This is a genomic window from Pleomorphomonas oryzae DSM 16300, assembly GCF_000422965.1.
Taxonomy (GTDB): domain Bacteria; phylum Pseudomonadota; class Alphaproteobacteria; order Rhizobiales; family Pleomorphomonadaceae; genus Pleomorphomonas; species Pleomorphomonas oryzae.
Genome location: NZ_AUHB01000006.1, coordinates 171,930 through 229,422, shown reverse-complemented (window position 1 = coordinate 229,422; position 57,493 = coordinate 171,930). Strand labels below are relative to the sequence as shown.

General features: G+C 61.8%; 49 protein-coding genes and 2 tRNA genes (1 of these 51 running past the window's edge). 33 read left to right on the top strand and 18 right to left on the bottom strand.

Annotated elements, in window-relative coordinates; all coding sequences use genetic code 11:
* Nucleotides 1–45: 45 nt before the first annotated feature.
* The 8 genes from G522_RS0112225 to G522_RS0112190 all read left to right on the top strand — a co-directional run bounded on the left by G522_RS0112225 (nt 46) and on the right by G522_RS0112190 (nt 8,271).
* Nucleotides 46–573 carry a DUF4405 domain-containing protein gene (locus G522_RS0112225; RefSeq protein WP_036839042.1) on the top strand — a complete coding sequence of 176 codons (528 nt, stop codon included), beginning with the start codon at nt 46–48 and terminating at the stop codon, nt 571–573.
* 136 nt (nt 574–709) lie between these two features.
* Nucleotides 710–794, top strand: a tRNA-Leu gene (locus G522_RS0112220).
* A 169-nt stretch (nt 795–963) separates the two neighbouring features.
* Nucleotides 964–2,313, top strand: a complete 1,350-nt coding sequence (gene tig, locus G522_RS0112215; RefSeq protein ID WP_026791297.1) for a trigger factor — start codon at nt 964–966, stop codon at nt 2,311–2,313.
* 340 nt (nt 2,314–2,653) lie between these two features.
* Nucleotides 2,654–3,280, top strand: a complete 627-nt coding sequence (locus G522_RS0112210; RefSeq protein WP_026791296.1) for an ATP-dependent Clp protease proteolytic subunit — start codon at nt 2,654–2,656, stop codon at nt 3,278–3,280.
* Nucleotides 3,281–3,482: 202 nt separating this feature from the next.
* The gene (clpX, locus tag G522_RS0112205) at nt 3,483–4,745 is read left to right on the top strand and encodes an ATP-dependent Clp protease ATP-binding subunit ClpX (RefSeq protein ID WP_026791295.1); all 1,263 of its coding nucleotides are present in this window, start codon (nt 3,483–3,485) and stop codon (nt 4,743–4,745) included.
* A 354-nt stretch (nt 4,746–5,099) separates the two neighbouring features.
* Nucleotides 5,100–7,532, top strand: coding sequence for an endopeptidase La (gene lon / locus G522_RS0112200; RefSeq protein WP_026791294.1), 2,433 nt, complete (start codon nt 5,100–5,102; stop codon nt 7,530–7,532).
* 204 nt (nt 7,533–7,736) lie between these two features.
* Nucleotides 7,737–8,012, top strand: a complete 276-nt coding sequence (locus G522_RS0112195) for an HU family DNA-binding protein (RefSeq protein WP_026791293.1) — start codon at nt 7,737–7,739, stop codon at nt 8,010–8,012.
* A 183-nt stretch (nt 8,013–8,195) separates the two neighbouring features.
* A tRNA-Val gene (locus G522_RS0112190) sits at nt 8,196–8,271 on the top strand.
* 100 nt (nt 8,272–8,371) lie between these two features.
* Here G522_RS0112190 and G522_RS26575 read toward each other — a convergent pair.
* Together G522_RS26575 and G522_RS26570 are read right to left on the bottom strand one after the other, a co-directional pair.
* On the bottom strand, nt 8,372–10,876 hold the full coding sequence (locus tag G522_RS26575) for an EAL domain-containing protein (RefSeq protein ID WP_051228569.1): 2,505 nt from the start codon (nt 10,874–10,876) through the stop codon (nt 8,372–8,374).
* Between the two features lie 33 nt (nt 10,877–10,909).
* Nucleotides 10,910–11,947: a TRAP transporter substrate-binding protein gene (locus G522_RS26570; protein WP_051228568.1), complete on the bottom strand. Its 1,038-nt coding sequence runs from the start codon at nt 11,945–11,947 to the stop codon at nt 10,910–10,912.
* Nucleotides 11,948–12,455: 508 nt separating this feature from the next.
* On the opposite strand from G522_RS26570, the gene G522_RS0112175 reads away from it, so the two are divergent.
* The 4 genes from G522_RS0112175 to glpX all read left to right on the top strand — a co-directional run bounded on the left by G522_RS0112175 (nt 12,456) and on the right by glpX (nt 17,264).
* Nucleotides 12,456–13,196, top strand: coding sequence for a cytochrome c biogenesis CcdA family protein (locus G522_RS0112175; RefSeq protein WP_026791292.1), 741 nt, complete (start codon nt 12,456–12,458; stop codon nt 13,194–13,196).
* Between the two features lie 171 nt (nt 13,197–13,367).
* On the top strand, nt 13,368–14,597 hold the full coding sequence (locus G522_RS0112170) for an LL-diaminopimelate aminotransferase (protein WP_026791291.1): 1,230 nt from the start codon (nt 13,368–13,370) through the stop codon (nt 14,595–14,597).
* A gap of 36 nt (nt 14,598–14,633) precedes the next feature.
* The gene (locus G522_RS0112165) at nt 14,634–15,950 is read left to right on the top strand and encodes a homoserine dehydrogenase (protein WP_026791290.1); all 1,317 of its coding nucleotides are present in this window, start codon (nt 14,634–14,636) and stop codon (nt 15,948–15,950) included.
* 327 nt (nt 15,951–16,277) lie between these two features.
* Complete coding sequence (gene glpX, locus G522_RS0112160) at nt 16,278–17,264, top strand: class II fructose-bisphosphatase (protein WP_026791289.1); 987 nt, start codon at nt 16,278–16,280, stop codon at nt 17,262–17,264.
* 53 nt (nt 17,265–17,317) lie between these two features.
* Here the strand turns inward: glpX and G522_RS0112155 are convergent, their stop codons facing one another.
* Entirely contained in the window at nt 17,318–17,977 is a 660-nt protein-coding gene (locus tag G522_RS0112155; RefSeq protein ID WP_026791288.1) for a DsbA family oxidoreductase, read from the bottom strand.
* Nucleotides 17,978–18,069: 92 nt separating this feature from the next.
* On the opposite strand from G522_RS0112155, the gene pcaQ reads away from it, so the two are divergent.
* A complete protein-coding gene (gene pcaQ, locus G522_RS0112150; protein WP_342663893.1) occupies nt 18,070–19,059 on the top strand; it encodes a pca operon transcription factor PcaQ in 990 nt (329 codons plus the stop codon).
* A gap of 10 nt (nt 19,060–19,069) precedes the next feature.
* On the opposite strand, the gene recG is transcribed toward pcaQ, so the two are convergent.
* Nucleotides 19,070–21,181: an ATP-dependent DNA helicase RecG gene (gene recG / locus G522_RS0112145; RefSeq protein WP_026791286.1), complete on the bottom strand. Its 2,112-nt coding sequence runs from the start codon at nt 21,179–21,181 to the stop codon at nt 19,070–19,072.
* A gap of 379 nt (nt 21,182–21,560) precedes the next feature.
* Between recG and G522_RS0112140 the strand changes: the two genes are divergently transcribed.
* The 5 genes from G522_RS0112140 to G522_RS29560 all read left to right on the top strand — a co-directional run bounded on the left by G522_RS0112140 (nt 21,561) and on the right by G522_RS29560 (nt 24,692).
* A complete protein-coding gene (locus G522_RS0112140; RefSeq protein WP_026791285.1) occupies nt 21,561–22,352 on the top strand; it encodes a TatD family hydrolase in 792 nt (263 codons plus the stop codon).
* Nucleotides 22,349–23,176: an MBL fold metallo-hydrolase gene (locus tag G522_RS0112135; protein ID WP_026791284.1), complete on the top strand. Its 828-nt coding sequence runs from the start codon at nt 22,349–22,351 to the stop codon at nt 23,174–23,176. Before G522_RS0112140 ends, G522_RS0112135 begins: the two co-directional genes overlap by 4 nt.
* A gap of 246 nt (nt 23,177–23,422) precedes the next feature.
* Nucleotides 23,423–23,584: a DUF3563 domain-containing protein gene (locus G522_RS29570; protein WP_084633145.1), complete on the top strand. Its 162-nt coding sequence runs from the start codon at nt 23,423–23,425 to the stop codon at nt 23,582–23,584.
* Between the two features lie 304 nt (nt 23,585–23,888).
* Entirely contained in the window at nt 23,889–24,044 is a 156-nt protein-coding gene (locus G522_RS29565; protein WP_084633144.1) for a DUF3563 family protein, read from the top strand.
* A 492-nt stretch (nt 24,045–24,536) separates the two neighbouring features.
* Nucleotides 24,537–24,692 (top strand): DUF3563 family protein, encoded by a 156-nt coding sequence (locus G522_RS29560; protein ID WP_084633143.1) that lies wholly within the window; start codon nt 24,537–24,539, stop codon nt 24,690–24,692.
* A 146-nt stretch (nt 24,693–24,838) separates the two neighbouring features.
* Here G522_RS29560 and mazG read toward each other — a convergent pair whose 3' ends face one another.
* Nucleotides 24,839–25,672, bottom strand: coding sequence for a nucleoside triphosphate pyrophosphohydrolase (gene mazG / locus G522_RS0112115; protein WP_026791283.1), 834 nt, complete (start codon nt 25,670–25,672; stop codon nt 24,839–24,841).
* A 92-nt stretch (nt 25,673–25,764) separates the two neighbouring features.
* Nucleotides 25,765–26,475, bottom strand: a complete 711-nt coding sequence (locus G522_RS0112110; RefSeq protein ID WP_026791282.1) for an HAD family hydrolase — start codon at nt 26,473–26,475, stop codon at nt 25,765–25,767.
* Nucleotides 26,476–26,562: 87 nt separating this feature from the next.
* Here G522_RS0112110 and G522_RS0112105 point away from each other — a divergent pair, with 87 nt between their 5' ends.
* The 3 genes from G522_RS0112105 (at nt 26,563) to G522_RS0112095 (ending at nt 30,495) form a co-directional block, all read left to right on the top strand.
* The gene (locus G522_RS0112105; RefSeq protein WP_026791281.1) at nt 26,563–27,291 is read left to right on the top strand and encodes an HAD family hydrolase; all 729 of its coding nucleotides are present in this window, start codon (nt 26,563–26,565) and stop codon (nt 27,289–27,291) included.
* 261 nt (nt 27,292–27,552) lie between these two features.
* Nucleotides 27,553–29,058 carry an IMP dehydrogenase gene (gene guaB / locus G522_RS0112100; RefSeq protein ID WP_026791280.1) on the top strand — a complete coding sequence of 502 codons (1,506 nt, stop codon included), beginning with the start codon at nt 27,553–27,555 and terminating at the stop codon, nt 29,056–29,058.
* A gap of 120 nt (nt 29,059–29,178) precedes the next feature.
* The gene (locus G522_RS0112095) at nt 29,179–30,495 is read left to right on the top strand and encodes an RsmB/NOP family class I SAM-dependent RNA methyltransferase (RefSeq protein WP_026791279.1); all 1,317 of its coding nucleotides are present in this window, start codon (nt 29,179–29,181) and stop codon (nt 30,493–30,495) included.
* A 9-nt stretch (nt 30,496–30,504) separates the two neighbouring features.
* Here G522_RS0112095 and G522_RS0112090 read toward each other — a convergent pair whose 3' ends face one another.
* The 3 genes from G522_RS0112090 to G522_RS0112080 all read right to left on the bottom strand — a co-directional run bounded on the left by G522_RS0112090 (nt 30,505) and on the right by G522_RS0112080 (nt 34,292).
* Nucleotides 30,505–31,674: an MFS transporter gene (locus G522_RS0112090; RefSeq protein ID WP_026791278.1), complete on the bottom strand. Its 1,170-nt coding sequence runs from the start codon at nt 31,672–31,674 to the stop codon at nt 30,505–30,507.
* A 155-nt stretch (nt 31,675–31,829) separates the two neighbouring features.
* Entirely contained in the window at nt 31,830–32,621 is a 792-nt protein-coding gene (locus G522_RS0112085; RefSeq protein WP_026791277.1) for a TOBE domain-containing protein, read from the bottom strand.
* A gap of 78 nt (nt 32,622–32,699) precedes the next feature.
* Nucleotides 32,700–34,292, bottom strand: a complete 1,593-nt coding sequence (locus G522_RS0112080) for an MBL fold metallo-hydrolase (RefSeq protein WP_026791276.1) — start codon at nt 34,290–34,292, stop codon at nt 32,700–32,702.
* A 182-nt stretch (nt 34,293–34,474) separates the two neighbouring features.
* Between G522_RS0112080 and G522_RS0112075 the strand changes: the two genes are divergently transcribed.
* Nucleotides 34,475–35,482, top strand: a complete 1,008-nt coding sequence (locus tag G522_RS0112075; RefSeq protein WP_026791275.1) for an SLAC1 anion channel family protein — start codon at nt 34,475–34,477, stop codon at nt 35,480–35,482.
* An 86-nt stretch (nt 35,483–35,568) separates the two neighbouring features.
* Complete coding sequence (locus G522_RS0112070) at nt 35,569–36,516, top strand: nucleoside hydrolase (protein WP_026791274.1); 948 nt, start codon at nt 35,569–35,571, stop codon at nt 36,514–36,516.
* Nucleotides 36,517–36,547: 31 nt separating this feature from the next.
* Here the strand turns inward: G522_RS0112070 and G522_RS0112065 are convergent, their stop codons facing one another.
* From G522_RS0112065 to G522_RS0112045, 5 genes are all read right to left on the bottom strand, one after another.
* On the bottom strand, nt 36,548–37,093 hold the full coding sequence (locus tag G522_RS0112065; protein ID WP_026791273.1) for a DUF2087 domain-containing protein: 546 nt from the start codon (nt 37,091–37,093) through the stop codon (nt 36,548–36,550).
* A gap of 159 nt (nt 37,094–37,252) precedes the next feature.
* Entirely contained in the window at nt 37,253–39,571 is a 2,319-nt protein-coding gene (locus G522_RS26565) for a putative bifunctional diguanylate cyclase/phosphodiesterase (protein ID WP_051228567.1), read from the bottom strand.
* A gap of 120 nt (nt 39,572–39,691) precedes the next feature.
* Entirely contained in the window at nt 39,692–41,083 is a 1,392-nt protein-coding gene (gene trmFO / locus G522_RS0112055; RefSeq protein WP_026791272.1) for a methylenetetrahydrofolate--tRNA-(uracil(54)-C(5))-methyltransferase (FADH(2)-oxidizing) TrmFO, read from the bottom strand.
* Between the two features lie 467 nt (nt 41,084–41,550).
* Nucleotides 41,551–41,700: a DUF1127 domain-containing protein gene (locus G522_RS29555; protein WP_084633142.1), complete on the bottom strand. Its 150-nt coding sequence runs from the start codon at nt 41,698–41,700 to the stop codon at nt 41,551–41,553.
* 744 nt (nt 41,701–42,444) lie between these two features.
* The gene (locus G522_RS0112045) at nt 42,445–43,023 is read right to left on the bottom strand and encodes a L,D-transpeptidase (protein ID WP_245586646.1); all 579 of its coding nucleotides are present in this window, start codon (nt 43,021–43,023) and stop codon (nt 42,445–42,447) included.
* A 188-nt stretch (nt 43,024–43,211) separates the two neighbouring features.
* Here G522_RS0112045 and G522_RS0112040 point away from each other — a divergent pair, with 188 nt between their 5' ends.
* From G522_RS0112040 to gyrA, 6 genes are all read left to right on the top strand, one after another.
* Nucleotides 43,212–43,787, top strand: a complete 576-nt coding sequence (locus G522_RS0112040) for an NnrU family protein (RefSeq protein WP_026791270.1) — start codon at nt 43,212–43,214, stop codon at nt 43,785–43,787.
* Between the two features lie 146 nt (nt 43,788–43,933).
* Entirely contained in the window at nt 43,934–44,608 is a 675-nt protein-coding gene (locus tag G522_RS0112035; RefSeq protein WP_026791269.1) for a tetratricopeptide repeat protein, read from the top strand.
* Nucleotides 44,605–45,978 carry an outer membrane protein assembly factor BamB family protein gene (locus tag G522_RS0112030; RefSeq protein WP_051228566.1) on the top strand — a complete coding sequence of 458 codons (1,374 nt, stop codon included), beginning with the start codon at nt 44,605–44,607 and terminating at the stop codon, nt 45,976–45,978. Before G522_RS0112035 ends, G522_RS0112030 begins: the two co-directional genes overlap by 4 nt.
* Nucleotides 45,979–46,060: 82 nt before the next feature.
* Nucleotides 46,061–47,467, top strand: coding sequence for a ribosome biogenesis GTPase Der (gene der / locus G522_RS0112025; RefSeq protein WP_026791267.1), 1,407 nt, complete (start codon nt 46,061–46,063; stop codon nt 47,465–47,467).
* Between the two features lie 151 nt (nt 47,468–47,618).
* The gene (locus G522_RS26560) at nt 47,619–48,260 is read left to right on the top strand and encodes an NAD(P)H-dependent oxidoreductase (protein WP_036839038.1); all 642 of its coding nucleotides are present in this window, start codon (nt 47,619–47,621) and stop codon (nt 48,258–48,260) included.
* A 412-nt stretch (nt 48,261–48,672) separates the two neighbouring features.
* Nucleotides 48,673–51,378, top strand: a complete 2,706-nt coding sequence (gene gyrA, locus G522_RS0112010) for a DNA gyrase subunit A (RefSeq protein ID WP_245586650.1) — start codon at nt 48,673–48,675, stop codon at nt 51,376–51,378.
* A gap of 131 nt (nt 51,379–51,509) precedes the next feature.
* On the opposite strand, the gene G522_RS0112005 is transcribed toward gyrA, so the two are convergent.
* The gene (locus G522_RS0112005; protein ID WP_026791264.1) at nt 51,510–51,758 is read right to left on the bottom strand and encodes a hypothetical protein; all 249 of its coding nucleotides are present in this window, start codon (nt 51,756–51,758) and stop codon (nt 51,510–51,512) included.
* Nucleotides 51,759–51,980: 222 nt separating this feature from the next.
* On the opposite strand from G522_RS0112005, the gene coaD reads away from it, so the two are divergent.
* The 3 genes from coaD (at nt 51,981) to G522_RS0111990 (ending at nt 53,587) form a co-directional block, all read left to right on the top strand.
* Nucleotides 51,981–52,478 (top strand): pantetheine-phosphate adenylyltransferase, encoded by a 498-nt coding sequence (gene coaD, locus G522_RS0112000; protein ID WP_026791263.1) that lies wholly within the window; start codon nt 51,981–51,983, stop codon nt 52,476–52,478.
* A 25-nt stretch (nt 52,479–52,503) separates the two neighbouring features.
* Complete coding sequence (locus G522_RS0111995; protein WP_026791262.1) at nt 52,504–53,043, top strand: peptidylprolyl isomerase; 540 nt, start codon at nt 52,504–52,506, stop codon at nt 53,041–53,043.
* A 76-nt stretch (nt 53,044–53,119) separates the two neighbouring features.
* A complete protein-coding gene (locus G522_RS0111990) occupies nt 53,120–53,587 on the top strand; it encodes a peptidylprolyl isomerase (RefSeq protein ID WP_026791261.1) in 468 nt (155 codons plus the stop codon).
* 71 nt (nt 53,588–53,658) lie between these two features.
* Here the strand turns inward: G522_RS0111990 and G522_RS0111985 are convergent, their stop codons facing one another.
* Together G522_RS0111985 and G522_RS0111980 are read right to left on the bottom strand one after the other, a co-directional pair.
* Nucleotides 53,659–54,660 (bottom strand): inorganic phosphate transporter, encoded by a 1,002-nt coding sequence (locus G522_RS0111985; RefSeq protein WP_036839035.1) that lies wholly within the window; start codon nt 54,658–54,660, stop codon nt 53,659–53,661.
* Nucleotides 54,660–55,301 (bottom strand): DUF47 domain-containing protein, encoded by a 642-nt coding sequence (locus G522_RS0111980; protein WP_026791259.1) that lies wholly within the window; start codon nt 55,299–55,301, stop codon nt 54,660–54,662. The genes G522_RS0111985 and G522_RS0111980 overlap by 1 nt, the downstream gene beginning before the upstream one ends.
* A 342-nt stretch (nt 55,302–55,643) precedes the next feature.
* Here G522_RS0111980 and queA point away from each other — a divergent pair, with 342 nt between their 5' ends.
* A complete protein-coding gene (queA, locus tag G522_RS0111975; protein WP_026791258.1) occupies nt 55,644–56,732 on the top strand; it encodes a tRNA preQ1(34) S-adenosylmethionine ribosyltransferase-isomerase QueA in 1,089 nt (362 codons plus the stop codon).
* 85 nt (nt 56,733–56,817) lie between these two features.
* Here the strand turns inward: queA and lexA are convergent, their stop codons facing one another.
* On the bottom strand, nt 56,818–57,493 hold the 3' portion of the coding sequence (lexA, locus tag G522_RS0111970; protein WP_026791257.1) for a transcriptional repressor LexA. Its footprint extends 35 nt past the window's final position; 676 of the gene's 711 nt are visible here — the last part of the coding sequence; its start codon lies beyond the right edge, outside the window — the gene reads right to left on this strand; its stop codon occupies nt 56,818–56,820.

Genomic DNA, 57,493 nt, shown 5'->3' with positions numbered 1-57,493 from the left:
GGGGCTGGGTTTCCATCGGATTTCTTCCTTTATCGAGTCCACATTATGTCTATCAGAGATGTCCTCTTGCGCTACGCCACGCCGCTCACGACGTGGCTGTTCATGATCTCGCTCGTCTCGGGCGTTGCGCTGTTCTTCGGTGTCGGCAATCAATATTTCCGCGAGATGCACGAAATCCTCTCGATGTTCCTCATCGTGCCCTTCGGGTTGCACGTCTGGCGCAACTGGCGAACGCTCGTGAGCTATTTCCGACGCTCGGCGATGTGGGTGTCGACCGTCGTCTGCCTCGTTGCCGCCGGCGCCTTTGCCTATGAAGGCGCGGGCGCTTCGAGTGGCGGCAATCCGCGCATGGCGGCATTCAATGCGCTCAACAACGCCTCGGTGACGGCGCTGGCCGCGCTGGCCCGCACCGATGAGGCGACGATCAGCGAACGGTTCAAGGCGATCGGCGTTGAAGTGAAGTCGGCGGAAGACACCGTGGCCGGGCTCGCCCAGGCATCCGGGCGCGACAGCTTCGATCTTCTGAGCGCCGCGTTGACCTCGGCTTCCGCTGCCGCTCAGCCTGCGCCTTGAGCCCCACAAAGCCGGCAAACTCGACCAAAGGGGAGGTTCAACACGAATCCTCCCCTTTTTGCTTTGTGCCTGCGGGGAAGTTTGCTATGGAGACCCCGCTTCGAGCATCGGAGGCGATGGTCGGCGCGGTTGGATCGCGGGCGTGGTGGAATTGGTAGACACGCTGGATTTAGGTTCCAGTGGCGAAAGCCGTGGGGGTTCAAGTCCCTTCGCCCGCACCAGATCGGCCCGCCGTGATCGAGGGTGATGCGGTCGGTGTCAGGTACGCCTCCGTGGCGTCCCGCCGGTGGTGAAGACAGAATTGAACCGCTTCTTCGGATCGAATCGGCAGGGAAAACCGCCGGAACGGTCCAAGGGCGTTCTTGGGATCAGAGACGAAAGAACACATCCATGCAGGTGACTGAAACCTCGACCGAAGGCCTGAAGCGCGAGCTCAAGATCGTCATCACGGCCTCCGAACTCGCTGAAAAGCTCGACGCCTATCTCGAGGATCTGAAGGGCCGTGCCCAGATCCGCGGCTTCCGCCCGGGCAAGGTTCCCAAGGCTCACCTCAAGAAGCTCTATGGCAAGTCGGCCATGGCCGAGATCGTCAACGACGTGATCGGTGAGACCTCGAACAAGGCCCTCGAAGAGCGCTCCGAGAAGGCGGCGATGCAGCCGCAGATCAAGCTCTCCGACGAAGATGCCGAGAAGATCCTGTCGGGTGATCTCGATCTTGCCTACGACCTCTCCTACGAGATCGTGCCGGAGTTCGAGCTGGCGCCGGTCGATGGCATCGCCATTGAGCGCCCGGTTGTCGAGGTTGCCGATTCGGAAGTCGAAGAACGCCTGACCCAGATCGCCGAGGGCGCGCGTTCCTACGTCGCCCGTGAGGAAGGCGCCGCCGCCGAGAACGGCGACCGTCTGACCATCTCTTATCTGGGCAAGATCGACGGCGAGCCCTTCGACGGTGGCGCCGACGACCGTGCCGCCATCTTCCTCGGCCAGGGTCGCTTCATTCCCGGCTTCGAGGAGCAGCTGATCGGCGCCAAGGTTGGCGACAAGAAGGTCATCGAAGTGACCTTCCCGGAGGATTATCAGGCCAAGCATCTGGCCGGCAAGCTGGCGACCTTCGACATCGAAGTGTTTGAGGTTGCCGCTCCCGGCGAACTGAAGCTTGACGACGACTGGGCCAAGACGCTCGGCATGGACAACCTCGATGCACTGAAGGACATCGTCAAGCAGCAGATCGAGTCCCAGAACGGCGGCCAGACCCGCCAGAAGGTGAAGCGCCAGCTGCTCGACGCTCTCGACGCCCAGTATTCCTTCGATCTGCCGGCAACGCTGGTGGAGCAGGAATTCAACGCCATCTGGGGTCAGGTCGAAGCCGAGATGAAGTCCGCCGGCAAGACCTTCGAAGATGAAGACACCACCGAGGAAAAGGCCCGCGCCGACTATCGCAAGATCGCCGAACGCCGCGTCCGTCTCGGTCTCGTGCTGTCGAAGTTCGGCGAGCGCGAGAAGGTGCAGGTCAACGAGCAGGAACTGCAGCGCGCCCTGATCGAGCGTGCCCGCCAGTTCCCCGGCCAGGAGAAGGCCGTCTTCGATTTCTACCGTCGCGACGCCAACGCTCTCGCCTCGCTGCAGGCGCCGGTGTTCGAGGAGAAGGTGGTCGACGTCCTTCTCGGCCTCGTCAAGGTCACCGACAAGACGGTCAGCAAGGAAGAGCTGTTCAAGGACGATGAGGAGCCAGCCGTCTGATCGGTTTCTCCGTATCGCCTATGACAAATTCCGCGGCCGGGGCGGCGACGCCCCGGCCCGTTGCGTTTTGTGGCTGTCAGCCCTGCGTGTGGTTCCGACCGCTTGCAGAGTTTGCCGGCGATGCATAAGTGGCTTTTGTGGGGAGTGTCCCCAAGCTCACTGAGGCAAGGAAAGCCGTACACCATGCATCGAAAATTCAGAGGCTTTGGTGTAGCCAAGTGCCGGGTTGGGATGTAACGATCACGGCAAGAGTGATTTGCAGGCGACGCCACCGCTGCTCCACAAAGCCCAAAGAGGGGTTTGGAAAGAGCGGTTCGTCCGTCGAAAGCCGAGGGAACGTATGAAGGATCCTGTCGATTTCACCATGAGCACACTGGTCCCGATGGTCGTCGAGCAGACGAACCGTGGCGAGCGTGCCTATGATATTTTCTCGCGCCTCCTCAAGGAGCGGATCATCTTCATTACTGGCGGTATCGACGATGGCGTCGCGACGCTGGTGAGCGCGCAGCTGCTTTTTTTGGAGTCGGAGAACCCCAATAAGGAGATCTCTCTCTACATCAACTCTCCCGGCGGCTATGTGACGGCGGGCCTTGCCATCTACGACACCATGCAGTTCATCCGCCCGAAGGTGGCGACGCTCTGCATCGGCCAGGCGGCGTCGATGGGTTCGTTGCTGCTCTGCGCCGGTGAGCCGGGTATGCGCTTCTCGCTGCCTAACGCCCGTATCATGGTTCATCAGCCGTCGGGCGGTTTCCGTGGTCAGGCGGCGGATATCATGCTGCACGCTCAGGAGATCCTGAAACTGAAGCGCCGGCTCAACGATATCTACGTCCACCACACCGGCCGGGATCTTGCTGTGGTCGAAGAGGCGCTTGAACGCGACAACTTTATGGATGCGGAGGCGGCCAAGGCGTTTGGTCTTGTCGACGACGTCATCGCGAAGCGGGCGGTTCCTGAACTGCCCTGAGAAACAGGTTTGCCGGCGCCGTTGGCGGCGGCGCTTTGAGATCGGTACGTTAAAGCTATCTTGAGTCCTTATCGCGCAGCATGCGTAGGTGGTGGTTTCGGCGGATTCGACCACTGAGGAAGGGTTCGAGAAGGAAGGTTCGGTCCGGCACCCGCCCATGGGCGGGAGATGGGCCGTCCGTCAACCGAGCGGGAATGATTGGATGACCAAGGTTAGCGGCGAGTCGAAGAACACCCTCTACTGTTCGTTCTGCGGCAAGAGCCAGCATGAAGTCCGCAAGCTCATCGCGGGACCGACGGTGTTCATCTGCGATGAATGCGTTGAACTCTGCATGGACATCATCCGTGAGGAGTCGAAGTCCAATCTCGTGAAGTCGCGGGATGGCGTGCCGACGCCTTCGGAAATCCGTAAGGTGCTCGACGACTACGTTATCGGCCAGGATAAGGCCAAGAAGGTGCTGGCTGTGGCGGTTCACAACCACTACAAGCGCCTCAACCACGCGTCGAAGAACAACGACGTCGAGTTGGCCAAGTCGAACATCATGCTGATCGGCCCGACCGGTTCGGGCAAGACGCTGCTGGCCCAGACGCTGGCCCGTATCATCGACGTGCCGTTCACCATGTCCGACGCGACGACGCTGACCGAGGCCGGTTATGTCGGCGAGGACGTCGAGAACATCATTCTGAAGCTGCTGCAGGCGGCCGACTACAATGTCGAGCGTGCCCAGCGCGGCATCGTCTACATCGACGAGGTCGACAAGATTTCTCGTAAGTCCGACAACCCGTCGATTACCCGCGACGTATCGGGCGAGGGTGTGCAGCAGGCGCTGTTGAAGATCATGGAAGGCACCGTCGCTTCGGTGCCGCCGCAGGGTGGCCGCAAGCATCCGCAGCAGGAATTCCTGCAGGTCGATACCACCAACATCCTGTTCATCTGCGGTGGCGCCTTCGCCGGCCTTGAGAAGATCATCTCGGCGCGTGGCAAGTCGACGTCGATCGGCTTCCAGGCGCAGGTGACCGCTCCCGAGGATCGGCGTACCGGCGAGCTGTTCGCCCAGGTGGAGCCTGAGGATCTGCTGAAATTCGGCCTGATCCCGGAATTCGTTGGTCGTCTGCCGGTACTTGCCACCCTGGAGGATCTCGACGAACCGGCCCTGGTGATCATTCTCACCGAGCCGAAAAACGCCCTGGTCAAGCAGTATCAGCGTCTGTTCGAAATGGAGAACGTCAAGCTCTCCTTCCAGGAAGACGCGCTGTCGGCGATTGCCCGCAGGGCGATCGACCGCAAGACCGGTGCTCGCGGCCTCCGCTCGATCATGGAAGGCATCCTGCTCGAAACCATGTACGAGCTGCCGAACCTTGAGGATGTGACGGAAGTGGTGATTTCCGCCGATGTCGTCGGCGGCAAGGCCAAGCCGATCTATGTCTACGGCGAGCGCCTCGACGATACGGGCACGGGTGCCTGACAGATTTCTTCGGACGGCGATGGAGTTTTTGCCGTCCGTTTTCCCGGCCCTGAGGGTCGGGAGCGTCGTGCGTCGGGCCAATGACGCTTTCGTGTCAAGGCCTTGAAAGCACAGTCGCCGCGATCCATGTATCCGCTTACGCGGCGGCGACGGAAACGGGAAGGCGTCTGGCTTCGCGCCCATGATGGGGCGGATCGGACGGCCACGCAGCGGATCAATCCCTTCGATCCTCTCACCCGTTGCCGAACCAGGGCCTTCCGATGATTCGGTCGGCGGCCCTTGCCGAAAACCGCGTGCGACGGACGCCGGTGCCTACAGGCTGAACCGGCGGGCCACCAGAAAGGAAACCACCCCATGGCCGCATCCACTCCAGCGACCGGCGCCGAACGGGACGTCTTCCCTGTCTTGCCGCTTCGCGACATCGTCGTTTTCCCGCACATGATCGTGCCGCTGTTCGTCGGCCGCGAAAAGTCCATTCGCGCCCTCGAAGAAGTGATGACGGCCGACAAGCAGATCCTGCTGGCGACCCAGAGAAACGCTTCCGATGATGATCCTGCCTCTGCCGACATCTATACGGTTGGCACGCTCGCAACGGTGCTTCAGCTCCTGAAGCTGCCCGACGGCACGGTGAAGGTGCTGGTCGAAGGCGCTCGCCGGGCCGAGGTGATCAATTTCATCGACCGCACCGACTATTTCGAGGCCGAAGTTCGCCCGATCGAAGAGGTCGAGAGTGATCGCGTCGAGGTCGAGGCGCTGGCCCGCTCCGTGCTGGTCGAGTTCGACAACTACGTCAAACTGAACAAGAAGGTCTCTCCCGAGGTGCTCGGCACCATCAAGGAGATCGACGACTACGCCAAGCTCGCCGATACCATCGCCAGCCATCTGGCCGTCAAGATCTCCGAGAAGCAGGACGTCCTGTCCTTGAAGTCGGTGGTCGAGCGGCTCGAGCGCGTGCTCGGCCTGATGGAGAGTGAGATCTCTGTCCTGCAGGTGGAAAAGCGCATCCGCAGCCGCGTCAAGCGGCAGATGGAGAAGACGCAGCGCGAGTACTATCTCAACGAGCAGATGAAGGCGATCCAGAAGGAGCTCGGCGACGGCGAGGAAGGCAAGGACGAACTTGCCGAACTCGAGGAGCGTATCAAGCGCACCAAGCTCTCCAAGGAAGCGCGCGAGAAGGCGACGGCTGAGCTGAAGAAGCTGCGCCAGATGTCGCCGATGTCGGCCGAGGCCACGGTTGTCCGCAACTATCTCGACTGGATTCTCGGTATCCCCTGGAAGGCCCGTTCCAAGACGCGCGATGACCTCGCCTATGCCGAGGCGGTCCTGAATGAGGATCATTTCGGCCTCGACAAGGTCAAGGAACGCATCATTGAATATCTGGCGGTGCAGAGCCGGGCCAACAAGCTGAAGGGGCCGATCATCTGCCTCGTTGGTCCTCCGGGCGTCGGCAAGACCTCGCTCGCCAAGTCGATCGCCAAGGCGACCGGCCGCGAATATGTGCGCATGTCGCTGGGCGGCGTGCGTGACGAGGCTGAGATCCGCGGTCACCGCCGCACTTATATCGGCTCGATGCCCGGCAAGGTCATCCAGTCGATGAAGAAGGCCAAGAAGTCCAATCCGCTCTTCCTGCTCGACGAGATCGACAAGATGGGCATGGATTTCCGCGGCGACCCGTCATCGGCCCTGCTGGAGGTTCTCGACCCCGAGCAGAACCACACCTTCATGGATCACTATCTGGAGGTGGAATACGACCTCTCGGACGTGATGTTCGTGACGACGGCCAACACGCTGAATATCCCCGGCCCGCTGATGGACCGTATGGAGATCATCCGGATCGCCGGTTACACCGAGGACGAAAAGGTCGAGATCGCCAAGCGGCACCTGTTGTCGAAATCGATCGCCGACCACGGCCTGCGGCCCGGCGAATACGAGATCACCGACGACGCCATCCGCACGGTGATCCGTCAGTACACGCGTGAGGCCGGCGTTCGTAACCTCGACCGCGAGATGATGTCGCTTGCTCGCAAGGCGGTGACCGAACTTCAGAAGTCGAAGGGCTTGGTGAAGTCGATCACGGTGACGCCGGAGAAAGTCGAACAGTATCTCGGCGTGCCGCGCTTCCGGCATGGCGAGGCGGATGGCACCGACCAGGTCGGCGTCGTCACGGGTCTTGCCTGGACCGAAGTCGGCGGTGAGTTGCTCACCATCGAAAGCGTGCGCTTGCCTGGCAAGGGCCGCATGACGGTGACCGGCAACCTGAAGGACGTGATGAAGGAATCGATCTCTGCGGCGGCTTCCTATGTCCGTTCGCGGGCCATCGATTTCGGCATCGAGCCGCCGCTGTTCGACAAGCGCGACATCCACGTGCACGTGCCGGAAGGCGCAACGCCCAAGGATGGTCCGTCGGCCGGTATCGCCATGGTCACATCCATCGTGTCGGTGATGACCGGCGTTGCGGTGCGTCACGATGTTGCCATGACCGGCGAAATCACCTTGCGCGGCCGCGTGCTGCCGATCGGCGGTCTCAAGGAGAAGCTGCTCGCAGCCCATCGCGGCGGCATCAAGACAGTGCTGATTCCCGACGAGAACGCCAAGGACCTTGCCGACATTCCCGAGAACGTCCGGAACGGCATGGAAGTCATCCCGGTTGCCCATATGGATGACGTGCTGAAGGTGGCTCTGGTGAAGCCGCTGGAGCCAATTTCGTGGGACGAATCGAAGGAACCGGCGGCTGCGCCGGTGGCTGATGCTGAAGCGGGCGATTTGACGTCGATCACCGCGCACTGAGGCAACTTTAGCCAGTTGTCCATAAAAATCGGGACTCGGGCCGTCAAAGCCCGGGTCTTTTTTGTCTCCGGTCAAAAAATCGAGCATAAGCGGTCTTTCCGCACTTGATTTTCCCCGGAAATCCGGGAAACGTGCCGCCGGGGTGACGGGCTAACTCCTACATGGCAAGTCCGCTACCGACAGAGTCAGACAAAGGGACACGACATGAACAAGAACGATCTGGTCACGCAGGTCGCCGAGAAGGCGTCGCTCAACAAGGCGCAGGCCGGTGCTGCTGTCGACGCGGTCTTCGCGACGATTACCGAGGCGCTGAAGGTCGGCGACGAAGTTCGCATCGTCGGCTTCGGCAATTTCGTTGTGACCGAGCGCGCCGCCTCCGAGGGCCGCAACCCGCAGACGGGCGAGCCGCTCAAGATCGCTGCTTCCAAGCAGCCGAAGTTCCGCGTTGGCAAGGGCCTCAAGGACGCGGTCAACGGCTGACCTCCCGGATCGGTCCGTCCGTATAAACGGCTTGGGCCAGGGAAATTTTGAAAGGCGCGGCCGGCAACGGTCGCGCCCTTTTTGCTCCATTGCCTGCCCGCGGGTTGTTCGGGTTGACGGTCTTGCAATCGGCTGACCAAGTCGGTAGAGCAGGGGGCCGTTCGCCTTGCAGGCGATCGCGTCGGGCGGTTAGCTCAGTTGGTAGAGCGCCAGTTTTACACACTGGATGTCGGCGGTTCGAGACCGTCACCGCCCACCATTTCCCGACAAACTCAGAGACCGGTGGCCGCGAGGCTAGGCTTGCGGGGACGTGTCGTCTTTCAGGCTGTCTGTTGACCAGTTCGCTCCGACAGGCGCCGTCACGCCGCAGAGGTGGCACCTTCCTCAAACATCCGCGTAACGTCTTCCAGGGGCACTGGCACGCCCAGCAGGAAGCCCTGTACCGTGTCGCAGCCCTCGGCGCGTAGCCGCTCGAATTGCTCCTCGCTCTCCACCCCCTCGGCAGTCGTGGCGATGTTGAGGCTGGAAGACAGGCCGGCGACGGCCCGTACGATGGCCAGCGATTCCTGATCGCCTTCGCCGAGATCGGCCACGAAGGAGCGGTCGATCTTGATCCGGTCGAAGTGGAACTGGCGCAGGTAGCCGAGGCTGGAATAGCCGGTGCCAAAATCGTCCATGGCGATGCGGATGCCGATCTCGTGCAAACGCTGCAAGATGGCCAGAGTCATTGAAGTGTCGGCGATCAGCACGCGCTCGGTGATCTCGATTTCCAGCCGGTGCGCTTCAAGGCCTGAGGCAGCCAGCGCAGCTACGACCTGATCGGCAAAGTTTCTGTCGCGGAACTGAACTGGTGAGACGTTGACCGCTATGGTGATGTAATCGGGCCAGTTCGATGCGTCGCGACAGGCCTGCTCCATCACCCACTGGCCGATGGGAACGATCAGCCCCACTTCCTCGGCCAGCCAGATGAAGTCATTGGGCGGCACGATGCCGCGTGTCGGATGATTCCAGCGGAGTAGCGCTTCGAAGCCGATGATGTCCCGGTTTTCCATGTTGAACATCGGCTGGTAGTGCAGGCAAAGCTCGCCGGAAACCAAGGCTCGACGCAGCTCCAACTCCAGGAGGCGCCGGGTCTGGGAGCGAAGACTCATTTCGTCGCGGAAGAAACGATAGACACCGCGACCGTCGGCCTTGGCGGCGTAGAGGGCCATGTCGGCGTTCTTGAGCAGGATGTCGGCATTCTTGCCATCGACGGGAGCGACGGCGATGCCGACGCTGGCGCCGATGATGATCTGCTGGCCGTCGATCTCGTAAGGCTCGCCGACGATCCTGACGATGCGGCGCGCGAGATCGCTGGCTGCTTCCGGCTGCTGAACCGGCCCTAGCTGAATGATGGCGAACTCATCGCCGCCAAAGCGGGCGGCGATGTCGTTCTGGCTGATGCAGGACCTCAGGCGGTCGGCAACCGCCTGAAGAAGCGCGTCGCCGACCGGGTGGCCGAGCGTGTCGTTGACGTTTTTGAATCGGTCGAGATCGATGCAGAGAACGGCAACACTCTCCTTGTCCTTGAACTCGGAGAGCGCTTCCTCAAGGCTGTCGCGGAACAGGAGGCGATTGCCGAGATCCGTGAGCGCGTCGTGGCGCGCCATGTGGCGAATCTTTTCCTCGACGCGGCGACGGGCGGTGATGTCTTCATGGATGGCGATCCAGCCACCGTCGGCAATGCTCTGAATGCCCAGCGCCAGAATGCGCCGGTCGCCAGTCTCGTAGACCAAATGGGCGGTGCCACCTATATCGGAACGGGCATCAGCCAACTCTTCCACAATGGGCGCGTAGATACCGCCATGTTGCGAGGCATCGGCGAAGATCTCCTGGCAGGTCCGGCCGCGCAGCGTGTCTTCGGGCGCCAAGCCATACATGTCGCAAAAGATGCGGTTGCAGATGATTAGCCGATCGGTGGCGTCAAACATCGACAGACCGACGGGCATGTTGGCAACGGCGGCCCGGAGGCGCTCCCATTCCCGTTCGGCGTTGTAGGCGAATTCGCGGCTATGAATCAGAGCGTCGCGATAACCGGCAAGGGCGAGCACCAGGACGCCGATTTCGTCACGGCGCGGCGTTGGTTCGGGAATCGGCGTTGTGTGGTCGCCGACCGTCAGCCGCCGCATGGCGTGGGAGATATTGCGAAGCGGGTCGGAAACATTACGCTGGACCCAAACGATCGCCCCAACAGCCGCCAGGCTGGCAACCACCAGAAAGACCAGCGACTGGGTGATGGCGCGTGCGACGGCGTTGGAGGCGCGTGCGGCGGCATCCTCCGATTGAGCCTTGGCATAGGTGATGAGATTCTCGAGCTCGCTCACCGCCGCCTGGTACTGCAGACGCGTTGTGTCGTTGGCGAAATGGGTGGCCTCTTCCAATTCGCCGCTTTCGATGGCGTCGTTCACCTGATTGAGTGAGGCGAGATAGATTTCCCACGCGTTGGAGAAGATGGCGAACAATCGCTGTTCTTCTGGTGAGCTGATCGTCGCCTTGAAGCTGGCCGATGCCTCGTTCAGTTCCCGGCGCGTTTCATTGAGGCTGGCATCGATCTCTGCAAGGTTACGATAGTCGATGACTTGCAGGCGCCGCATGACGACGAGTTGATGCTGCAGGGCAAGACGACGCAATTTTTCCAGCAACTCGACTTGCGGCAGCCTGACTTCGCGAATTTCGGTGGTAACCCGGTTGACCGAAGTGACCTGTGCGACTCCCAGCACACTGACGGCGGCGACGAGCAATAGGATAAAGACGAGCGCCCCCGACAACTTGGTCCGGATGCTCGTGTCTCTCACACTGCCTGTCAGGTCATCGTGCCAGCTCATCAGCCCGGCTACCCCTTTCGAGTGCGGATTACTTCAGTGAAGATAACTGAATCGCTTCCAGAACCCATAACGATTATGAAACTGCTCGTACGATTCATAAATCTCTTTGAACCGCGGGTTGGTTCCCATCTCGTCGCTGGCCACTGCGCTCCAGGCGGCCTCGAAGGTGAGTAGGAGGTCAGGCGACCATCGACGGAGCTTGATGCCGCGTCTCTTGATCTCCTGAAGCGCATTCATCTGCATTGCCTCGGCCTCGCCGATGCCGTCGCGCATGGCCGCCGCGCAGACGGTCTCGATGGTTTCTTGCTGCTTGGATGTCAGTTTGCGCCAAGTCGCATCACCGAAGTAAAGCTCATAGAGCGTGGACGGCTGATGCCAGCCTGGAAAATAGTAATATTTTGCCACATTCTGAAGGCCGAGCGTCAAGTCCATGGAAGGAAGCGAATATTCTGCCGCTTCGATCTCGCCGTTCTTGATGGCGTCCATGATGTCTCCGGGCGGCTTCTCGACCACCTGGGCGCCAAGCCGGGCCAATACGCGCCCGCCAAGGCCGAAGAAACGTACGCGCAGGCCTTTCAGGTCATCGACGCTGCGAATTTCCTTTGAAAACCAGCCAGCCCCTTCGGGTGGGAGCACCAGGCAAGGCACGTTATAAATACCGTGGCTCGCAAACAGAGCCCGCGACAGGGTAAGTCCACCGCCTTCGAATAGCCATGCCATGTATTCAACGGTCCCGGGACCAAAGGGGATCGAGCTCAGCAGTTCGAAGGCACTGTCATGATTGGCCAATTGACCGGCGGTCGACCAGGCGGCGGCAATCTCGCCGCTGCTGACCTTTTCCATGGTACCGGAAGCTGAGGCCAGGTCGCCGGGAACGTGGAACACCAGTTTGACCTCGCCGTTGGTCAAGCTATCCACCTGTTCGCTCAGGCGACCCGTTGCCTCAGAGAACAGCGGCATGGACATCGGGAAGGTGCTGGCGACATGAATGGTCGTCGCGTCGTTTGCAAATGCAAACGTCGCGAGGCTGGCGTTTACTGCCAGTCCGGCGATCGCCAACAGCCTGATCATTCGCTCCCCCGAACGAGTACAATCACTGCAACCTGGCCAACCAATATATGCGAAGAACGCTAGGTAAGAGTTAACCCGCCAGTATGCGGTAATTTCTCGTCGCCATAGGTAGAAAAAGCGCTGCTTTGCGCAGAAAATCAACTCCGTTTCGCCTTTCTCCCCCAGTAGGATACGGCATAATTGACGATCATAAATGTGTAGTTGAGAATTACATTCCTCAATTCAATCGAAGGTATATGATTTCTACCTGTAGAACTTTCCGTAATCATGCAGGCTGCAAGTCAATAGGAAGTCGCCGACTTTCTGCCCGTCCGATGTCGTCTTGAACCCCGTCCGACACAGGCGACCTTGGCAGGGAGCCGCGCCATTGAGGTGCCGAGAAGCTTGTGCTCAGCGGCGGGGACGGCACCAGAGGCCTTCGCGGTGAATTGATGGCCGATAAGAAAACCTGCCTCGCATGCCCCGAGGAAATCGAGTATCAGTCGTGGCCCCGCCTTGTAGAGACCACATGGACGCGAACGTAACCCTGATTGCGGCATTCGGCGCTGGACTGCTCTCCTTCGTGAGCCCCTGCGTGCTGCCGCTCGTTCCGCCCTATCTCGGCTTTCTGACCGGTGCGTCGATCGAGGAACTGACGGGCGAGGAGATGAGTCGCCTGGCCGCCAAGCGGCGTGCCGCAGAGGTAGCTCTTTCCTTCGTTCTGGGCTTTACCTGCGTTTTCGTGACGCTCGGTGCCACAGCGTCGGTATTCGGTCAACTTCTCAGGCAGTGGTCCGAGGTTCTTGGCGTCTTGGCCGGTGTGTTCATCATATTGATGGGCCTGCATTTTCTAGGGCTGTTCCGCGTCGCGTTGTTCTATCGCGAAGCTCGTTTCCATGATTTCCGCGTCAAGGCGGGTTTGGGCGGGGCATTCCTGCTTGGTCTTGCCTTTGCGTTTGGCTGGACGCCCTGCATCGGTCCGGTGCTTGCCACTATCCTGTCGGTGGCCGGCAGTCGCGATACCGTGGGTGACGGCGCGCTGCTTCTTGCCGTCTATTCCCTGGGATTGGGTGTTCCTTTCCTGATTGCCGCGCTTTTCGCGGCTCGTTTTGTGCTGTTCATGCGCCGTTTCCGCCGCCATTTTCCGTTGGTCGAGCGAGCTATGGGCGGCGTGCTGGTGATTACCGGCGCGCTGTTCCTGTCAGGCGGCATGCAGCGCGCGTCGTTCTGGCTTCTGGAAAATTTCCCGGCTCTCTCCACGATTGGCTGAGTAGACGGGGACCGGGCAGGGCGGCAACAGCTCCGGCTTTTTGGCGAGATCGGTCGGTGACCGGCCAAAAGCCACTTTCCCCTCCGCCCGGAATTGATCTAGAAGCACAGACCCGCCTGTCGGCGCGGGGCGAGAACCGCCGGCTACAACGACCACACTGAGGTCAACCCCATGAGCAACAACGAGTTCCACAAGATCAAGCGCCTCCCGCCGTATGTCTTCGAGCAGGTGAACCGGCTCAAGGCTGCCGCGCGAGCTTCGGGCGCAGATATTGTCGACCTCGGCATGGGCAATCCCGATCTGCCCACGGCGCGTCACGTTGTCGACAAGCTGATCGAAACGGTGCAGCGGCCTGATACGCACGGCTACTCCGCTTCGCGCGGTATCCAGGGGCTTAGGAAAGCCCAGGCGGCCTATTATGCCCGGCGCTTCGGCGTGAAGCTCAACCCCGACACGCAGATCGTGGCGACGCTTGGCTCCAAGGAAGGTTTCGCCAATATGGCGCAGGCGATCACTGCGCCCGGCGACGTCATTCTCTGCCCCAATCCGTCCTACCCGATCCACGCCTTCGGCTTTCTGATGGTCGGCGGTGTCATCCGCTCTGTGCCAGTGACGCCGGGGCCGGAGTTCTTCCATGCTTTGGAGCGAGCGGTGACCCACTCCATTCCCAAGCCGCTCGCCCTGATCCTCTGCTATCCGTCGAACCCGACGGCCGAGGTGGTCGAGCTGGACTTCTACAAGGACGTGGTGGCTTTTGCCCGCAAGCACGAGGTGTTCGTGCTCTCCGACCTCGCCTATTCCGAGATCTACTTCGATGGCGTTCCGCCGCCGTCAGTGCTGCAGGCTCCGGGTGCCATGGACGTCTGCGTCGAGTTCACCTCGATGTCCAAGACCTTCTCCATGGCCGGCTGGCGCATGGGCTTTGCGGTGGGCAACGAGCGGCTGATCGCCGCTCTGGCGCGCGTCAAGTCCTACCTCGATTACGGCGCCTTCACTCCGATCCAGGTAGCGGCGACGGCAGCCCTCAACGATCCGGACGCCGACGCTCATATCGACGAGGTGCGACAGACCTACAAGCGCCGCCGCGATGTCATGGTGGAGAGCTTCGGCCGGGCCGGCTGGGACATCCCTGTGCCGCGCGCTTCGATGTTCGCCTGGGCGCCGCTGCCGGAGCGGTTCAAGTCGCTCGGCAGTCTGGAGTTTTCCAAGCTTCTGATCGAAAAGGCGGAAGTGGCGGTGGCTCCCGGCGTCGGCTTCGGCGAACAGGGCGACGATTACGTCCGTATCGCCCTCGTGGAGAACGAACAGCGTATTCGGCAGGCGGCGCGTGGGCTTCGTCGATTCTTCGACACGGCTGACGAAACCATGCATAACTACGCTCCGGTTGGTCAGCCCCGCTGACGTTAAGCTAGCAGACAGAGAGTTTCGGAAAGCACCATGGGTAAACCGCTTCGCCTCGGCATCGCCGGTCTCGGGACCGTCGGCGCGTCCGTTGTTCGCATCGTTCAGTCCAATCTCAGCTCGCTGACGCTGAGGGCAGGGCGGCCGGTGACGATTACGGCCGTGTCGGCGCGTGACCGCAACCGCGATCGAGGCATCAACGTGAGCGGGTTTGCCTGGTATGACGATCCGGTGGCCATGGTTGCCGATCCGAATGTCGACGTGGTGATCGAGCTGATCGGCGGCGCGTCAGGTGCCGCCGAGGCCGTGGTGCGGGCGGCGATTGCCGCCGGCAAGCCGGTGATCACCGCCAACAAGGCGTTGCTCGCCCGGCATGGCGTTGAACTCGCCCGGCTCGCCGAGGCGGCGGGTGTGTCGATCGGCTTCGAAGCGGCGGTGGCCGGTGGCATTCCGGTGATCAAGACGCTGAAGGAAAGCCTTGCCGGCAACACCGTAACGGGCATCGTCGGCATCCTGAACGGCACCTGCAACTACATCCTGACTCGGATGGAGAAGGAACAGCTGTCCTTCGAAACCTGCCTCGCCGAGGCGCAGCGGCTCGGTTACGCCGAGGCCGATCCGACCTTTGACGTCGGCGGATTCGATACGGCCCATAAGCTTGCCATCCTGACGAGCTTGGCTTTCGGCACCGAAATCGACGCCGACGCCATTTACGTCGAGGGCATCACCTCGATCTCGCTCGACGACATCAAGGCGGCTGACGAGCTGGGTTATCGTATCAAGCTTCTAGGGGTTGCCCGGCGCACCGACAGCGGCATCGAGGCGCGGGTCAACCCGGCTATGGTGCCGAAGAAATCGGTGGTGGCTCAGACCTCCGGCGTGCTCAACGCCGTCGCCTTCGACGGCGATGCGCTGGGAGAGGTGGTGTTGGTCGGCCCGGGGGCAGGTGGCAGCGCCACGGCTTCATCGGTGATCGCCGATATCGTCGATGCGGCGCGCGGCCATAGGACGCCGGTGTTCGGCCTGCCGGTCAACGAGCTCATGCTTTACCAGAGAGCGGAGATCCAGGCTCACAAGGGTGGCTATTACGTGCGCCTTTCGGTCTACGATCGGCCGGGTGCTTTCGCTGGTATCGCCAAAAGCATGGCTGACCGCGATATCTCGCTTGAATCCATTGTTCAGCGCCGCCGCGGGGGCGAAGATGATACCGCCGGCCACTCCGGGGCGCCTCAGCCCGTCGTGCTGATCACCTACGCCACGCGTGAGACGGAAATCCGCGCCGCGCTGGCGGACATTGAGGCGGCGGGTCATATCGCCGAGAAGCCGACGCTGATCCGTATCGAGAGCCTATAAACATCCCTGTCGAGCCGCCGCTAATTTCCAGGTCTCGCTTAGGGAATGCTGCTATCGACTTTTTGCATGTCTGATGGTTAAGCGGGCTAAGAATGCCGATAAGTGGCGGTATTTCGCCAAGTATCGGCACCTTTGCCAGATGGCAGCATGGTTAATCTACTCGCGGAACATCCGTATTGCGTCCTATGGCGCATTGACCTCTATCGTCGGTTCTTCCTACCTCGCTAAGGTATCGACCGGGTTTCCCTCCCCGTTCGCGCGCGGCCCCAAGACCTCCTTTGGCCGCAGCGACGAATTCGGTCGAGTGTCCGAACCGCGGGTTGTTTCATGTCGCAAAAATTCTCCAATTCTCTTGATCGTATTCTAACCCTCGAGGTTGTTCGGGTTACCGAGCGCACGGCCATGGCTGCCGCCCGCCAGCGAGGTCACGGCGATGAGCGCGCCGCCGATCAGGCGGCAGTGGACGCCATGCGCGCCGAGCTCAATCAGTTGCCGGTTCACGGCACGATCATGATCGGCGAAGGTGAACGTGATGAGGCGCCGATGCTCTACATCGGTGAAGAGGTTGGTACTGGTAAGGGACCGCGCGTGGACATCGCCGTCGATCCGCTCGAGGGCACCACGATGTGCGCCAAGAACCAGACCAATTCGCTCGCGTGCATTGCCATCGCCGAGCAGGGTGGGCTGTTGAACGCGCCAGACGTCTACATGGACAAGATTGCCATCGGTCCAGGATTTCCGGCCGGCCTCATCGATCTCGACGCCACGCCGACCGACAACATTCGTGCCCTGGCGAAGGCCAAGGGGGTGCCGGTGTCGGCGATCACCGCCTGCATTCTCGACCGACCGCGTCATGCCCGGCTGATTGACGAGGTGCGCGGGCTTGGCGCTTCCATTCGCCTGATCGGCGACGGCGACATTGCCGGCATCATTCAGACCACCGATCCGGAAGAAACCAGCATCGACATCTATCTCGGTGTCGGCGGAGCGCCCGAAGGCGTGCTGGCTGCGGCGGCGCTGCGCTGCCTTGGCGGCCAGATGCAGGGTCGGCTGATGATCAACCGTCCCGAACAGATCGAGCGCGCCAAGCGCATGGGCATCGAGGACGTCACCAAGAAGTACACCATGGAAGAAATGGCCCAGGGAGACGTGCTGTTTGCCGCGACCGGCGTCACCAAGGGCAACCTGCTCGACGGCGTGCGCTTTAAGGCTGGCAAGATCATCACGGATACCGTGGTCATGCGCTCGTGGACCGGCACGGTCCGCCGCATCAAGGCCGAGCATATTGATCGCGACAAGTTCGATACGATCTGATGCGCCGGTAGGTCGCGAAAAGGGGCGCTCCGTGCGGGCGCCCCTTTGTCGTTTCAGGCTTCCGTTGCGCCGAGTTCCGCCGCGATCCGTCGCAGGGCGTCAACCAGGACTTCCGATGTCTGGGCGCCGGAAATGGCAAATTTGTTCTCAACAACGACGGTCGGCACGCCGGTGATGCCCATTCGGCCGGCATGGGCGATGTCGGCCTTTACCGCATCAAGGTCCACGCCATCTTCGAGCTTCATGGTCACTTCATCGCCGTCGAGGCCGACCTCTTCGGCTGCGGCGACGAGCGTTTCGGCATTTGTGAGGTCGGCGCCTTCTTCAAAGAACAGCGAAAACAGCCTCTCGATCATAGGATCTGCCAGGCCTTCCGCCGCGGCCCAACGGACGAGGCGATGGGCATCGAGCGTGTTGGGCGTCTTTTCGATGAGATCGAAGGCATAGGTGATGCCGACGTCAGCGCCGAGACTGAAGAGGCGGGCGTGCGCCTCATCCAGCGCATCGGCGCTGCCGAACTTGCCGATGATGTATTCTTCGCGTTCGATTCCATCCGGGGGAATGGTTGGATCGAGCTGGAACGGCCGATAGCGGACCTCAATATCGAGGTCGTCAAGGTCGGCAATCGCCGCGTCGAGCCGGCGTTTGCCGAGGAAGCACCAGGGACAGACGACATCGGCGATGACGTCGAGATGGAGCTTGGTTTTCTGCATGGGCACTCCTCGGATAATTGCCTCGGTCGGCGGTAGCTTTCGGACCATCCTACCACCTATTACTGATGAGGGCGGCCACGGACTCGACCAATGTGTCATGGCAGAGCGGGCATAAGCCCCGTTACATAACGGCCGGTTATAGAGGGTCCGACGTGATCGAGAACCGCATCAAACATAGGCATCTGAGTTCTTTTGTGGAAGTGGCCCGCCTCAAGAGCATCGGCAAGGCTGCAGTATCGCTATCCATCAGCCAACCGGCCGTGTCGAAAACCATCCGTGAGCTCGAGGAAATTCTGGGCGTGGAGCTGTTCGATCGCAGCCACCGGTCTGTGGTTCTCTCCTATTACGGCGAGGTTTTTCTGCGTTTTGCCAGCGCTTCGATCGCTGCGCTGCGTCAGGGCGTCGAGTCGGTCGAGCTGGCATTGAAGCAGGGGGCGTCGATTGTTCGCGTGGGCGCGCTCGCCTCGGCCTCGTCGCGTGTTCTGCCCGAAGCGGTGGCTCGTTTTCTTGGCACCAGCGTCGGCACGACGCCGCAGATCATAACCGCCGATAATCTCTCCATTCTCAACCAGCTGAAGGCTGGCGAGCTCGATTTCGCGCTCGGACGCATGGGCTCGCCCGCCAGCATGGTCGGCCTTGGCTTCGAGCATCTCTATACCGAGCGCGTGGCCGTGGTGGCACGACGGGAGCACCCGCTGTTTGCCCAAGGGGCAGGGCTCGGGCGTCTCTCCGATTATGTCGTGCTGGTGCCGCCACCTGGTTCGACCATCCACGATCACGCCGTCGAGCTGTTGATTCGCCTCGCCGTGGGTCCACAGCTGCGGCGTATCGACACGGTGTCGACGGTGTTCGGCCGGGCGTTCGCCACTGCGAGCGACGCCATCTGGATCGCCCATTATGGCGAGGTGGTCGGCGACATCGCCGCCGGTACATTGCGCGAGTTGCCGGTCGATACGTCCGACACTTTCGGGCCGCTGGGGCTGATCGTTCGCTCTGGGGCCTCCCTTACGTTGGGCGCCGAGCTGATGATGGCCGCCATTCGCGACGTGGCAAGCGAAGTTCGGGCCGAAGGCGAACGCTGACCTTGAGCGCTCAGCCGGCGCGGATCAGCCGCACGGCTTCGTCGCGGCCGAACAAATAGAGCAACAGTCGCAGCGCCTCGCCGCGCGGGCCGGCGAGGCCGGCATCGCGGGTGAGCAACAGAGCCGCGTCATCGCGGGCCGTTTCCATCAGCGGGCCGTGGTGCTCGGCGCGAACGAAACGGAAGCCGGGCAGCCCGCTTTGGCGGGTGCCGAGCAGCTCACCTCCGCCCCGGAGCTTCAGATCCTCTTCGGCGATGCGGAAGCCGTCCTCGGTATCGCGCATCACGCTGAGGCGTGCCTTGGCCGTCTCGCCGAGCGGTCCCTTGTAGAGCAGCACGCAAGCCGACGATTTGTCGCCGCGTCCGACTCGACCACGCAACTGATGCAGCTGGGCAAGGCCGAAACGCTCGGCGTGCTCGATCACCATGATGGTGGCGTCCGGGACGTCCACACCCACCTCGATGACCGTGGTCGCCACCAGGATATGCGCTTCGCCGGCCTTGAAGCGGGCCATGGCGGCGTCCTTCTCGGCCGCTTTCATGCGGCCATGGACGAGCGCTACGTCGTCACCGAAGTGCTGCCGGAGGTCGGCGTAGCGTTCTTCGGCGGCTGCAAGATCGATGTTCTCGCTTTCTTCGACCAGCGGGCAAACCCAATAGACCTTGGCACCTTCCAGGCGGATCGCCGAGGCGATCCGGCCGACGATCTCACCAATGCGTTCCTGAGGCACGGTCACCGTCGCGATCGGCTTCCGCCCGGCCGGCTTCTCGGTCAGGCGGGAGACGTCCATATCGCCGAAATAGGCGAGCATCAGGGTGCGCGGGATCGGCGTCGCCGTCATGACGAGCAGGTCGGTGGTCGGCCCTTTGGCCGACAGCGCCAGCCGCTGGTGGACGCCAAATCGATGTTGCTCGTCGACGACGGCCAGCGTCAGGTTGCGAAACTCCACTGCCGACTGGAACAGTGCATGCGTGCCTACGACGATATCGACCTCGCCAGCGGCGATCCGCTCCAGCGTTTCCCGCTTGCCCTTTGTCTTGTCGGCGCCGGTCAGAAGAGCGAGCCTGAGGCCGGCGGCCTCGGCGAGGTTCGACATGGATCGGGCATGCTGGCGGGCGAGCAATTCGGTTGGTGCCATGACCGCCACTTGACCCCCGGCCTCGACGGCGGCCGCAGCTGCGAACAGAGCCACCATGGTCTTCCCCGAGCCGACATCGCCCTGGATGAGCCGTACCATGCGCGAGGGCGCGGAGAGGTCGGCAACAGTTTCGGCGATGGCCGTCTCCTGCGATGCGGTCAGACGAAAGGGAAGGGCGGCGCGAAGACGACTGGCGATGTCGCCGGTCGGCAATCGCGGCCGGCTGGCCACGCCCTTGAGCTGGCGCCTGACCAGGGCGAGGGCCAGCTGATTGGCGAGCAGCTCATCATAGGCCAGGCGGGTGAGGGCGGGGCTCGGCTGGTCGGGTTCCTCAGCGGCTTCCGGCCTGTGCAAGAAGCGCAGAGCGTCGGCAAAGGAAGGCCAGCCCTCGCGGCGGCGATGCGCTTCATCGAGCCATTCCGGCAGTTCCGGCAGGCGCGCGAGTGCCGCCTCGGCGAGCTTGGACAGCAGCCGGCCGCCGATGCCTTCGGTCATCGGATAGACCGGTTCGAGCCGCGGCAGCTTGTCGGCCTCAGCCTCCAGAACCACGTGGTCGGGATGGCTCATCTGCGGCGCGCCGTTGAATCGCTCGATGCGGCCTGAAATGAGTACCGTCTCCCCCAGAGGATAGAGCTTCTCGAGCCAGCCCTTGTCGGCGCGGAAGTAGGTGATGGTAAGCTCGCCGCTCTCATCGTGGACGGTGATGCGATAGGGCGCCCGCGACTGCGGCGGTGCCGGACGGTGACGATCGACGTGCACGCGGAGCGTCACGATCGCCCCCTCGGGCGCCGAATCGACCAGCGCTTCGTGGCTCCGGTCGATCAGGCCGGTCGGTATGTGGAACAGCAGATCGAGGACCACCGCGCCACGTGCCGTCTCTCCGCCGGGACCGACCAGTTTCTCAAGCTTGGGTGCGGTACGCGGGCCGACGCCGGGAAGCGAGGTGAGGGGTTGAAACAGTGGATTGAGAATGTCGGGACGCATGGCGAGGGATGTTATGGCATCCGCCCGAAAAGTTGCAGACTTTTCGGATAGGTGGATGCGCGAGGAGATTCATCCGCCCGAAAAGTTGCAGACTTTTCGGGTAGGCGGATGTGCAGGGGATCATCCAAAAAAATGGACGCCCGGAGGCGCCCAGAAATCTGGCCGGCGAAAAGGCCGACGACTGTCAGATACCATAAATCAAATGTACGGTTGAGCGACCGAATGCTTGCCGCAACCGCAGCTTTTCTAGTTGCCGTAGGTGAGGATTTTATGACGACCGGCGCGCGGCGCGCATCTGCCCGACCGTTACCGCTGCTCGACAGCGATCCTGTGAGCGGTTATGTCGGAACGATCCTTCGTCTTTTTGCGTTCAGATACAATGATCGTCGACAGCCATTGCCATCTCGATTTTTCCGATTTCGCCGGCGAGACCGACGCGCTCATCGCTCGCGCGGAGGCGGCTGACGTACGGCTTATGGTGACCATCGGCACGCGCATTCGCGACTTTGGCACCGTGCGGGCCATCGCCGAGGCGCATCGCCAGGTCTACTGCACGGTGGGCACTCATCCGCATGAGGCAGAGAAGGAAGCGGACGTTAAGACCGAAGAGCTGGTCGAGCTCGCAGCCCATCCCAAAGTGATCGGCATAGGTGAGGCCGGCCTCGACTATTTCTACGATTCCGCGCCGCGCGATGTCCAGGCCGAGGTCTTCCGCCGGCATATTGCCGCGGCACGGATGACCGGCCTGCCGATCTGCATTCATTCGCGCGATGCCGACGACGACATGGCCTCTATTCTGGAGGAGGAGACGGCGAAAGGCGCTTTCCCGATCCTGCTGCATTGCTTCTCGTCGGGCCGCGAGTTGATGGAGCGGGCGGTGGCGCTCGGCGCCTTCTTCTCCTTCTCCGGCATTCTGACCTTCAAGCGTTCCGATGATCTCAGGGCGATTGCCCGTGACGTGCCCATGGATCGCCTACTGGTCGAGACCGACGCGCCCTATCTGGCGCCGCTGCCCTGGCGCGGCAAGCGCAATGAGCCGGCCTACGTGGCCCACACAGCCAAGGTGCTGGCCGAGGTGAAGGGCGTCGCGCCTGACGAAATGGCGGCGACCACGACGGCCAATTTTGCCCGGCTGTTCGCCAAGGTGCCACGCGAGGTGTTTGCGTCATGACCGGCCGCATGCGCTTTACCGTTCTCGGCTGCGGCGCTTCGCCCGGCGTGCCGCGCATCGGCAATGATTGGGGTGCCTGCGATCCGAAAGAGCCGCGGAACCGCCGTCTGCGGTCCTCGTTGATGGTCGAGCGCATCGGCGAGGATGGAGGTATTACCCGCATCATCGTCGATACCGGTCCTGACTTTCGCGAGCAGGTACTCCGGGCAGGGGTCGGCGAGGCCGACGCGGTGGTCTATACCCACTCGCATGCTGACCACATCCACGGCATCGACGAGCTTCGACAATTCTTCCATAACAGCGGCCATCGCGTGCCGGTTTATGCCGACGAGGCAACGGCGGCTCGGCTGAAAGACGCGTTCGGCTATTGTTTTGAAACACCCCTGGGCTCAGGCTATCCACCCATTGTTTCAGAACATCGCGTCAATGTGGGTGTGGCCTTCTCGATCAGCGGTAAAGGTGGGCCCATCGAGGTGATCCCCTATGCGCAGACGCACGGCGACATCCAAAGTATCGGATATCGCTTCGGAGGGCTCGCCTATTCCTCGGATGTCAGCGCCATTCCTGAGGAAAGCTGGCCGATCATTGAGGGCGCCGACGTGTTCATTGTCGATGCGTTGCGCTATCGGCCGCACGTCAGTCATTTTTCCGTCGATCAGGCCATCGAGGCTGGCCAGAGGGTTGGCGCCCAGCTGATCGTCCTCACCCACATGCATCATGATCTCGACTATCGGACGCTGTCGGCAGACCTGCCGGCCGGGGTGGTGCCGTCCTTTGATGGCATGGTGATCGAAAATGGCAAAGTCGCCGACCTGGCCGTTTGACCGGAATATGGCGACGTTACGGAAATTGGCCGCCACGCCACGTTTTCGCCATCCGTTTAAATTTGCCTGAAATGATCATGAAGAAATAATGTCGCGATTTCAGGCTTTTCGCATGGCTGGCTTGCGCGGCTGATCTTGGTCCCTCTACGACGAAAGTATATATGAGTGGGCAGGGCGATGACGCTGATGCTCCTGTTGGGCACACGTAATTGCTGCCGGTTCGTATCGTTGAGAGAAGTGAAAATCATGTTTGGTCCGCTGAAGAAGGTCGCCCGCGCTCTGCATGTCCCCACCACCGAGGAACGTGAGTTGCGCTACCTGAGCGCCGCCGGTGACCGCATCGAACTCGAATATCGCCAACGCGAAATCGACCGTGGTCTGTTCCGGCGTGGTCCTTTCGGTCTTTGATCGGTAGCCCGCTGAGAGGCGGGTGCTAACCGAGACGAGCATGACGTGTAAGCGCTCCGTGGCCTGAACGGCCGGAGCGCTTTGTCATGTTCGGGCCCGTGGCATTTGTTGCTTGCGACTTCGATAGTTTATCTGAAAGACAGCTATAGATAATCTACAGATCGGTTCCCATGTGGTGCATGGCGGTGTTGCGATATACGCGCTGGTACGGTTAGCAGAAATAGCTATGTTTTAACTCGCAAGAGCAAGAAACGAACGCCGGAACGATGATGATCCCGGCGGCACCCAGAGAAAGGATGCAGCTATGTTTGGTACCCTGAAGAAGGCCCTCCGCTCCGTCAGCACCTCCGAACGCGAGGCTGCCTATCTCAACGAGGCCGGTGATCGCATCGACCTGGAACTTCGTCAGCGCGAAGTCGATCGGGGTCTGTTCCGTCGTAATCGGAACCTCGGTCTTTGAAATAACCGGCTGATAGATAAGAGAATATCGCTGGCGCACTATGGTGCCGGCGTTTGCGGAATGAAGACAACCCGGCGAACCCCAGCGCCGAGGTTATATGGGAGTTCAGTTTCCTGCCCCTCCTGATAAGCGCCCACATGGCTTGATTGCCTGGGCGCTTTTGTCATTTTCCGAGACTGCCGATCGTGGTGGTTCATCGCGCCCCCGGCCGATAACGCGATGGATGTGCTCTTTCAGGAATGCCCTTCTGTGGCCGCTCGAATGGTTAATGCCTCGTTAAGTTGTTTCCGGAGCGGCCGAAGTCCAGTGAAGTTTCTCTGAAGCCGGTCGAAAGAAAATCTGTTGAGACCAATTCGCAGAGCGCATGCGCGTCATGCAACATTCGATCTGGTCCAAATAACAGAATACATTATCTTCATAAGCGTCAGGACAGAGGAACGGATCGCTGGGTCCTGAAGAAAACCGGCGGTTCGTGGATCGAAAGGAAGATAAATGTTCACTCACCTTCGCAAGGCCGCTCGCGCCCTTCGCCCTACTACCGCTGCCGAGCGCGAAGTTGCCTATCTCAACGAGGCCACCGACCGGATCGACCTCGAGTACCGTCAGCGCGCCGTTGACCGTGGGATGTTCCGCAATGCCGGCTTCTGACCGTCGTCACATCGATCCCGTTATCGGGATCGCCCGCCAGTTGCCCCGGACCACGAGCCGCAGGCTCGCAGACGGTCCGGCTCCCCGAGGATTGTGAAACCCGGCCCTCGCGCCGGGTTTCTCGTTTTTGAGCTTCCTTAAGGCCGTCAACCTTCGGTCTTGGCTTGCTGCCAGAGGGCTTCCATCTCCTCGAGTGTCGCATCTTCTGGCCGTCGACCTGCCTCTTCGAGGCTCCGCTCGATGTAGGAAAAGCGTTTCCTGAATTTCTCATTGGTCGCTCGCACCGCCGCCTCCGGATCGATATCGAGATGGCGGCCAAGATTGGCGAGGGCGAACAGCACATCGCCGAGTTCGGCCTCGATGGCTTTGCGTGCCTCGGCCTTATCCGCTTCCCCTTTGTCGGCGCAGTCCATCTCCGCTTCCAGTTCGTCGAGCTCCTCGCGGATCTTGGCGAGCACGGCGCGCGGATCATTCCAGTCGAAGCCGACGGTTCCTGCCTTTTGTTGCAGCTTCACTGCTCTCAGCATCGGCGGCATGGCGATCGACACGGCATCCAGCAGGCCTTTCGGTATCTCGCCGTCATGGCGCGCTGCTTTCTCCGCCTTTTCCTCGGCCTTGATCTTCTCCCACAACCCTCTCACGAGATGCGGCGTGCGCGCCTCCGCTGGCCCGAACACATGTGGGTGGCGGCGGATCATCTTACGCGTTATCGCCTCCACAACGTCCGGAAAGGCGAAGGTCCCTTCCTCCTCGGCTATGCGGGCGTGAAACACCACCTGAAGCAAAAGGTCGCCTAGCTCGTCGCAGATGTCATGGCGGTCGCCACGGGCAATGGCCTCGGCGACTTCGTAGGCTTCTTCGATCGTGTAGGGGGCGATGGTCTCGAAAGTCTGCTGAAGATCCCAGGCACAGCCAGCCTCCGGGTCGCGCAGCCGGGCCATGATGTCGATGAGAGCAGATATGTCGCGGCCGGGCTGCATGGCGGAACTCCTCGGCTGTTTGGGAAGGGTGGGCCGAGACTTCGCGCGCGGGGAAACGCGAGTCAACGCCAAACTCAGGGCATTCTATGGCTTCATGCGCCGAGGTGGGGCGCCAGGAATGCCGGGAGCTCGCTGATGTCGGACAGGCAGGCATCGGCAATCGGGGTGAGTGTCGCCGCGTCGCCGGTGCCGCTCAGGACGCCGATGACGAGGCCCGCGCCGGCTTGGCGGCCCATGTCGATATCGTGGCTGTTATCGCCAACGACTGCGATCTCCGATGGCTGCAGGCCAAGCGCGGCGGCGAAGGCGAGTGCCATGCCGGGACCGGGCTTCACGCCATGACCGCTGTCATAGCCGGCGACGAAAGCGATGTGGTGGGCGAGGCCGAGATGCGCCAGCATCAGGCGAATGGACGCCTCGTTGTCCGACGACGCGATCCCCAGCTTCAGGCCCGCCGTCCGCAGCGCCGAGAAGCAGGCGTCAAGGTTACCGATCGGCACCGAGCCGGTGGCGGACGCTGTGAACAGAGCATCAAGACGGTGGGAGAGATCCTGAAGGGAGAGGGGGCTGCCAGCCTCTACCCAGGCGGAGGCAATCTCGACGGTGTGGGCGGCGGCGAGCAGACTGCCGGGCCGGGTGATCATATTCGCCCTGTCCATGCCACCAAGGCTAAGCAGGCGGTCGGCCAGGTCGTGGTCGCCGGCCGCGGCGATATCGGCGGCGGCCACGTTGATCGGGCCCCAGGTGAGGTGGTAGTCGAGAAGGGTTCCATCCTTGTCGAACAGAACGGCCCGAATCGGCATATCGGATCCTTGCGGATTGATGCGGTCGGCTTTCCTTAATCGGAGCGCACTGCGTCGGCAATCGCGACATCCAGGGAGAGCGGACAGATGGTGCAGGCGGCAGTAACCACGCTCGGCTTCGATGCCGACGACACGCTTTGGCAGAACGAGCAGTTCTTCCGCTACACCGAAGGGCGCTTTCTCGATCTCCTGACTGATTTCGGAGATCGGGCAACGCTGTCGAGCGGGCTTTTTGCCGTCGAAAAACGCAACATTCCCGTCTACGGCTTCGGCATCAAAGGCTTCGTGCTGTCGATGATGGAAACCGCGCTGGAAGTGAGCGCCGGCCGGCTGGATCCCTCAGTGATTGCCGGTGTGCTGACCATGGGACGGGAGATGCTTAACCATCCCGTCGAACTGCTGCCGGAGGTGCGCGAGACGCTGGAGGCACTGGCCGAGCGCTATCCTTTGATCCTGATCACCAAGGGCGATCTGTTCGATCAGGAGCGCAAGCTTACGGCATCTGGCCTCGCCGAGCTGTTTCACGCGGTGGAAATCGTCTCGGAAAAGTCGGCTTCCACCTACGCCCGCGTGTTTGCCGCCCGCGGCGATGGGGCTGACAAGGGACTGATGGTAGGCAATTCGCTGCGCTCCGACATTCTGCCGGCGCTCGAAGCTGGGGCTTTCGCCGTGCATATTCCGCACGATCTGACCTGGACTTACGAGCAGGTGGAAGAGCCGATCGACCATCCTCGGCTCTTCATCGAGTCCCACATTCGAAAAGTTGCGGAAATCGTTGAAAGTATTAATGGAAATGCCGGTTCCTTCAGAGGTTGATTCCGTGACCTGATATGGCGATTCCGGTGGTTCTGGCTGCCTGTTTCCAACTTCATGCATTGATTCAAGTGGCGTGATGGGCCGTCAGCGCTTTCGCGTAAGTATACCAAAGTCGCGCTTTTGCCTTTGCCAAACGCGACGCCCGTGGTAGAGACCACCGCCAACTTCATTCGGTGATGAATGCTTGCCCCGAGTCGCACGAGACGCGATTTCGGACAGGCTTATTTTCATTTCGTCGCCCGCGAGCCCTAGGAGTTGGTCATGGCTTCATTCTTCGTTCCTGCCGCAGGTGGCGAGTTCGCGCTGACCTTCGATGACGTCCTGCTGATGCCGGGCCATTCCGAGGTTCTGCCGGCCGATACCGACGTCCGCACCCGCCTTACCCGCTCCATCGAGCTGAACATTCCGCTGATCTCCTCGGCTATGGATACGGTGACCGAGTCGCGCCTTGCCATCGCCATGGCGCAGGCCGGCGGCATCGGCGTCATCCATCGCAATCTCGATGTCGAGACGCAGGCCGAGCATGTGCGGCAGGTGAAGAAGTTTGAGAGTGGCATGGTGGTCAATCCGGTGGTGATCGGCCCGGAGGCGACTCTGAAGGACGCTCTCGACCTGATGAAGTCGTATAATATCTCAGGTATTCCGGTGGTGGAGAATGCAGGTGACGGCAGTCGCGGTCATGGGCGTCTCGTCGGCATCCTCACCAATCGCGACGTCCGCTTCGCCTCCGATCCCAACCAGCGCGTCTACGAACTGATGACGCGCGAAAATCTCATCACCGTGCGCGAGGGCGTCAGCCACGACGAAGCCAAGCGCCTGCTGCATCAGCACCGCATCGAGAAGCTGCTGGTCGTGGATTCGGCCTATCAGTGCGTCGGCCTGATCACCGTCAAGGACATCGAGAAGGCGCGCCTCAATCCCAATGCTGCCAAGGACGAACAGGGCCGTCTGCGCGTCGCCGCTGCCACCACCGTCGGCGACAAGGGGCACGAGCGCTCGCAGGCGCTGATCGATGCCGGCGTCGACGTCCTGGTGGTCGATACAGCCCACGGCCATTCCGAATATGTGCTGCAGGCCGTCACCAAGGTGAAGAAGCTCTCCAACCACGTGCAGGTGATCGCCGGCAATGTGGCGACCGCTGACGGTACCAAGGCACTGATCGACGCCGGTGCCGACGCGATCAAGGTGGGTATCGGTCCTGGCTCGATCTGCACCACGCGTATCGTCGCCGGCGTCGGCGTGCCACAGCTCACCGCCATCATGGAAGGCGTCTCGGCCGCTCGTGATGCTGGCGTGCCGGTGATTGCCGATGGCGGCATCCGTTTCTCCGGCGACTGCGCCAAGGCGCTGGCCGCCGGCGCCACGGCCTGCATGATCGGCTCGCTTCTGGCCGGCACCGATGAGAGCCCGGGCGAGGTCTATCTCTACCAGGGCCGCAGCTACAAGAGCTATCGCGGCATGGGCTCGGTGGGTGCCATGTCGCGCGGCTCGGCCGATCGCTATTTCCAGGCGGAAGTGCGCGATCAGCTGAAGCTGGTGCCGGAGGGCATCGAGGGGCAGGTGCCGTATAAGGGACCGCTCGGCTCGGTCGTTCATCAGCTGGTGGGGGGCATCCGCGCTGCCATGGGCTATGTGGGGGCGAAGACCATTCCCGATCTGCAGGAGAAGGGCCGGTTCGTGCGCATCTCCTCGGCCGGCATGCGCGAGAGCCACGCCCACGACGTGACCATCACGCGCGAGAGCCCGAACTATCCCGGCGCCGCCTGAGGCGTCTGGGTCGCAAGATACATTTGCTACATCTATCCGTCGGCCGTCGGGCTTGCTCCCGGCGGCCGCCTCATTCATATGTCGGCATCAAGACTGGACGGGTAACCGAAGGATATCGTTATGAGAGACGGTGGCAGGATCGCAGCGGCGATCGAGGTGCTGGGAGATGTCGAGCGCACGCGACGTCCGGTGCAGGACGCGCTGAAGGATTGGGGGCTCACCCACCGCTTTGCCGGGTCGAAAGACCGTAGCGCCATCGGCAATCTGGTATTCGACGTGTTGCGCCGTAAGGCGTCGCTCGCTGCCATCATGGGTTCCGACAGCCCGCGTGCACTGGCGCTGGCCGCCGCCGTGCGCCTGTGGGGACGGAGCGTGACCTCGCTCGACGCGCTATTTACCGAAGACAAGTTCGCTCCTTCAGCGCTCACCGACGACGAGCGTGCGGCGCTTTCGGCAGGAACTGTCCCGACCGACGCACCCGACTGGGTGAAGGGCGATTATCCCGAGTGGCTGGCTGCCTCGCTCGCCCGCGCCTTCGGCGATCGGGTGGTTGAGGAAGGCGAGGCGCTTGCCGGGCGCGCCGACGTCGATCTGCGTGTCAATACCCTGAAGAGCAATCGCGAGCAGGTGCTGGAAGGCCTTACCCACCTGAAGGCCGAGCCATGCCGCTGGTCTCCGGTTGGTATTCGCATCCCGGCGGTCGACGGCGATCTTCGTCCGGGTCATGTCTCGTCCGATCTCGCCTATAAGAGGGGCTGGTTCGAGGTGCAGGATGAGGGCAGCCAGTTGGCCGCTCTGATCGCGGCTTCGGCTGGTGGCCGGCAGGCGGTCGATCTCTGCGCCGGGGCCGGCGGCAAGACGCTGGCGCTGTCGGCGGCGCTCGGCAACCACGGTCAGATCTATGCCTATGACAGCGACAAGCGCCGGTTTGGTGACATCCTCGACCGTATCGATCGCTCCGGCAGCCGCAACATCCAGATCCGAGAGCCGCGTCGCGACCAGGACGTATTGGGTGACCTCGCCGGCAAGAGCGATCTCGTACTGGTCGATGCGCCATGTACCGGTTCGGGCACCTGGCGCCGGCGGCCGGATGCCAAATGGCGCCTGGCTCCCGGCGCGCTGGAAATCCGCCTCAAGGAACAGGCCGCAGTGCTCGACAATGCGGTGCGGCTGGTAAAGGCCGGCGGCCGTATCGTCTACATTACCTGTTCCGTACTGCCGGAGGAGAACGAGGAGCAGATCGCTGCGTTTCTTGCCCGCACGCCGGACTTCTCGCTTGGCGATGCATCAGGTGCTTTTGCGACGGTGACCGGTGTGCCGGCGCCAGACCTCACGCGCCTTGGCCTTGAGGGGCGAGAAGGATCGATGCTTCGCTTGACGCCGGCCCTGACCGGTACGGATGGCTTCTTTGTCGCCATCCTCAATCGGGCAGCCTGACGAGACCAGTTAGGCGCCGGCCGGCTCGGCCGCCGCCGCAGTCTTGCGCTCGCCGGGGCGCAGTGAGCCGGTGAGCGTGAGACTGACGAACAGCACCGGAATGAGGAACATCAGACCGACTCGGATGCCGAAGAATTCGGCAAGGCCGCCGATCACCAGCGGGCCGGCCAGGAAGCCGAGCACATAGATCGCCGAGAGGATGGCGACGTTACCAGCCGGCGTGCCGGGCGTTGCCATGGCGGCGGTCACCGCCAACGGAAAGGCCACGGAAATGCCGAGGCCGATCATGCCGAAGGCCACCGCGCCCATCCAGAAATTGCCGGCGACGGTTAGCAGCAGCGCACCGCCTAGGGCAATCGACACGCATAGACGCGCCAGCACCACCATGCCCAAGCGCTTGCGCAAGGCGTCGCCCATGAACCGGCCGGCCGATAGCAGCGCGGCGAAGGAGGCATAGCCGTAGCCGAGCATGGCGGTCGGCGTTCCCGTCTCGTCGCGTAGAAAGATGCCCGACCAGTCGCCCATCGATCCCTCGGTCACCGCAAAGCCGATGCTGAACAGGCAGACCAGGAGCAGGGCCTTCGGTGGAATGGCAAAGAAGGAGGGCGAGGGCGTATGATCCGCCGCCTTGACCGGCTCCATCGCTGGCAACCGCAAGCCCGCCCAGACCGCAACCGGCAGCACTACCAACACCGACAGCACCAGAGCCTCAGTGACTGTCAGCCCGAAGGTGGCGAGTGTGGCACCGACGAAGCTGCCGACGCCGATGCCGACGCTCCAGAAACCGTGGCAAGTGCTCATGATCAGCCGGCTGGCTTCCGCCTCGATGCGGGCAGCCTCGACATTCATGGCCAGTTCGGCGAGCGCTAGCAGCGCCCCGCAGGAGGCGAGGATCAGGAACAGCGAGGGAACGTTGAAAGCGAGGCCCGGCAGGGTGAGGATCAGTAGCATGCCGGCAAAGGTATAGATCAAAAGGCTGCGGGCGCCGACAGCGTCGCAAATCCGGCCGGCAAATGGCAGGATCATGAGGTTGGATATCGGCATCCCCAAAAGGGCAAGCGCCAGTTCCGCCGGACGGAGGCCGAGGCCGGCCTGTACCTCGGGGATGCGGGAGAGCCAGTTTCCGAAGACGAGTGGCTCCAAGAAAAAGATCAGCATGATCAGGCGGACTTGAGTCATTGGAGCACCAACCTCAGAATCGATTCAACCGACGTTTACAGCCAATATCGGCCATTCGCCAGACGGCGTGAGAACATTGATTGCAGAGACTGTGATGATCGCATCTGTCGCCGGCAAAATGTGTCAGGAGTCGCCGGCTGAATGCAATCGGACGGTCAGTCGATGGCGACGATCACATGACTGGCGTCGAACAGTGCGAAGGCGGGAGCACCTTCCTGGAGCGACAAAGTATCGACCGAGCGGGCGGTGATCGAGGCGATCAGCGACTTGCCGCCGCCGACATCGAGCACCACTTCGGCATTGACCGCACCACGCTCGATGCGGGCGATGCGGCCGGCAATGCAGTTGGCGACGGAGATGGCCGGCCGCTCAATGCCGGGAGCGATCATCACGAACGGCGCCTTGATGAGTACAATGGCCTCACGCCCGACAACCAGGCCAAGATCCTTGAGGCTGCCGGCGGTGACGGTGGCGCGGATGGTGGTCTCGTTCGATACGGCGACACCGATGTCGGCGTTCAGGGTATCGGCATCGATGGAGACGATGGTGCCGCGAAGAGCATTGCGCGCCGAGGTTCGCATGAAATAACCCGAGAAGAGGTTGAGGGGAGAAATGCCGCTGCCGGCGAGGTCGGGCTCGATCAGGCGGACGACGCGGGCCATTTCCGCTTCCATACGCCGATAAGCTTCGATCACCTTGGTGCCGGCTGGAGTCAGCGTGGCGCCACCGCCGGCCTTGCCGCCGGTGCGCGTTTCGAGCATCGGCTGGCCGAACAGGTTGGAAAGGGCATCAATCCAGTCCCAGGCCGCTTTGTAGGTGATGCCGACCTCCTTGGCTCCCGCCGAAATGCTTCCCTCGCGGGCGACCGCTTCCAAGAGACGAACACGGTCGCTATTCACTGACGACGGGCCGTCGCTCTTGAGAGTGATCGAGGCATTGATCGGCATAGCGGACCGTTCCTTTTGCCGGCGGCCTTAAGCCGGCCCTTCGTTCTAGCCCTTGGGGATGACGAGCGAAACTGTCGCCTATTCGGCGGCAAGCGCATTCCTGAGCCGTCGGATCACCCTGGAGCGCGCTTTCTCATCCGCTGCCTTACCGATTTCCGACTGGATATCAAGAAGGAGCCCCTGGAAGTCGTTATGCCAATCAGTGCGGCCAGCCTGCAATGGGTCGATGCGCGGCTTTCTGGTGGTATCGACAATTTCAACGGCGGTCGCGTGGCCGAGCCGGTAGGAGGTATCGAGCCGCGGGTCGACAAGGTGTTCTTGAGGCAGATTCTCGGAAAGCCGCACCCTCAGGCCTCCAATGGCTTTCTCCTCGCCATGTACCATGAAGACGGTGCCAGACACCGGCAGCCGTTTCCTGAGCCAGGCGGCCAGTTCCGGGCCATCCGCGTGACCGCTATAAAGATCCAGCTTGCGGATACGGGCGCGGACGTCGATCTGCTCGCCTTTCATGCGAACCACCGGTGCGCCGTCGGCGAGCAAACGTCCGAGCGTGCCAACCGCCTGATAGCCAACCAGCAGCACCGTCGCCTCGGAGCGCCACAGCCAGTTGCGCAGACGATGGCGGATACGACCGGCCTCACACATGCCGGACGCCGAGATGACAATATGGAACCCGTGCATCTGGTCGAGTGCCATCGATTGTTCGACGCTTTCGGTGAAGCGGACGTGCGGCGAGGCGAAGGCGCGTAGCAGCAGGTCGCCGTTATCGAGCGTGCGCGCGTAGGAGCGAAAGATCTGGCTCGCCCGATTGGCTAGCGGAGAGTCGATAATGATGGGGCAGGGCGGCACTTGGCCTGTCTCGAACAGATGGACGAGGTCGGCAAGCAGCTCCTGCGTGCGCTCGACGGCGAAGGAAGGGATGAGCAGCACACCGTCCGGGTTGATTGCCGCCCGCACCTCGTCGCGCAGCTCCGCCCGACGGCGAGCCTCGGTCACTTCCTGACGGTCGATATCGCCGTAGGTGGATTCCATCACCACATGATCCCAGCCAGCCGGAGCTTCTGGTTCCGACTGCAAGAGCTTGTTGTCCGGTCCGAGATCGCCCGAAAATAGGATCCGCACCGGCCGGTCGCCGCCGGTCGCTTCAAGCTCGACCGATGCCGAACCGAGCAGGTGGCCGGCATTCCAGAATCGAAAGCGAAAACCCAGTGCCGCATCCCGCCATTCGCCGAGCTGCGCCGGCCGCATCTGCCGCACAGCCTCCATGGCATCAAGCAGCGTATAAATCGGCGTCACTTCCTGTCGACCACGCCGTTTGTTGCGACGATTGAGCTGTTCCACTTCCATCTCCTGGATGTGGGCGGAATCGGGCAGCATCACCTTGCAGAGATCGATCGTCGGCGCTGAAGCGAAGATTGGGCCTTTGAACCCATCCTTGACGAGTTTCGGAATGAGACCGGAATGGTCGATGTGAGCGTGCGTCAGAATCAAGGCGTCGATAGCATGCGGATCAAAGGGAAAGGCGCGATAGTTGAGCTCCTTCTCGGTCTTGGAACCTTGGAACATGCCGCAGTCGATCAGGATCCGATGTCCGCCAGACTCGACCATGTGACAGGAACCGGTGACGGTCTCCGCGGCACCATGAAATGTGATGACGGGTTGGCTGGGCATCAGAACACCTCGGATAACGATGGCCGACGGCTTGCCGGCGCTCCCTTCATACTGGTGGCTTCGACTGGCTTGGCAAGGCGGCTTAAGGACCAACTTGCGTTATTTAGGCTTTACGGAGCCTTAGCCTCCCTGTGAGAAAATGATGGCATGTCGCGGAGTTTCGCCCGCGCGAGGAGGCCGACATGGCGACCGCCAGCACAACCGACCGCGACGAAGCGGAGCCGAAGATTGCGTCAGCGCGGCCGAGCCGCACCGCCCACCTGCCGTTCCCGCTGTTCTCGGCACCGATGGGGATTGGCGGTCTCGGTCTGGCCTGGCGCGAGGCGACGGCATATTTCGGTATGCCGTCCTTCCCGGGCGAGGCGCTGCTGTCGGTAGCGGCGCTGGTCTGGGGCCTGCTGACGCTCCTTCTGATCTGGAGGGAGATTCGTCATCCACGCGCGCTATTTGCCGACCTTGGTCATCCGGCCCGTGCCGCCTTTGCCGGAGCCTTCACCATCGGCCTGATGATGATCTCGGCCATGCTGATTCCAACGCAACCCGTCGCCGCCTTCTGGGCCTGGACGATTGCGGTGACGCTACATCTTCTGGTGGCGCTACTCACGGTGCGCGGCCTTATGCTGACGCCACGCAACGACCCGATGTCGCTGATGCCGCCGACGCTGATTCCGCTGGTCGGCATGCTGCTGGCGCCGGTATTCGGCGTCCGGCTGGGCCTCGTCATGCCCTCGTGGCTGCTGTTCGGCATCGGTATGATTTTCTGGTTGACCGTGCAGCCGCTGTTGTTCCAGCGGATCGCGGCCGGTCCGGCTTTTCCCGATAAGCTGAAGCCGACGCTGGTGCTGTTTCTGGCGCCGCCATCGGTCGCTTTCCTGTCGCTGGTGGCGCTTCAGGGCAAGGTCGATTGGCCGGCGTTGGCCCTGTTCGGCTATGCAGCTTTTCTCGCCCTGGTGTTCCTCACTATCTTGCCGCGCTTCTTGAAAGCGCCGCTGGCGCTTTCCTGGTGGAGCTACACCTTCCCGGCAGCCGCCTTTACCGTGGCGCTATTCACGCTGGTACGGGCCTATCCCTTTCCCTATGCCGACTGGCTGCTGTGGGCGCAGCTTTCACTTGCCACACTCCTGGTGCTGGTCGTGGTGTTGGCGACGTTGCTGGGGCTCGCCAACGGCAAGCTGTTCGTTTCGGATTGAGCAGCTATGTCCGGACGATTGGTCGTTGCCTCTAGGTAATTGAATGGATAAGGCTTCGGGGCCGACAGGCCTTTCCGGAGCCGTTCATGGTCAAGTCCATCATCATCGATACCGATCCGTCGCCAGACGATGCTGTCGCCTTCCTGATGGCGCTCGGTTCGCCAAACGAACTCGAGCTTTTGGCGATCACGACGGTCGGTGGAAACGTGCCACTTTACCACACCACCCGCAACGCGCTGAAGGCGTTGGAGTTGGTGGAGCGGACCGCCGACGTTCCGGTGTATGCCGGTGCCGCCGGGCCGATCGTGCGTGTGCTGGAGACCGCGGAATACGTGCACGGCGCGACCGGTTTCGAAGGCTATGATCTGCCAGATCCGGTGGCGACAGCTGCGGAAGGGTTTGCACCCGACAAGATCGTCGAACTCGTCATGTCGCGGCCAGAGAAGACGGTGACGCTCTGCTGTCTCGCACCGCTCACCAACATCGCTCTGGCCATGGCGAGGGAGCCTCGCCTTGCGGAGCGCCTGGAAGGCATCGTGCTGATGGGGGGCGCCCGTTCCGAGGGGGGCAACGTCACGCCCGCCGCCGAGTATAACATCTATGTCGATCCGGAAGCGGCGAAGAAGGTGTTTGAATGCGGTGCACCGATCGTCATGATCCCGCTCGACTGCACCCATACGGCGCTGACCAAGAAGCCCCGTCTCGACAAGCTGCGCGCCATGGGCGGGCCGCATATGGAGGCCTTCTACCATCTTCTGGAGTGGAACAAGCGCTTCGACGAAAAGGCTTGGGGCATGGACGGCGGGCCGCTGCACGACCCGACCGTCACGGCCTACCTGTTGAAGCCCGAGCTGTTCAGAGGACGTCTCGTCAATGTCGAAATCTCCTGTGACGAGCTGACACGCGGCATGACGGTGGTCGACTGGCATTCGGTGACCAGCCGACCCAGGAACGCCCTGGTTCTGACCGAGATCGATGCCGACGGCTATTTCGATCTCGTCATCGAGCGGCTTTACGCGGCGCGCAAAGTCTGACGGACATGCCCTCCGATGGCGTCGATCCGCTTCATGCGGCGGCGCGGGCCTCCACGCGACGGATCAGCGCCAAGGCTTCGCCGGGCGGCTTGCGCTCGACCCGCCGATACTCACGTCCGTCGAGCGTTCGAACAAGCAGGCCGACGTCGATCATGGCGCGCCGGATCAGGGCGTGGTCGCCAAAGAGATGGTTGTTGCGGATGACCACGCTGACGTCGAATTCGCTGTAGACGTTCCCCGCCTGAAGGCGCGTCCAGATTACCCAGAGCGCGAGGCATTGGTGACCGTAGCGCGATGGCCAGCGGATAAGCCGTCCCTCGCCGTCGAAGTGGCCGGATACCCTCTCGACAAGCGCGTAATCGACAGGCTCCTGCGCGCAGGGCGGCTCGGCAAGACGCTCTTCGGCCAGACAAGCGGCTCGGAAATGCTGAAAATTCCGGTAGCCAACGCCACGCGCCAGCATATTCAGAAGCTGCACATGCCCGGGCTTGCCGTCGATAAGCCCAAGTTCGCGGCCGAGTGTTTTGGCAAGCGCCGACATGTCGGGTGCGATGAAGGGTAAGATGTCTCTGGACATGATCTATCCTCGAACGTGCCGATCATTGCTGATTGTCGCTGGTCGCTGGCTTGCGGCGGGGCACGGGACGAGTGTCCGTCGAGTTTGCTTGGAAATTGGCAGGTTTAGCTTCCCCAGGGGGACAGCGACGCCTTGGTGAACTGCCGACCAAGCGTTTCCTTAGCTCTGATTGCCCTCGGAAACAAGCCGATCGGCCTGAAGGTCCGCACCGCTCGCACTTTCGTGCAGCATCATATGCGCCAGCGCGTCAGCATCCACCGGTCGTCCAAGGGCGTAGCCTTGCAGTATCTGACAGCCAAGATCCGCCAAAATGTCGGCTTGTTCCATGGTTTCGACACCCTCGGCCACGACTCCGATGCCTTTCGTTCGTGCGATCTCGACGATGGCGCGGATGAGCTGGCGCTGGGCAAAGGAGGAGGAAACGGCTGCGGTGAGTTGGCGAGCGATCTTGAGACGGTTCGGTTGTAGCCGCATCAGGCTGACGATCGACGCATAGCCGGTGCCGAAGTCATCGATCTCGATTTCTATGCCCAGTTCCTTGAGAGAGCGAATATTGTCGGCAACCGTCTCGTCGGTGTCGTCGAGATAGATCGCCTCGGTCAGCTCGAATGACAGCGTTCCCGGTTGGATCGCCATCGTCCGGAGCGTATCGACAAGGCGCTCGTCGCGCAGCCTGCCCATCGAAACATTGACCGCAATTTTCGGGACCAGCAGGCCGGCGGCGGCCCAGCGCAGACGATGATTGAGCGCGGTCTCCAAGACAAGATGATCGAGAACGGGCAGGGCGTTGATGTCCTCAGCCACTTTGAGGAAGCGGGGAGGCGCGACAAGCCCTTCGGTTGGATGGTTCCAGCGGACCAACGCTTCGAGGCCAACGACCTCGCGTGTCTGCGCATCGAACTGCTGCTGGTAATGGGCTGTGAACTGCCCTTCCTCGATGCCGGTCAGTATTTGGTCCGCCAAGCGTTTGGCAGTGACGACCTCGGCCTCCAAAGCCCTGGTGAAAAATTCGAAGCGATTGCGTCCGAGTTTCTTGGCCCGGTAGAGTGCGATGTCGGCGTCGATCAGCAGCTTGGACGGTTGGCTGTCGCGGAGGCCGGAGCAGGCGATGCCGATGGACAAGCCGCTGCGGCAGCGGATTTCACCCAAGTCGATCGGGTGGCGGAAGCCGGCAATCAGGTCACCGGCCAATGCACGGGCGAGCGCTTCCGGTTCTTCGCTGATACAGATGGCCACGAACTCGTCGCCGCCGATACGAGCTACGATGTCATCGGGCCTAAACACGGTGCGCATCAGGTTGGCAGCGTGCTGGAGTAAATAGTCGCCCGCCGCGTGCCCATAGGCATCGTTGACCTGTTTGAAACGATCGAGATCGATATGCAGGATCGCGATCCGGGCGGTGCCTGCCGGTGCGTTGGATTCCAAGCGGTCGAGCTGATTCATCAGATAGCGGCGATTCGGCAGACCTGTGAGTTCGTCGTGTAACGAGGTGTGCCGAACGCGACGGTTGGCTTCCTCCAGCTGACTGTTGCGGGCCTCTGCCAGTCTCTTGGCCTCGCTGAGTTCGTCCAGATTGCGCCGCCGCTCGGCGTAGAGGTGACTGGTGACGAAGATCGGCACAACGACCAGCGCACCGATGAAAATGATCATCAACCTGAACACGATGATATTGGGCGGTGCCGGCCAGCCGCCTTTGGGGGTCGCGGCCAGTTCCCAGGTGCCGCCGGGAATGCTGACCATGGTGACCAGCGGGCTGTGCGTCAGCACGTTCTCCGACCCGAAGAAAATCTCGCCATCTGAGCCTTTGCCGTCACGCCCGCGTATCATCAAATCGAGATCGAAATCGGCGGCTGTAATGCCGCTGTTGGCATAGAGGCGGTCGACGTCGATCACCGCCGAGACAATTCCCCAGAAAATGGGGGGCTCGTCGTGTCGATTGATCTGGACGGGAAAGCGTCCGACGATGCCAATGCCGCCTTGAACCAGTTGCAGTGGGCCTGCCATCACCAGCCGGCCGGTTGCTCGTGCGCGCAAGACGGCATCTCGCTGAGATGGCGTGCTGGCATAGTCGAGCCCCACCACCTTCTCATTGCCAACGAGCGGGTAGACCATGCGGACGACCATGTCCGGCGCGGCGGCGATCAGGCGAAGATCGGAGCCGGTTGCCAGAAGATGCTCGATGAGATTGGCGAACTCCGTCTCGCCTAGGGTCGGGCGGGTGGCGAAGGCCGCCACGACGCCACGGCCGATCTGGATGTCGCGACTGATGTTGCCTTCAAGACGCGCGCGGATGACGGACAGGCGATCGGCGACGGTTGCCCGGGCATGCTGTTCGAATATCTGTCGGTTCTGATAATCCGCCAGCAGGCCGAGCAAACCGACGGCGATCAGCGCGATCAGCGCAGGCAAGCTGGCGGGCCGCACAACCCACCCGATAGTGCGCCGCAAAATCTGAAGCAGCCGGCCAGGAGCCATCATGTGCTTTCCAGAAGAGTCGCTGCTTCTGTATAAGCCAGATTTTCCTTTTGTAATTATTACTGCTGCAGCAAATACTTCTTCCGGTTGATAACGCTCCGTCGTTACGCAAATTTCCGGGCGTCAACCGAGCCAGTCGGCGAGCTCGACGAGAGCGCGGCGGCAGATCGCCTGACGTTTCGCGATAGTCTTCTCATTGCCCCGTAACCGCTGCCCGGGTTCGCGCGGCACCTCGATGGGTGGGAACAGCCCGAAGTTGACGTTCATCGGCTGGAAGGAACGGGGCGCTCCCTCGGTTTCGGCTGAAATATGCCCGCCAGTGATATGTCCGAGCAGGGCGCCAAGCGCGGTTGTTGGCGGTGGCGGGGTGGCAACAGCGCCAAGTCGCTCGGCGGCGGCGAAGCGGCCCGCCAGAAGGCCGACCGAGGCCGACTCGACATAGCCTTCGCAACCGGTCACCTGTCCCGCGAATCTAAGGCGCGGCGCCGCCTTAAGACGCAGAACTGGATCGAGCAGGCGCGGGCTATCGAGATAGGTATTGCGGTGAAGACCGCCGAGCCGGGCGAATTCCGCCTTTTCCAGGCCCGGAATCATTCGAAAGATCTCTGCCTGGGCACCGTATTTCAGCTTCGTCTGGAAGCCGACCATGTTGTAGAGCGTGCCAAGGGCGTTGTCCTGGCGGAGCTGGACGATGGCATAGGACTTCACGGTGGGGTCGCGAGGGTTGGTCAAGCCGACCGGTTTCATCGGTCCATGACGCAATGTCTCGCGGCCTCGTTCGGCCATCACCTCGATCGGCAGGCAACCATCGAAATAGGGCGTCTTCTCGAAATCCTTGAACTCCGTCTTGTCGCCGGCAAGCAGCGCGTCGATAAAGGCTTCATATTGGTCGCGATCCAGCGGACAGTTGATGTAGTCGGCGCCGGTACCGCCGGGGCCGGGCTTGTCGTAGCGCGACTGGAACCACGCCTTTTCCATATCGATGCTGTCGAAATGGACGATCGGTGCGATGGCGTCGAAGAATGCGAGCGAGGCGGCGCCCGTGGTGGCGCGAATGGCATCGGCAAGTGACGGCGAGGTTAGCGGGCCGGTGGCGACGATCGCATCGCCCCAATCTTCGGGCGGCAGGCCGTCGACCTCACCTTCGATTACGGTGACCAGCGGATGGGCGCGCAGTGTGGCCGTGACCTTTTCCGAGAAAGCCTCGCGATCGACGGCCAACGCGCCCCCTGCGGGAACCTTGTTGGTGTCGGCCGAAGCCATGATCAACGAACCGGCGCGACGCATCTCTTCGTGCAGCAAGCCGACAGCATTGTTCTCGTGATCGTCGGAGCGGAAAGAATTGGAGCACACCAGCTCGGCGAAGCCGCCAGTCTTGTGCGCTTCCGTGCCACGACGCGGGCGCATTTCATGAAGAACGACCGGAATTCCGCGAGAGACGAGCTGCCAGGCGGCTTCCGAGCCGGCAAGGCCGGCGCCGACGATATGAACGGGGGCGGGGGTCTGTTGGGTCATGGCGGGGGGATAGCACGTCCGTCGAGCGCGTGCAGCGGTTTTCCTGACGGCTGTCCGGAGCGATGGGCTTCAAATGGGGAGCACCTCCAAAATGCAAACGCCCACCGGGGGAGGAGATCCGGTGGGCGCTGCAATTTTCTGTAGACGGCATGGGAGGAGGTATGCCGCTACAGCTAACCTACGATGCGGGAGGAGGTGCATCGTAGGACGACCGCAGCAAGGGAGGAGGATTGCTGCGATCAAACCGACAATGCCCAGGGAGGAGGACGGGCAGGTCGGTACTCACAAATCCGGCGAAATGGTCCTGGGAGGAGGAAAGGACCATCGTCGCCTAACAGAAAGATGGGGGAGGAGGACCATCTTTCCAAGACACCGGCCGGAGGGAGGAGGAACCGGCAGGGTGTCTATCAGGGTCGCCGCGGAACTGGGAGGAGGATAGTTCGGCAGGCGAGCCTAATTTCGTGGGTTCAGAGCGTGGCCTTGCGAGCGACGTTCGAGATCTCTCCGCGGGAGATGCCCAGGTCGGCAAGCTCGCGAGTGCTCAGGCGGGAGAGCTCACGATAGGTCTCCTGGTACTTGCGGTAGCTGCGGAGCTTGTTGACAACGGTGTCCAGCATTTCATTCATCCATTCGGGTTGTGAGGCGCTGCGCTCTTCAGTCTCGTCTGCTGCGCTTCGCTCTCGACACCCCGATAATTAGGGGAACGAGCCATGCGGGGCTAGAGGGGGGGCTGCATGTCAGGAATGCAGTTTTCGCGCGGCAGCATTTGATCGTTAAAAAGTTAATTCTGCGGAGGGCGAAATGCGGCTGAAATGCGACTTTAGACGGGGGTCAGGTCGCCAATTTGCCGTTTTTCGAAGCGGATGAGGTCAATTCTGAGGTGATCTACTCAAAAACTACCTAATGCTGCAGTGCAGCAAATACCTGCGCTAAAACCCGGCGAAAGAAATTTTGAATACGGGAGATGGTTATGAATGGTCGTGGTGAGTTTGGAGGCGCTCAAAAATATCTATGTGAATGCACTTAAGTCTTTTGGTTAGGTTTGGGGCTTTGTGCTTGGTTCGGTGAGGCTGGTTGAATCGTTTTCCCGGCAAGTGGGCTTCCATATGGATGATTGTCCGATTATGTCAGCGTTGTCATGGACAAAACTGCTGCGGCTGATGCGGAGCTGTTGTAGCGGTTGATGGGAGCGAGGAGGGGCGCCGGAGCTAGACGGCGCGAGGCAGCGTCTTGCCCGACAGGGGGGCATCGTGGCGCCATGCACTCAGCGATCGATAAGGCGATAGCGCAAAGCCGATGCGCGAGTCGAAAGCCGCATGTCGCGGTGTGTGAGCGGCAACCGAAGAACTGTTGTCGCCAGCCTACTTTTCTATGGACACGCGAACAGTCGATGGCCCGTATTGGCGAACAAGCGCGAACAGGGTCTTGGCGTTGTCTGGGTGCAGACGAACGCAGCCATGCGAGGCCGGTGTGCCCAGGCGCTTCACATAGGGCGTCGCATGAATGGCAAAGCCTTCGTAGAAGAAGATAGAGTGCGGCATCGGCGCGTTATCGTATTTCCGCGAGCGCCACATGACGTGCATGCGATACGGCGTCCAGAAGCCGGTCGGCGTCGCGTAGCCGCGTCTCGCCGTCGATACCTTCCAGACATAGGCGACTTTGCCATGGACCAATATGGTCATGGTCTGCGAAGAAATATCGACGCGCACCATGACCTGGGGGCCGAGAGCCTGTCGTGTCGCCGGACCGGTGCCAAGCGCCTCGGCAATATCGGCGGCCGGTGGCAGTGTCATAGCCAATTCGCCGCTATGCCCACTTGGCAACAGCGACGGGCGCATGGTGGTATTGTCGAAGCTCGGATCGCCGACCGTGGTAGCATGTGCCTGCGAGGCAGTCGCCAAACAGAAGGACAATCCCAACAGGGCGAAGACGCGATACATGACATCCCCCGTAAAGATGCGGACTACTATTGCACGCAAGCGTTAATTGATTATGGTCATCGCGATGTTTGCCGGATTTGGCGCTTTTTAGCTAATTTCTAGGAAATGGGCGGAGGCCGGGCGGTAGCTGGCGCCGCCGCTTTGGCCGATCCTCGGGTCGGTCTTCTTCTGCTACTCAAGGGGCGGAGATGTCCATCTTCCTCGTCGGTCTCGTTCTCTTCATCGGCATGCATTCGATTTACATCCTGGCGCCAACCGTGCGGAGTGCGGCGATCGATCGCATGGGCTACAACCCTTGGCGCGGCGTCTACTCGCTGGTCTCGCTCGCTGGCCTCATCCTCATCATCTACGGCTATGGCCTTGCCAGGCAGGATCCGGTGGTGCTGTTCGAGCCGCCATTCTGGGCGCGCGATTTTGCCTTCACCTTGATGCTGGTGGCCCTGCCGCTCCTCATTGCGTCTTTCTTTCCTGTGCCGACGCGGATTGGCCGCTTCGTTCGCCATCCCATGTTGATGTCGGTGACGCTTTGGTCGGTTGCCCATGCGCTGGCGATCGGGACGCTGGCGGGCGTGCTGCTCAGCGCCGTCTTCTTCGTGTGGACACTTGTTGCGCGTTTCTCCTTGATCGCACGACCGATGACCGCCGCTTCGACGGCGTCGCCCGAGCCGAGGAATGACTGGATTGCCGTGGCGGTCGGGCTGGCAATTTGGGCGGCTTTCCTGTTCGTTCTGCACGACTGGTTGATTGGCATGCCGCTGCTGTGACGGACTGGAACCTGTCGTGTATGAAGAAGTGGCGTCGTGGCAAAAAAGGCTGTAAACGGCGTCAATGAAATGCGCGGACTTACGTCGGCGCAAGCCGGGCCATGGGCTGCGATCTCTGGGATTGCGGACCGATAGTTGGATAGAAGATGTCTGATATTTTCGACGAAGTCGGAGAAGACCTGCGCCGTGATAGGCTGACGGGCCTATGGAAGCGCTATGGCTGGGTGCTCTATGTGGCGGCCGGTGTCATTGTTGCCGTCACCGCGGCCTGGCGCGGTTACGACTACTGGGCGACCAGCCGCGCCAATGCGGCGGGTGATGCTTATTCGCAGGTGCTCGCCTCGGCCAAGGCCGGCGATCATAAAGAGCTTGCCGAGTCGCTCGCGCTCTATGCCGGCAGCGCGCCGGCGCAATATCAGGTCCTTGCCCGTTTCCGTGCCGCGTCCGAGCATGCGGCGATGGGCGAGACCGACAATGCGCTGGCCGCTTTCGAAGATCTTTCCAAGGCATCCGGCGTCGATCAGGCCTTCCGCGATCTTGCCGCCATCCGTGCCGCGCTGATTGCCGTCGACCGGGAAAACGTCGAGCAAATCAAGGCGCGAGTCTCCGGCTATAACAACGACATTTCGCCTTGGCGGCACGCCGCGCGCGAGATCATCGCGCTGGCTTCCGTGCGTGCCGAGGACTGGAAGGGCGTCAGTGAAGAGGCCCGCAAGCTGACGGACGACCCGGCAACGCCGGCGGACGTGCGGGCTCGTGCCCGGATTCTGCGCGACCTCGCGATTTCCGAGGCCGGTGACGTTAATGGAGCAGCCGGATGACAGTTCTCCTGCGCCTTTCCTCGGCCGTCCTCGCACTGGCCGTCGCCGCGACGATTGGTGGCTGCGGCTCGGATTCGGCGATGGATTCCATCTCTTCGCTCAATCCGTTCAAGAAAAACCATACGGTCGCCGAGGGGAACCGCACCTCGATTCTGGCCGTCTCGGACCCGACGCGAGGGATCACCAACGGGCGAGCAACCATTGGTGCAGCCACCGCGCTTGCCGCATGGTCGCAGCCCGGCGGCACGGCGACCAATGATCCCGGCAATGTCGCCGGTGCCCTGCAGGGCGTGCATTATTGGTCGATGAAGGGTGGGCAGTCCGGCTTTGGCAATGGCATGATGGGCCTTTCCACCAGCAAGGGGCGGGGTATTTCGGCGCGCCCGGTGGCGGCCGATGGTATCGTTTATGTCTACGATGCCGCTGGCGTTGTTTCGGGCTTCAAAGTGGCCAACAGTGGTGCAACCTGGCACGTCAACGCCTATCCGGCCAGTGCGGGCGACGCGGTGGGCGGCGGTGGACTGGCCGTGTCGGGCGGCCGGGTCTACGCGGCAACCGGTTACGGCGAGCTGCTCGCCATCGATGCCGCCTCTAGTTCGATTGTCTGGCGCGTCAAACTCGATGCGCCGGCTCGCTCGGCGCCTGCCGTCGGTGGCGGCAAGGTGGTGGTCACGGCCCAATCGGGCGTCGTCCAGGCCTTTGACGCCGCGACCGGTGCAGCCGGTTGGCGTGCCTCGACCGAGGTATCGGGCGCGGCATTGGTCGGCGCTGGCAGCGCGGCGATCTCGGCCGATACCGTCGTGGTTGCCGGTTCGACGGGCCAGATTCAGGCGTTCGATCTTGCCACTGGCGCGGCGAAATGGCAGGCCTCGATTACCGGCAGTAGCTCAATCTCGGCGATCACCGGCCTGCGTGATGCTTCGGCGAGCCCGGTGATCCATGGTGACGCGGTCTACGCCACCGGTATCGGCGGTTCGCTGGTTGCCATCGATCTCAAAACCGGCGATGTCCGCTGGCAGCAGCCAATCGGCAGTGCCGAGACGCCCATTGTCTCGGGCGGCAGCCTGTTCCTGATCGATCTTGAGAATCGGATGATCGCATTCGACCTCAAGACCGGTAAGGTGATCTGGGCGCAGACGTTGCCGGCCAAGCCGTCGTCGAACCGCAAGGGTTCGTGGGCTGGGCCTGTCATGGCGGCGGGCAAGCTCTGGGCGACCTCCAACGACGGTCGTATCGCCTCGGTGGATGCGGTCACGGGTGCGCTCGGCACTACGACTGAAATTGGTTTTAGCGGCGCTATTGCGCCCATCCTGAGCTCTGGCAAGATGATGATACTCGCCGGAGACGGTACGCTCATCGCCGTGAACTGAACGCGGCGCTTTATGAACACGGACGAGCGGCGGCGGATCGGCTGATCCGGCGCCGCAATGTCTATTGAAGAAAGTCTCGAATATGTCCGCGCAACCGACCGTTGCTCTCGTCGGCCGCCCGAATGTCGGCAAGTCTACGCTGTTCAACCGTCTCGTCGGTAAGAAGCTGGCGCTGGTTGACGATACGCCCGGCGTGACGCGCGACCGCCGTGCCGGCAATGGTCGGCTTGGCGACCTTACCTTCCAGGTGATCGATACCGCCGGTCTCGAAGACGCTGATCCGGACTCGCTCGAAGGCCGCATGCGCGCCCAGACGGAAACGGCGATCCGCGAAGCCGACGCCATTCTGTTCATTTACGACGCCCGGGCAGGGATCACGCCGCTCGACAAGCATTTCTCCGACATGATCCGTCGCATGGACCGGGAAGTGATCCTGGTCGCGAACAAGGCCGAGGGGCGCGGCATCGAGGCGGGCCTGATGGAGGCTTATGAACTGGGCCTTGGAGAGGCGATCGCCATCTCGGCCGAGCACGGCCAGGGCATGGCCGATCTCTACGATGCCGTGCGCGATGCACTTGAGGGGCGCCTCGGCTTTGCCGAACCCGACGGCGAGGAAGCGGTGGTCAACCTCGATGTCGACGAGGAAGGCAATTTTGTTGAGCCGCAGATACAGCGGCCACTGCGCATCACCGTTACCGGTCGGCCCAACGCCGGCAAGTCGACGCTGATCAACCGGATGATCGGCGAAGATCGACTGCTCACCGGGCCAGAGGCGGGCATTACCCGCGATTCCATCTCGGTCGACTGGGTTTGGAAGGACCGCGAGGTAAAGCTGTTCGACACCGCCGGTCTTCGTCGCAAGGCACGGGTGCAGGAGAAGCTGGAAAAGCTGTCGGTTGCCGATGCGCTACGGGCCATCAAGTTCGCCGAAGTGGTCGTCGTCCTGCTTGATGCCACCATTCCCTTCGAGAAGCAGGATCTGCACATCGTCGACCTGATCGTTCGCGAGGGCAGGGCGTTGGTGATCGGCCTCAACAAGTGGGATCTTGTCGAGGATCGGGCCAATAAGCTCCGAGAGTTGCGGGAGGAATGCGAGCGGCTGTTGCCGCAGGTGCGCGGCGTCGAACTGGTGACGCTGTCCGGCATTAACGGCCAGGGTATCGACAAGCTGATGCAGGCCGTCGTGCGGGCCTATGACGTCTGGAACACCCGCATCTCCACTGGCCGGCTCAACCGCTGGCTGACCAGCCTCATCGAGCATCATCCGCCGCCGGCCGTCGCCGGTCGCCGCCTGAAGATCCGCTACATCACCCAGGCCAAGACGCGTCCGCCGATGTTCATCATCTTCGGATCGCGCCCTGAGGCGATGCCGGAGAGCTACATGCGCTATCTCTCGAACGGCCTTCGGGAAACCTTCGAAATGCCGGGCACGCCGATCCGCGTGCAAATGCGTTCCGGCGGCGATAACCCTTACGACAAAAAGGGGTAGGCGCGGATGGTCACTTCTCGGTGACCCGGGGCGAAGTCAATGAATGTTTGTCGATACCGAGTGAGTGTCGGGCTTCTTCCGGGTGGCCCCACGGCATTCATCGGTGTCGGCCTAGTCTCGGGAGTTCTTTGCTAACCCAAGGATTCCCTTCATGCTCCTCGAAAAGCTTCATTGGCGCTACGCCACCAAAAAGTTCGATCCGGCCCGCGTGGTGCCGCAGGACAAGGTCGACCAGATCGTCGAGGCGGCTCGCCTTGCCCCGACGTCGAGCGGTTTGCAGCCCTACGAGCTGTTCGTCATCACGAACCCCGACGTGAAAGCGAAGATCCTGCCGATCGCCAGCGGTCAGGCGCAAGTGGTCGACGCCTCGCATCTTCTGGTCTTCGCCGCGTGGGATACCTACACCGCCGACCGTATCAACGAAGCCTTCGACTTTGTCGTGGCGGAACGAAGCCTCGAGGGTGAGCGGCTCATCAACTGGAACGCCTACCGGCAGCGTCTGTTATCCGCCTATGTGCCACGCGATGCTCGTACCAACTTCGAACACGCCGCCCGCCAGGCCTATATCGGCTTTGGTCTCGCCATCGCCGAGGCAGCGATGCTGGAAGTGGATGCAACGCCAATGGAAGGCTTCGATGCCGAGGCGCTCGACGAGCTGCTCGGTCTCCGGACCCGTGGCCTCAGGTCGGTCACCATCCTGCCGCTCGGCTATCGCGAGGCGAACAAGGATTGGCTGGTGAACCTCAAGAAGGTGCGTCGTCCCAGAGAGAAGTTTGTGACCGAGATTCGCTGACGAGGCCGGAAATGGACGCGCCCGCCCATCCCGCGCGGAAGGGCGGGCGCTTCGTTTTTAGGTGAAGTTTTGGAAAGCTTTCCAGACTGTCGGGTGGTGCCAACAAAAAGCCCGAATAATCTGTTGATGTGAAAAGGTAAATTTGTCCGAGACGATGCCTGTTGACGGGGGCGGCGCTCCATGGCTTCTACCGCCAGAATCGGCTAGAACGAAGCATATCTGGAAGACCCGTTCGCATAGGATCATGCGTTCTCCGATCGGACGATGAGACCTAAAGACAATCCCTGCCGCTGTCAGGTCATTCGGCCGAGCGGAGGAGTAGTTCAGGAAGTTTAAGCCCTTGGCTGAAGAGACGAAGACACCAGACGGCGCCGAGCCGACCGACATCAAGCCGGTGTCGCTCATCGAGGAAATGAAGCGCAGCTATCTCGATTACGCCATGAGCGTGATCGTGTCCCGCGCACTGCCGGACGTGCGCGACGGCTTGAAGCCGGTGCATCGCCGCATCCTCTATTCGATGAGCGAAAACGGCTACGATTGGAACAAGCCGTATCGCAAGTCAGCGCGCGTGGTCGGCGACGTCATCGGTAAATACCACCCGCATGGCGACAGCTCGATCTACGACGCGCTGGTTCGCATGGCGCAGCCGTTCTCGATGCGACTGCCGCTGGTCGACGGGCAGGGCAACTTCGGCTCTGTCGATGGCGATAGTGCCGCAGCCATGCGTTACACCGAGGTGCGCCTCGAAAGGGTGGCGCAGGCGCTGACCGACGACCTCGACAAGGATACCGTCGACTTCAATCCCAACTACGACGGGTCCGAGCGGGAACCGTCGGTGTTGCCGGCCCGCTTCCCGAACCTTCTGGTCAACGGTTCCGGCGGCATTGCCGTGGGTATGGCGACCAATATTCCTTCGCACAATCTCGGCGAGGTGGTGGATGCCACCATCCGCCTGATGGACAACCCGGACATCGACATCGAAGAGTTGATGGAGGTCATTCCCGGTCCGGACTTCCCGACCGGCGCCATGATCCTCGGTCGCTCCGGCATTCGTTCGGCCTTCATGACGGGCCGTGGCTCGGTCATCATGCGCAGCCGCGTCGCCATCGAGCAGATCCGCAAGGATCGTGAAGCACTGATCGTCACCGAAATTCCCTATCAGGTGAACAAGTCGGTGATGGTCGAGAAGATCGCCGAACTGGTGCGTGAGAAGCGCGTCGAGGGCATTGCCGATCTTCGCGATGAAAGCTCGCGTGACGGCATCCGCGTGGTCATCGAGCTAAAGCGCGACGCCGTTGCCGACGTGGTGCTCAACCAGCTCTACCGCTTCTCGCAGCTGCAGACGTCGTTCGGCGTCAACATGGTGGCGCTGAACGGTGGCCGCCCGCAGCTGATGAACCTCAAGGACGTGCTGAGCGCTTTCGTCGCCTTCCGCGAGGTGGTGGTGACAAGGCGTACCCGCTTCCTGCTCGGCAAGGCTCGCGACCGGGCGCATGTGTTGGTCGGTCTTGCCATCGCCGTCGCCAACATCGACGAGGTGATTGCGGTCATTCGCAACGCACCCGATCCGAGCGTCGCCCGCGAACAGCTGATGACCCGCCGCTGGCCAGCTGCCGATGTCGAAGCATTGATCCGCCTCATCGACGACCCGCGTCACGAGGTGAATGAGGACGGCACCTACAACCTATCGGAAGAGCAGGCGCGCGCCATTCTCGACCTGCGTCTGCAGCGTCTCACCGCGCTCGGCCGGGACGAGATTTCCGAAGAGCTGAACCAGCTCGCCGACGAGATCAAGGGCTATCTCGAGATCCTCGCCTCACGCGAGCGGGTGATGGAAATCATCCGCAACGAGCTGATCGAAATCAAGACGGCCTACGCCACGCCGCGTCGTACCGAGATCGTCGAGTCCGACGGCGACATGGAAGATGAAGACCTCATCGCCCGCGAGGAGATGGTGGTCACGGTATCGCACGAGGGCTACATCAAGCGCGTGCCACTGTCGCAATATCGGGCGCAGAACCGTGGCGGCAAGGGACGTTCCGGCATGGCGACGAAGGAAGAAGACTTCGTCACCCGCTTGTTCATTGCCTCGACGCATGCGCCGGTGCTGTTCTTCTCATCGCGCGGCATTGCCTACAAGTTGAAGGTCTGGCGTCTGCCGCTCGGCACACCGCAGTCACGCGGCAAGTTCATCAAGAACATCCTGCCACTGCAGGACGGCGAGCGTATCACCTCCATCCTGGCTCTGCCGGAGGATGAGCGGAGCTGGGCTGACCTCGACGTGGTGTTTGCCACCCGTCTCGGCACCGTTCGCCGCAATAAGCTGAGCGACTTCACGCAGGTCAATCGCAATGGCAAGATCGCCATGAAGTTCGACGACGAGGCGGATGGCATCGTCGGCGTTGAGACCTGTACCGAGGATGACGACTTCCTGCTGGTGTCGGCGCTCGGCCAGTGCATCCGATTCTCCGTCGGCGATGTGCGCGTCTTCAAGGGGCGCGACTCCACCGGCGTGCGCGGCATATCGCTCGCCGAGGGCGACGAACTGATCTCCATGACCATCCTTCGCCACTTCGATGCCAGCCCGGCCGAGCGCACCGCCTTCCAGAAGCAGTGGGCCGCCGAGCAGAGGTTGGCGGGCGAGGAGGAGACGGAACTGGAAGAGGTGTCGGCCGACGATGCAGAGGAAGAGAGCAACGGCATCGATTCGCTTTCTTCCGACCGCTACGCCGAGATGATGCTGGCTCAGCAGTTCCTGCTGACCGTCAACGAGCAGGGCTATGGCAAGCGCTCGTCGTCCTACGAGTTCCGCATCTCCGGCCGTGGTGGCAAGGGTATCAAGGCGACCGATCAGAGCAAGCTCGATGAGATCGGCAAGCTGATCGCTGCCTTCCCGGTAGAGCCGACCGATCAGATCATGCTGGTGTCCGACGGCGGCCAGCTGATCCGCGTACCGGTCAGCCAGATCCGCATCGTCTCACGCGCCTCGAAGGGCGTTCGCATCTTCAACACGGCCGAAGGCGAGAAGGTGGTGTCGGTCGAGCACATCTCCGACATCGGCGAAGAGGCGACTGGCGCCGAAGAGAACAGTGCTGAGGAGAACGGTGCCGAGGAGTAATTCTGGCGCCATTTCGGCTGTACCTAAAAGATTGGGCGCAAGATGGTGGCCAACCATCTTGCGCCCTTGCCGCATTTTGCTGGAGGCATCAGGGAACGGTCCCGTTGCCTGATCTTCCCTTTAGGGGCTCGTCACTCGACGATGGTAAGTCCGGCCGCCACAGTGGTCACCGTGACGCCGCCGCTGGCTCGCGCCTCCCTGGCACATACCTTGAGGCCGTCGACCGTTTCGATGGCGCAGTGGCCGATATCGGAGATCTGGTCGCCTCGGCTGACTTCCGGGTAGATGGGCTCCGTCGCGCCGATAGATAGGACGGCGGCAGAAAGCCCAGCTATGACGAGGGCCATCTTCCTTAAGCGCAGTACTCGATGCTTCGTCATGTCAGTCCGCCTTCCTGTGCGAGACTTGCTGTGAGGACTGAGTTTCGGGCGTGATCGTTACGCAGCAGTTAATGTGATCCTGACGATTGGACGCATCGGGGTTAATGCTTAATGATTGGTAAACGCAACCAAATGCCTAGGGGCTGGGAGCGGCGCGCCGCGACCACCTGTTCCGACGTGGCGTAGTTGTTAACGGCCGGCGAAACGGTTATTCAGGTGGCCATGACGACAGCCCTTTACGCCGGTTCGTTCGATCCGGTCACCTACGGTCATCTCGATATTATCGAGCGCGCTTCCCGCCTGTTCGACAGGCTGGTGGTTGCCATCGGCGTCCACCACGAGAAGAAAAGCGAATTCGACGCTGCCGAACGCGAGGCCATGTTGCGCGATCTGGTAGCTCCGATCGCCGCCCGCACCAAGGGCGAAATCGAGGTGGTCACCTTCACCTGCCTTGTCATCGACATCGCACGCCGGCATGACGCGCGCGTCATCGTGCGCGGTATCCGCAACAGCTCCGATCTCGATGTCGAGGTGGGCATGGCCGGTATGAACGCGGCCATGGCGCCGGAGATCGACACCGTCTACTTCGGCGCCTCTTCCGGTGTCCGCCATGTGGCATCGAGCCTCGTCAAACAAATCGCCCGATTGGGTGGAGACGTTGCTGCCTTTGTTCCGCCGCAGGTCGCAGAGAAACTCCGCGCCCGCTATCAGGCCAGCTGAACGGCCAACACGACACAACAGGGAGATCGATGTGATCCGCAGGACTTTTCTCGCGGCGCTCGCCGTGTCCAGCCTCTTGCTGGCGACAGGCGCTAATGCCGCTTCGCCCGATAACACGCTGATTCTCGAGACCAGCAAGGGCAAGGTCACCATCGAACTCAGGCCTGACCTCGCGCCAAAGCACGTCGCGCAGATCAAGACACTGGTCGGCAAGCATTTCTACGATGGCATCATCTTCCACCGGGTGATCGAAGGGTTCATGGCCCAGACGGGTGATCCCACCGGTACCGGCATGGGCGGTTCCGATCTGCCAGACATTCCGGCGGAGTTTTCCAAGACGCATTTCGGACGCGGCACCGTCGGCATGGCGCGCGCTCAAGATCCCGATAGCGCCAACTCGCAGTTCTTCATCATGTTCGCCGATGGCAGCTTCCTCGATGGCCAGTACACCGTTTGGGGGCAGGTGACCGAAGGCATGGACGTGGTCGACAAGATCAACCGCGGCGAGCCGCCGGCCAGCCCGGACAAGATTGTCAAGGCGCGCCTTGCTTCCAATCCGAACTGACCAATCGAACTTCCCGGCCGACCGTGTTAAGAGCACGGCCTGCACCTAGACCCGAAAGGAGGCCCGCGTGGCCGATATCAAGGATCCCGAGAACACCCTCGTCATGGAAACCACCAAGGGCACCGTCGTCATCGAGATGCGGCCCGACCTGGCGCCCAATCACGTCGCCCACATCAAGAAGCTGGTGCGCGAGAAGTTCTACGACGGCATCGTCTTCCACCGGGTGATTGATGGCTTCATGGCCCAGACCGGCTGCCCGCAGGGTACCGGCACCGGCGGCTCGCAGTATCCGGATCTCAAGCAGGAATTCAACGCTGAGCCGCACGTGCGCGGTACGGTGTCCATGGCCCGCGCCATGAACCCCAACTCGGCCAACTCGCAGTTCTTCATCTGCTTCGATGACGCCCGCTTCCTGGACAAGCAGTACACGGTGTGGGGCAAGGTCATCGAGGGCATGGAAAACGTCGACAAGATCAAGCGCGGCGAGCCGGTGCGCGATCCCGACAAGATTGTTTCGGTGATTGTGGCTGCCGACGCGGCCTGATCCATCGAGCGGTATTGAAAAAGCCCGCGCGGCCAGGCCGACGCGGGCTTTTTCATGCGCGATTGACGCCGTCAGACGAACAGATCGACCAGCCAGTAGGAACAGGCAGCGATGGCGGCGCCGGCCGGCATGGTGATGATCCAGGCGATGACGATATTGCCGGCTATCCCCCAGCGCACCGCCGAGACTCGCCGCGCCGCGCCGACGCCGACGATGGCGCCGGTGATCGTGTGCGTGGTGGATACGGGGATGCCGAAGTGTGTGGCGATGAAGAGGGTGATCGCGCCGCCGGTTTCGGCACAGAAGCCCTGCATCGGGTTGAGACGGGTAATCTTGGAACCCATAGTGTGGACGATGCGCCAGCCGCCCAGCAGCGTGCCGAATGCCATGGCGGTCTGGCAGGCGATCACCACCCAGAAGGGCACGTAGAACTCGCTGCCGAGATAGCCTTGCGAATAGAGCAGCACGGCGATGATGCCCATGGTTTTCTGCGCATCGTTGCCGCCATGACCGAGCGAATAGAGCGAGGCGGAAACGAACTGCAAATGCCGGAACGTCTTATCCACGGCAAAGGGCGTCCGCTTCACGAAGGTCCAGGACACCGCCAGCACCAGCATCAGCGCCAGGAAGAAGCCGAGGGCCGGCGACAGGAAAATGGCGCTCGCCGTCTTGATCAAGCCCGACCAGACGACGGAACTGAAACCGGTCTTGGCGAGACCCGCTCCCACGAGGCCGCCAACGAGGGCATGTGAGGATGACGAGGGAATGCCGGCCAGCCAGGTGACGACATTCCACACGATAGCGCCCATCAGGGCAGCAAACACCACGTGCGGCGTCACGATGGACGGATCGATGATGCCCTTGCCGAGCGTCGTCGCTACGTTGAGACCGAAAAACAGGAAGGCGATGAAGTTGAAGAAGGCCGCCCAGAACACCGCATACTGCGGCCTGAGCACGCGCGTCGATACGATGGTCGCAATCGAGTTGGCGGCGTCGTGCAGGCCGTTCAGGAAGTCGAACAGCAGCGCGATGCCGACCAGGCTGATGAGCAACGGAAGGGCGAGCGGCTCCATCAGACGTTCTCGATCACGATGCCGCTGATTTCCTTGGCGACGTCCTCAAAGCGGTCGAGCACTTTTTCAAGTTCGCCGTAGATCTTGCTGCCGATGATGTAGCTCATCGCGTTGCCGGTTCCATGCCGGCGGTAGAGATCCTTCAGGCCATTATCATGCAAGAAGTCCGAATGGCCTTCAACGCGCGTCACTTCTTCGGAGAGCGCCGTCAAACGAGGGGCGTTGGCGCCGACATTCTTGAGCAGCGGGATCGCCTCGGCCACCAGCTTGGCGGCCTGGACAATGTCGAGCCCCATGTCGCGCATGCCGGGATCGAAGACGCGCTGTTCAAACAGCAGGATGGTCTTCACCACGCGATGCATGGTGTCGATCGTATCGTCCATCGACTGGATGAGATCCTTGATGTCGTTACGGTCGAAGGGCGTGATGAAGCTCCGCCGGACGGCCAGCAAGACTTCCCGGGTGATACCGTCGGCCTTGTCTTCCAGTGCGACAATCTCGGCGATGCGGGTGTCGCGATCATCACCCGACAAAAGGGCGTTCAGAGAGTGGGCTGCCGTGACGACGGTCTCGGAATGCTGGGCGAACAGATCGAAGAATTGCTCTTCGTGCGGGAGGAGCTTGCGGAACCACTCGAGCATGGTCGGTCCTTGTTTCTTGGACTTTTCGGCTCGCGGTTTATCCGATGAGCTCTGTCGACGCTAGTCGCAGTTTCCGAGAGGGCGAGGTTTTTAGGCGGTTTTCCTTCAAGTTCTGCATGTCGGGTTGGGCTGATCTGCATTTTGGGCTCAATCGGGCGAACAAGTTGCCAAAACCCTCGAAAGACTACGTAGAAGCCATCGGTCCAACTGGCCTTTCAATGATCGCAGGATCGAGTAGACCTTGCTGGTCGACTTCAGGCTTCATTGGCGGCGGCAAGACATCCGAAAGCGATACGGGCGACGGCCGTTGCCTTTCGCGGTCGGTCGTGCCTATGCAGGGGCATGCAAGTTTCACTCTTCGATTTCGATCTGCCACCCGAGCGGATTGCTCTTCGCCCCGCTGTTCCGCGCGATGCCTCGCGTCTGTTGGTGGTAAGGCCGGGCGAACCCCTTGAAGACAGGCAGGCGCGCGATCTCGCCGATCTCCTGTCGCCGGGCGATGCGCTGGTATTCAACGACACCAAGGTGATCCCCGCTCAGCTCGAAGGGCGGCGCGACCGCCAGGGTGCCGAGCCGGTCCGCTTCTCGGCTACGCTGCATATGCGCGAGGCGCCAGATCGTTGGCGGGCCTTTGTCAAAGGCGCCCGCAAGCTGCGCGCCGGCGATCATGTGGTATTTTCCGGCGCTGATCCTGTCGCTGTACCGCTTGGCGCCGTAGTTGCGGCGAAAGGCGAAGACGGCGAAATCACGTTGGCTTTCGATCGCGCTGGCCCAGATCTCGATGTGGCGTTGATGGCCGTTGGCCATATTCCGCTGCCGCCGTACATCGCCGCTCGGCGGGCCGAGGATGAGCATGATCGGGCTGACTATCAGACCGTCTATGCGCGTGAGAGCGGCGCCGTTGCCGCACCAACCGCCGGACTCCACTTCACGCCGGAGCTCTTCGATCGTCTCGAGGCACGCGGTATCAGCAGACACTTCGTGACGCTGCATGTCGGCGCTGGCACTTTCCTACCGATGAAGGTGGACAACACCGAAGACCATAGGATGCACTCCGAGATCGGCCACGTTTCGACGGAGACCGCCGAGGCGCTCAACGCCATCCGGGCGCGTGGGGGCAGGGTGGTCGCGGTCGGCACGACATCGCTGCGCCTTCTGGAAAGTGCCGCCAGTGAGGACGGGCGCATTCGGCCATTTGCTGGCGCGACCGACATCTTCATTACGCCCGGCTATCGCTTCCGCGCCGTCGATCTGCTGATGACCAACTTCCACCTGCCGAAGTCGACGCTGTTCATGCTGGTGTCGGCCTTCTCTGGCCTCGATACCATGCGCGCCGCCTACGCTCATGCGATCGCCAGCGGTTACCGTTTCTACTCCTATGGCGACACATCACTGCTTCATCCATCGCAAGAGAGCCGATTGGCGAAATAAGCCAGGGCTGCCACTTAAGCCGACGAGAACGAAAAAGGGGCGCCGAAAGCGCCCCCTCACCAAGTGCATGTGACTGATAGATAAATTAGTAGCGGCGCATCAACGCCACGAGCCGGCCCTGGATCCGCACGCGGTCGGGGCCGAAGATACGCGTCTCATAGGCCGGGTTGGCAGCCTCGAGAGCAACCGAGGCGCCCTTGCGCCGGAGGCGCTTCAGCGTCGCTTCCTCATCGTCCACCAGCGCTACGATGATATCGCCTGAATCGGCGGTGTCGGACTTCTTGATGACGACGGTGTCGCCGTCGAGAATGCCGGCCTCGATCATCGAGTCTCCGCGCACCTCAAGGGCATAATGCTCGCCGCCCGCTACGAGGTCGATCGGCACATGCAGGATGTGCGACTGGTTCTGGATGGCGGCAATCGGCACGCCAGCAGCGATGCGTCCCATGACCGGCACCGGGACTGTGTCACGACTGTCGAGGGAAGGCGCAGCGGCAGCGGCTGGTGCCTTGCGTCCGCCATCGCCTTCGATCACCGCGGGTGCAAAGCCCTTGCGGGCTCGGCCAATACCGGGCTGCATGGTTTCCGGCAGTTTGATCACTTCGAGAGCCCGTGCCCGGTTGGGCAGGCGGCGAATGAAACCCCGCTCTTCGAGAGCGGTGATGAGACGATGAATGCCGGACTTGGACTTGAGATCCAGCGCGTCCTTCATCTCGTCAAAGGACGGCGGCACACCCGATTCCTTGAGACGCTCATGAATG

Bases quoted from the DNA above. Each gene is read 5' to 3' on its own strand.
- G522_RS0112225 (WP_036839042.1), top strand. From the start codon at position 46: ATGTCTATCAGAGATGTCCTCTTGCGCTACGCCACGCCGCTCACGACG.
- tig (WP_026791297.1), top strand. From the start codon at position 964: ATGCAGGTGACTGAAACCTCGACCGAAGGCCTGAAGCGCGAGCTCAAG.
- G522_RS0112210 (WP_026791296.1), top strand. From the start codon at position 2,654: ATGAAGGATCCTGTCGATTTCACCATGAGCACACTGGTCCCGATGGTC.
- clpX (WP_026791295.1), top strand. From the start codon at position 3,483: ATGACCAAGGTTAGCGGCGAGTCGAAGAACACCCTCTACTGTTCGTTC.
- lon (WP_026791294.1), top strand. From the start codon at position 5,100: ATGGCCGCATCCACTCCAGCGACCGGCGCCGAACGGGACGTCTTCCCT.
- G522_RS0112195 (WP_026791293.1), top strand. From the start codon at position 7,737: ATGAACAAGAACGATCTGGTCACGCAGGTCGCCGAGAAGGCGTCGCTC.
- G522_RS26575 (WP_051228569.1), bottom strand. From the start codon at position 10,876: ATGAGCTGGCACGATGACCTGACAGGCAGTGTGAGAGACACGAGCATC.
- G522_RS26570 (WP_051228568.1), bottom strand. From the start codon at position 11,947: ATGATCAGGCTGTTGGCGATCGCCGGACTGGCAGTAAACGCCAGCCTC.
- G522_RS0112175 (WP_026791292.1), top strand. From the start codon at position 12,456: ATGGACGCGAACGTAACCCTGATTGCGGCATTCGGCGCTGGACTGCTC.
- G522_RS0112170 (WP_026791291.1), top strand. From the start codon at position 13,368: ATGAGCAACAACGAGTTCCACAAGATCAAGCGCCTCCCGCCGTATGTC.
- G522_RS0112165 (WP_026791290.1), top strand. From the start codon at position 14,634: ATGGGTAAACCGCTTCGCCTCGGCATCGCCGGTCTCGGGACCGTCGGC.
- glpX (WP_026791289.1), top strand. From the start codon at position 16,278: ATGTCGCAAAAATTCTCCAATTCTCTTGATCGTATTCTAACCCTCGAG.
- G522_RS0112155 (WP_026791288.1), bottom strand. From the start codon at position 17,977: ATGCAGAAAACCAAGCTCCATCTCGACGTCATCGCCGATGTCGTCTGT.
- recG (WP_026791286.1), bottom strand. From the start codon at position 21,181: ATGCGTCCCGACATTCTCAATCCACTGTTTCAACCCCTCACCTCGCTT.
- G522_RS0112140 (WP_026791285.1), top strand. From the start codon at position 21,561: ATGATCGTCGACAGCCATTGCCATCTCGATTTTTCCGATTTCGCCGGC.
- G522_RS0112135 (WP_026791284.1), top strand. From the start codon at position 22,349: ATGACCGGCCGCATGCGCTTTACCGTTCTCGGCTGCGGCGCTTCGCCC.
- G522_RS29570 (WP_084633145.1), top strand. From the start codon at position 23,423: ATGTTTGGTCCGCTGAAGAAGGTCGCCCGCGCTCTGCATGTCCCCACC.
- G522_RS29565 (WP_084633144.1), top strand. From the start codon at position 23,889: ATGTTTGGTACCCTGAAGAAGGCCCTCCGCTCCGTCAGCACCTCCGAA.
- G522_RS29560 (WP_084633143.1), top strand. From the start codon at position 24,537: ATGTTCACTCACCTTCGCAAGGCCGCTCGCGCCCTTCGCCCTACTACC.
- mazG (WP_026791283.1), bottom strand. From the start codon at position 25,672: ATGCAGCCCGGCCGCGACATATCTGCTCTCATCGACATCATGGCCCGG.
- G522_RS0112110 (WP_026791282.1), bottom strand. From the start codon at position 26,475: ATGCCGATTCGGGCCGTTCTGTTCGACAAGGATGGAACCCTTCTCGAC.
- G522_RS0112105 (WP_026791281.1), top strand. From the start codon at position 26,563: ATGGTGCAGGCGGCAGTAACCACGCTCGGCTTCGATGCCGACGACACG.
- guaB (WP_026791280.1), top strand. From the start codon at position 27,553: ATGGCTTCATTCTTCGTTCCTGCCGCAGGTGGCGAGTTCGCGCTGACC.
- G522_RS0112095 (WP_026791279.1), top strand. From the start codon at position 29,179: ATGAGAGACGGTGGCAGGATCGCAGCGGCGATCGAGGTGCTGGGAGAT.
- G522_RS0112090 (WP_026791278.1), bottom strand. From the start codon at position 31,674: ATGACTCAAGTCCGCCTGATCATGCTGATCTTTTTCTTGGAGCCACTC.
- G522_RS0112085 (WP_026791277.1), bottom strand. From the start codon at position 32,621: ATGCCGATCAATGCCTCGATCACTCTCAAGAGCGACGGCCCGTCGTCA.
- G522_RS0112080 (WP_026791276.1), bottom strand. From the start codon at position 34,292: ATGCCCAGCCAACCCGTCATCACATTTCATGGTGCCGCGGAGACCGTC.
- G522_RS0112075 (WP_026791275.1), top strand. From the start codon at position 34,475: ATGGCGACCGCCAGCACAACCGACCGCGACGAAGCGGAGCCGAAGATT.
- G522_RS0112070 (WP_026791274.1), top strand. From the start codon at position 35,569: ATGGTCAAGTCCATCATCATCGATACCGATCCGTCGCCAGACGATGCT.
- G522_RS0112065 (WP_026791273.1), bottom strand. From the start codon at position 37,093: ATGTCCAGAGACATCTTACCCTTCATCGCACCCGACATGTCGGCGCTT.
- G522_RS26565 (WP_051228567.1), bottom strand. From the start codon at position 39,571: ATGATGGCTCCTGGCCGGCTGCTTCAGATTTTGCGGCGCACTATCGGG.
- trmFO (WP_026791272.1), bottom strand. From the start codon at position 41,083: ATGACCCAACAGACCCCCGCCCCCGTTCATATCGTCGGCGCCGGCCTT.
- G522_RS29555 (WP_084633142.1), bottom strand. From the start codon at position 41,700: ATGCTGGACACCGTTGTCAACAAGCTCCGCAGCTACCGCAAGTACCAG.
- G522_RS0112045 (WP_245586646.1), bottom strand. From the start codon at position 43,023: ATGTATCGCGTCTTCGCCCTGTTGGGATTGTCCTTCTGTTTGGCGACT.
- G522_RS0112040 (WP_026791270.1), top strand. From the start codon at position 43,212: ATGTCCATCTTCCTCGTCGGTCTCGTTCTCTTCATCGGCATGCATTCG.
- G522_RS0112035 (WP_026791269.1), top strand. From the start codon at position 43,934: ATGTCTGATATTTTCGACGAAGTCGGAGAAGACCTGCGCCGTGATAGG.
- G522_RS0112030 (WP_051228566.1), top strand. From the start codon at position 44,605: ATGACAGTTCTCCTGCGCCTTTCCTCGGCCGTCCTCGCACTGGCCGTC.
- der (WP_026791267.1), top strand. From the start codon at position 46,061: ATGTCCGCGCAACCGACCGTTGCTCTCGTCGGCCGCCCGAATGTCGGC.
- G522_RS26560 (WP_036839038.1), top strand. From the start codon at position 47,619: ATGCTCCTCGAAAAGCTTCATTGGCGCTACGCCACCAAAAAGTTCGAT.
- gyrA (WP_245586650.1), top strand. From the start codon at position 48,673: ATGAAGCGCAGCTATCTCGATTACGCCATGAGCGTGATCGTGTCCCGC.
- G522_RS0112005 (WP_026791264.1), bottom strand. From the start codon at position 51,758: ATGACGAAGCATCGAGTACTGCGCTTAAGGAAGATGGCCCTCGTCATA.
- coaD (WP_026791263.1), top strand. From the start codon at position 51,981: ATGACGACAGCCCTTTACGCCGGTTCGTTCGATCCGGTCACCTACGGT.
- G522_RS0111985 (WP_036839035.1), bottom strand. From the start codon at position 54,660: ATGGAGCCGCTCGCCCTTCCGTTGCTCATCAGCCTGGTCGGCATCGCG.
- G522_RS0111980 (WP_026791259.1), bottom strand. From the start codon at position 55,301: ATGCTCGAGTGGTTCCGCAAGCTCCTCCCGCACGAAGAGCAATTCTTC.
- queA (WP_026791258.1), top strand. From the start codon at position 55,644: ATGCAAGTTTCACTCTTCGATTTCGATCTGCCACCCGAGCGGATTGCT.